The 54,974-nt window shown below is 61.4% G+C and carries 57 protein-coding genes (2 of these 57 running past the window's edge); 24 read left to right on the top strand and 33 right to left on the bottom strand.

Annotation, left to right across the window (positions count from 1 at the left end; translation table 11 throughout):
- The 13 genes from HYX42_RS10930 to HYX42_RS10870 all read left to right on the top strand — a co-directional run.
- Positions 1–5, top strand: the 3' end of a protein-coding gene (locus tag HYX42_RS10930) for an ABC transporter substrate-binding protein (RefSeq protein ID WP_293402817.1). 1,219 nt of this gene lie to the left of the window's left edge; 5 of the gene's 1,224 nt are visible here — the last part of the coding sequence; its start codon lies beyond the left edge, outside the window; the stop codon is at positions 3–5.
- A gap of 65 nt (positions 6–70) precedes the next feature.
- Positions 71–946, top strand: coding sequence for a branched-chain amino acid ABC transporter permease (locus HYX42_RS10925; protein ID WP_293402815.1), 876 nt, complete (start codon positions 71–73; stop codon positions 944–946).
- Positions 943–1,953 carry a branched-chain amino acid ABC transporter permease gene (locus HYX42_RS10920; RefSeq protein WP_293402813.1) on the top strand — a complete coding sequence of 337 codons (1,011 nt, stop codon included), beginning with the start codon at positions 943–945 and terminating at the stop codon, positions 1,951–1,953. Before HYX42_RS10925 ends, HYX42_RS10920 begins: the two co-directional genes overlap by 4 nt.
- Positions 1,950–2,708 carry an ABC transporter ATP-binding protein gene (locus tag HYX42_RS10915; RefSeq protein WP_293402811.1) on the top strand — a complete coding sequence of 253 codons (759 nt, stop codon included), beginning with the start codon at positions 1,950–1,952 and terminating at the stop codon, positions 2,706–2,708. Before HYX42_RS10920 ends, HYX42_RS10915 begins: the two co-directional genes overlap by 4 nt.
- Before the next feature lies 1 nt (position 2,709).
- Complete coding sequence (locus HYX42_RS10910; protein ID WP_293402809.1) at positions 2,710–3,483, top strand: ABC transporter ATP-binding protein; 774 nt, start codon at positions 2,710–2,712, stop codon at positions 3,481–3,483.
- Between the two features lie 19 nt (positions 3,484–3,502).
- Positions 3,503–4,408: a VOC family protein gene (locus HYX42_RS10905; protein ID WP_293402807.1), complete on the top strand. Its 906-nt coding sequence runs from the start codon at positions 3,503–3,505 to the stop codon at positions 4,406–4,408.
- A gap of 15 nt (positions 4,409–4,423) precedes the next feature.
- The gene (locus tag HYX42_RS10900; protein ID WP_293402805.1) at positions 4,424–5,317 is read left to right on the top strand and encodes a sugar phosphate isomerase/epimerase; all 894 of its coding nucleotides are present in this window, start codon (positions 4,424–4,426) and stop codon (positions 5,315–5,317) included.
- A gap of 6 nt (positions 5,318–5,323) precedes the next feature.
- A complete protein-coding gene (locus tag HYX42_RS10895; protein ID WP_293402803.1) occupies positions 5,324–6,577 on the top strand; it encodes a lyase family protein in 1,254 nt (417 codons plus the stop codon).
- A gap of 49 nt (positions 6,578–6,626) precedes the next feature.
- Positions 6,627–7,700 carry a Gfo/Idh/MocA family oxidoreductase gene (locus HYX42_RS10890; RefSeq protein ID WP_293402800.1) on the top strand — a complete coding sequence of 358 codons (1,074 nt, stop codon included), beginning with the start codon at positions 6,627–6,629 and terminating at the stop codon, positions 7,698–7,700.
- 33 nt (positions 7,701–7,733) lie between these two features.
- On the top strand, positions 7,734–8,189 hold the full coding sequence (gene aroQ, locus HYX42_RS10885; protein ID WP_293402799.1) for a type II 3-dehydroquinate dehydratase: 456 nt from the start codon (positions 7,734–7,736) through the stop codon (positions 8,187–8,189).
- Between the two features lie 24 nt (positions 8,190–8,213).
- Positions 8,214–8,624, top strand: a complete 411-nt coding sequence (gene arfB / locus HYX42_RS10880) for an alternative ribosome rescue aminoacyl-tRNA hydrolase ArfB (RefSeq protein ID WP_293402797.1) — start codon at positions 8,214–8,216, stop codon at positions 8,622–8,624.
- A 141-nt stretch (positions 8,625–8,765) separates the two neighbouring features.
- Positions 8,766–9,371 carry an NAD(P)H-dependent oxidoreductase gene (locus HYX42_RS10875; RefSeq protein ID WP_366931149.1) on the top strand — a complete coding sequence of 202 codons (606 nt, stop codon included), beginning with the start codon at positions 8,766–8,768 and terminating at the stop codon, positions 9,369–9,371.
- Between the two features lie 39 nt (positions 9,372–9,410).
- Positions 9,411–9,875, top strand: coding sequence for a potassium channel family protein (locus HYX42_RS10870; RefSeq protein ID WP_293402795.1), 465 nt, complete (start codon positions 9,411–9,413; stop codon positions 9,873–9,875).
- Here the strand turns inward: HYX42_RS10870 and trxC are convergent.
- Together trxC and HYX42_RS10860 are read right to left on the bottom strand one after the other, a co-directional pair.
- Positions 9,861–10,298: a thioredoxin TrxC gene (trxC, locus tag HYX42_RS10865; protein ID WP_293402793.1), complete on the bottom strand. Its 438-nt coding sequence runs from the start codon at positions 10,296–10,298 to the stop codon at positions 9,861–9,863. The two genes, HYX42_RS10870 and trxC, sit on opposite strands and share 15 nt — an antisense overlap.
- A gap of 271 nt (positions 10,299–10,569) precedes the next feature.
- Positions 10,570–10,788: a hypothetical protein gene (locus HYX42_RS10860; RefSeq protein ID WP_293402791.1), complete on the bottom strand. Its 219-nt coding sequence runs from the start codon at positions 10,786–10,788 to the stop codon at positions 10,570–10,572.
- A gap of 195 nt (positions 10,789–10,983) precedes the next feature.
- On the opposite strand from HYX42_RS10860, the gene HYX42_RS10855 reads away from it, so the two are divergent.
- Positions 10,984–11,232 carry a GlsB/YeaQ/YmgE family stress response membrane protein gene (locus HYX42_RS10855; RefSeq protein ID WP_293402789.1) on the top strand — a complete coding sequence of 83 codons (249 nt, stop codon included), beginning with the start codon at positions 10,984–10,986 and terminating at the stop codon, positions 11,230–11,232.
- A gap of 19 nt (positions 11,233–11,251) precedes the next feature.
- Here HYX42_RS10855 and HYX42_RS10850 read toward each other — a convergent pair whose 3' ends face one another.
- From HYX42_RS10850 to HYX42_RS10825, 6 genes are all read right to left on the bottom strand, one after another.
- Positions 11,252–12,118 (bottom strand): M23 family metallopeptidase, encoded by an 867-nt coding sequence (locus tag HYX42_RS10850; protein ID WP_293403481.1) that lies wholly within the window; start codon positions 12,116–12,118, stop codon positions 11,252–11,254.
- A gap of 127 nt (positions 12,119–12,245) precedes the next feature.
- Positions 12,246–12,758 (bottom strand): hypothetical protein, encoded by a 513-nt coding sequence (locus HYX42_RS10845; protein ID WP_293402787.1) that lies wholly within the window; start codon positions 12,756–12,758, stop codon positions 12,246–12,248.
- Between the two features lie 146 nt (positions 12,759–12,904).
- Positions 12,905–13,900, bottom strand: coding sequence for a tripartite tricarboxylate transporter substrate-binding protein (locus HYX42_RS10840; RefSeq protein WP_293402785.1), 996 nt, complete (start codon positions 13,898–13,900; stop codon positions 12,905–12,907).
- A 71-nt stretch (positions 13,901–13,971) separates the two neighbouring features.
- On the bottom strand, positions 13,972–14,799 hold the full coding sequence (locus HYX42_RS10835) for an enoyl-CoA hydratase-related protein (protein ID WP_293402783.1): 828 nt from the start codon (positions 14,797–14,799) through the stop codon (positions 13,972–13,974).
- Positions 14,796–16,631, bottom strand: a complete 1,836-nt coding sequence (locus HYX42_RS10830; RefSeq protein WP_293402781.1) for an AMP-binding protein — start codon at positions 16,629–16,631, stop codon at positions 14,796–14,798. Before HYX42_RS10830 ends, HYX42_RS10835 begins: the two co-directional genes overlap by 4 nt.
- A 113-nt stretch (positions 16,632–16,744) precedes the next feature.
- The gene (locus tag HYX42_RS10825; protein WP_293402779.1) at positions 16,745–17,563 is read right to left on the bottom strand and encodes a LuxR family transcriptional regulator; all 819 of its coding nucleotides are present in this window, start codon (positions 17,561–17,563) and stop codon (positions 16,745–16,747) included.
- A gap of 380 nt (positions 17,564–17,943) precedes the next feature.
- Between HYX42_RS10825 and HYX42_RS10820 the strand changes: the two genes are divergently transcribed.
- The 4 genes from HYX42_RS10820 (at position 17,944) to HYX42_RS10805 (ending at position 21,260) form a co-directional block, all read left to right on the top strand.
- Complete coding sequence (locus tag HYX42_RS10820) at positions 17,944–18,540, top strand: hypothetical protein (protein ID WP_293402777.1); 597 nt, start codon at positions 17,944–17,946, stop codon at positions 18,538–18,540.
- A gap of 201 nt (positions 18,541–18,741) precedes the next feature.
- Positions 18,742–19,482, top strand: a complete 741-nt coding sequence (locus HYX42_RS10815; protein ID WP_293402775.1) for a queuosine precursor transporter — start codon at positions 18,742–18,744, stop codon at positions 19,480–19,482.
- 768 nt (positions 19,483–20,250) lie between these two features.
- Positions 20,251–20,868, top strand: a complete 618-nt coding sequence (locus HYX42_RS10810) for a hypothetical protein (RefSeq protein WP_293402773.1) — start codon at positions 20,251–20,253, stop codon at positions 20,866–20,868.
- Complete coding sequence (locus tag HYX42_RS10805; protein WP_293402771.1) at positions 20,865–21,260, top strand: DUF1801 domain-containing protein; 396 nt, start codon at positions 20,865–20,867, stop codon at positions 21,258–21,260. Before HYX42_RS10810 ends, HYX42_RS10805 begins: the two co-directional genes overlap by 4 nt.
- Before the next feature lie 5 nt (positions 21,261–21,265).
- Here the strand turns inward: HYX42_RS10805 and HYX42_RS10800 are convergent, their stop codons facing one another.
- From HYX42_RS10800 to HYX42_RS10770, 7 genes are all read right to left on the bottom strand, one after another.
- Entirely contained in the window at positions 21,266–22,117 is an 852-nt protein-coding gene (locus tag HYX42_RS10800; RefSeq protein ID WP_293402769.1) for a methyltransferase domain-containing protein, read from the bottom strand.
- A gap of 81 nt (positions 22,118–22,198) precedes the next feature.
- Positions 22,199–22,816 carry a DUF938 domain-containing protein gene (locus HYX42_RS10795; protein ID WP_293402767.1) on the bottom strand — a complete coding sequence of 206 codons (618 nt, stop codon included), beginning with the start codon at positions 22,814–22,816 and terminating at the stop codon, positions 22,199–22,201.
- Positions 22,817–22,916: 100 nt separating this feature from the next.
- Positions 22,917–23,891, bottom strand: a complete 975-nt coding sequence (locus tag HYX42_RS10790) for a universal stress protein (protein ID WP_293402765.1) — start codon at positions 23,889–23,891, stop codon at positions 22,917–22,919.
- Positions 23,892–23,952: 61 nt separating this feature from the next.
- Positions 23,953–24,354: a GreA/GreB family elongation factor gene (locus tag HYX42_RS10785; protein WP_293402763.1), complete on the bottom strand. Its 402-nt coding sequence runs from the start codon at positions 24,352–24,354 to the stop codon at positions 23,953–23,955.
- Between the two features lie 324 nt (positions 24,355–24,678).
- Positions 24,679–25,254: a pseudouridine synthase gene (locus HYX42_RS10780; RefSeq protein ID WP_293402761.1), complete on the bottom strand. Its 576-nt coding sequence runs from the start codon at positions 25,252–25,254 to the stop codon at positions 24,679–24,681.
- A 136-nt stretch (positions 25,255–25,390) separates the two neighbouring features.
- On the bottom strand, positions 25,391–26,107 hold the full coding sequence (locus HYX42_RS10775) for a phospholipase D family protein (protein ID WP_293402759.1): 717 nt from the start codon (positions 26,105–26,107) through the stop codon (positions 25,391–25,393).
- Positions 26,108–26,177: 70 nt separating this feature from the next.
- Positions 26,178–28,316, bottom strand: coding sequence for a glutamine--tRNA ligase (locus HYX42_RS10770; RefSeq protein ID WP_293402757.1), 2,139 nt, complete (start codon positions 28,314–28,316; stop codon positions 26,178–26,180).
- A 172-nt stretch (positions 28,317–28,488) separates the two neighbouring features.
- Here HYX42_RS10770 and HYX42_RS10765 point away from each other — a divergent pair, with 172 nt between their 5' ends.
- Positions 28,489–28,881, top strand: coding sequence for a hypothetical protein (locus tag HYX42_RS10765; RefSeq protein WP_293402755.1), 393 nt, complete (start codon positions 28,489–28,491; stop codon positions 28,879–28,881).
- Positions 28,882–29,097: 216 nt separating this feature from the next.
- On the opposite strand, the gene HYX42_RS10760 is transcribed toward HYX42_RS10765, so the two are convergent.
- Both HYX42_RS10760 and HYX42_RS10755 read right to left on the bottom strand, forming a co-directional pair.
- Positions 29,098–29,685 (bottom strand): DUF3455 domain-containing protein, encoded by a 588-nt coding sequence (locus tag HYX42_RS10760; RefSeq protein ID WP_293402753.1) that lies wholly within the window; start codon positions 29,683–29,685, stop codon positions 29,098–29,100.
- A gap of 474 nt (positions 29,686–30,159) precedes the next feature.
- Positions 30,160–30,789 carry a DUF924 family protein gene (locus tag HYX42_RS10755; protein ID WP_293402751.1) on the bottom strand — a complete coding sequence of 210 codons (630 nt, stop codon included), beginning with the start codon at positions 30,787–30,789 and terminating at the stop codon, positions 30,160–30,162.
- 108 nt (positions 30,790–30,897) lie between these two features.
- On the opposite strand from HYX42_RS10755, the gene HYX42_RS10750 reads away from it, so the two are divergent.
- A complete protein-coding gene (locus HYX42_RS10750; RefSeq protein WP_293402749.1) occupies positions 30,898–31,722 on the top strand; it encodes an undecaprenyl-diphosphate phosphatase in 825 nt (274 codons plus the stop codon).
- A gap of 131 nt (positions 31,723–31,853) precedes the next feature.
- Positions 31,854–32,258, top strand: a complete 405-nt coding sequence (locus HYX42_RS10745) for a DUF3597 domain-containing protein (protein WP_293402747.1) — start codon at positions 31,854–31,856, stop codon at positions 32,256–32,258.
- Positions 32,259–32,520: 262 nt separating this feature from the next.
- Here the strand turns inward: HYX42_RS10745 and HYX42_RS10740 are convergent, their stop codons facing one another.
- The 7 genes from HYX42_RS10740 to HYX42_RS10710 all read right to left on the bottom strand — a co-directional run bounded on the left by HYX42_RS10740 (position 32,521) and on the right by HYX42_RS10710 (position 43,129).
- Complete coding sequence (locus HYX42_RS10740; RefSeq protein WP_293402745.1) at positions 32,521–34,008, bottom strand: acyl-CoA-binding protein; 1,488 nt, start codon at positions 34,006–34,008, stop codon at positions 32,521–32,523.
- Positions 34,009–34,027: 19 nt separating this feature from the next.
- Complete coding sequence (locus HYX42_RS10735) at positions 34,028–35,317, bottom strand: MASE1 domain-containing protein (protein ID WP_293402743.1); 1,290 nt, start codon at positions 35,315–35,317, stop codon at positions 34,028–34,030.
- Positions 35,318–35,350: 33 nt separating this feature from the next.
- Positions 35,351–36,247, bottom strand: a complete 897-nt coding sequence (locus HYX42_RS10730) for an alpha/beta fold hydrolase (RefSeq protein ID WP_293402740.1) — start codon at positions 36,245–36,247, stop codon at positions 35,351–35,353.
- Between the two features lie 9 nt (positions 36,248–36,256).
- Positions 36,257–37,084 (bottom strand): proteasome-type protease, encoded by an 828-nt coding sequence (locus HYX42_RS10725; RefSeq protein WP_293402738.1) that lies wholly within the window; start codon positions 37,082–37,084, stop codon positions 36,257–36,259.
- Positions 37,085–37,124: 40 nt separating this feature from the next.
- Complete coding sequence (gene mutS, locus HYX42_RS10720; protein ID WP_293403479.1) at positions 37,125–39,677, bottom strand: DNA mismatch repair protein MutS; 2,553 nt, start codon at positions 39,675–39,677, stop codon at positions 37,125–37,127.
- 74 nt (positions 39,678–39,751) lie between these two features.
- Positions 39,752–42,097: an FUSC family membrane protein gene (locus HYX42_RS10715; RefSeq protein ID WP_293402735.1), complete on the bottom strand. Its 2,346-nt coding sequence runs from the start codon at positions 42,095–42,097 to the stop codon at positions 39,752–39,754.
- A 57-nt stretch (positions 42,098–42,154) separates the two neighbouring features.
- Positions 42,155–43,129 (bottom strand): inositol monophosphatase family protein, encoded by a 975-nt coding sequence (locus HYX42_RS10710; RefSeq protein ID WP_293402733.1) that lies wholly within the window; start codon positions 43,127–43,129, stop codon positions 42,155–42,157.
- A gap of 150 nt (positions 43,130–43,279) precedes the next feature.
- Between HYX42_RS10710 and HYX42_RS10705 the strand changes: the two genes are divergently transcribed.
- Positions 43,280–44,056, top strand: coding sequence for an RNA methyltransferase (locus tag HYX42_RS10705; protein ID WP_293402731.1), 777 nt, complete (start codon positions 43,280–43,282; stop codon positions 44,054–44,056).
- Between the two features lie 9 nt (positions 44,057–44,065).
- Positions 44,066–44,848, top strand: a complete 783-nt coding sequence (gene cysE, locus HYX42_RS10700) for a serine O-acetyltransferase (RefSeq protein WP_293402729.1) — start codon at positions 44,066–44,068, stop codon at positions 44,846–44,848.
- 296 nt (positions 44,849–45,144) lie between these two features.
- On the opposite strand, the gene HYX42_RS10695 is transcribed toward cysE, so the two are convergent.
- Genes HYX42_RS10695 through yjgA form a run of 3 tightly spaced genes read right to left on the bottom strand, consistent with a single transcriptional unit; the run spans position 45,145 to position 47,825 of the window.
- Entirely contained in the window at positions 45,145–46,566 is a 1,422-nt protein-coding gene (locus tag HYX42_RS10695; RefSeq protein WP_293402727.1) for a FecR domain-containing protein, read from the bottom strand.
- A 57-nt stretch (positions 46,567–46,623) separates the two neighbouring features.
- Positions 46,624–47,217, bottom strand: coding sequence for a molybdopterin adenylyltransferase (gene mog / locus HYX42_RS10690; protein ID WP_293402725.1), 594 nt, complete (start codon positions 47,215–47,217; stop codon positions 46,624–46,626).
- Complete coding sequence (yjgA, locus tag HYX42_RS10685; RefSeq protein ID WP_293402723.1) at positions 47,214–47,825, bottom strand: ribosome biogenesis factor YjgA; 612 nt, start codon at positions 47,823–47,825, stop codon at positions 47,214–47,216. The genes mog and yjgA overlap by 4 nt, the downstream gene beginning before the upstream one ends.
- 25 nt (positions 47,826–47,850) lie before the next feature.
- Here yjgA and pmbA point away from each other — a divergent pair, with 25 nt between their 5' ends.
- A complete protein-coding gene (gene pmbA, locus HYX42_RS10680) occupies positions 47,851–49,269 on the top strand; it encodes a metalloprotease PmbA (RefSeq protein WP_293402721.1) in 1,419 nt (472 codons plus the stop codon).
- 195 nt (positions 49,270–49,464) lie between these two features.
- Here pmbA and HYX42_RS10675 read toward each other — a convergent pair whose 3' ends face one another.
- The 6 genes from HYX42_RS10675 to HYX42_RS10650 all read right to left on the bottom strand — a co-directional run.
- Entirely contained in the window at positions 49,465–49,911 is a 447-nt protein-coding gene (locus HYX42_RS10675) for a GatB/YqeY domain-containing protein (protein ID WP_293402719.1), read from the bottom strand.
- Positions 49,912–50,014: 103 nt separating this feature from the next.
- Entirely contained in the window at positions 50,015–50,227 is a 213-nt protein-coding gene (rpsU, locus tag HYX42_RS10670; protein WP_007872347.1) for a 30S ribosomal protein S21, read from the bottom strand.
- A 270-nt stretch (positions 50,228–50,497) separates the two neighbouring features.
- Positions 50,498–51,742, bottom strand: a complete 1,245-nt coding sequence (locus tag HYX42_RS10665; RefSeq protein ID WP_293402703.1) for an NAD(P)/FAD-dependent oxidoreductase — start codon at positions 51,740–51,742, stop codon at positions 50,498–50,500.
- Between the two features lie 89 nt (positions 51,743–51,831).
- Entirely contained in the window at positions 51,832–52,635 is an 804-nt protein-coding gene (gene cobA, locus HYX42_RS10660; RefSeq protein ID WP_293402701.1) for a uroporphyrinogen-III C-methyltransferase, read from the bottom strand.
- Positions 52,632–53,543 (bottom strand): DNA-binding protein YbiB, encoded by a 912-nt coding sequence (gene ybiB / locus HYX42_RS10655; RefSeq protein ID WP_293403477.1) that lies wholly within the window; start codon positions 53,541–53,543, stop codon positions 52,632–52,634. The genes cobA and ybiB overlap by 4 nt, the downstream gene beginning before the upstream one ends.
- Before the next feature lie 113 nt (positions 53,544–53,656).
- Positions 53,657–54,974: the final stretch of a nitrate reductase gene (locus HYX42_RS10650; protein ID WP_293402699.1), read on the bottom strand. The gene runs 1,631 nt beyond the window's last position; 1,318 of the gene's 2,949 nt are visible here — the last part of the coding sequence; its start codon lies beyond the right edge, outside the window; the stop codon is at positions 53,657–53,659.

The following is a 54,974-nucleotide window of genomic DNA, read 5'->3' as shown; positions in this document are numbered from 1 at the left end:
AGTGAACTGAGGGCAGGGCTGGCCACGTGGCCGGCCTGCGCTGACGCTGTGGCATCAGAATGGACATCCCATGACAGACTTTCTCCAACTCTTTTTCTCGGGCCTGGCCACCGGCAGCATTTATGCGCTGGCCGCCCTGGGTTTTACCTTGCTGTGGCAGGCCTCGGGCACCATCAACTTTGCCCAGGGTGAATTTGTCATGCTGCCGGCCTTCATGATGCTGGCCTTTATTTCTTTCGGCGCGCCCATGCTGGTCAGCTTTGTGCTGACTGCCATCCTCGCCGTCGTGGTACTGGGCTGGCTCTTCAAGCGCGGCGTGGTGGACCCGCTCATGCGCTACGGCATGATGCCCATCGTCGTGGCCACCATTGGCCTGTCGATCGCCATGCGCAACGGCGTGCGCGCCGGCTACAGCGCAGAGGCACACCCGTTTGCCAGCATCTTCCCCGACAAAATCTTCAACATTGCCGGCGTCACCATCACCATGCAGGACGTCGGCACATTTGTGCTGGCCATGATCATCGTCATGGGCACGCAGGCCTTTCTCGCCAAAACCGTGACCGGCCGGGCCATGCAGGCGGTGGCGCAAAACACCGAAAGCGCTTCAGTGCTGGGCATCAACGTGCCGCGCATGGTGTTCTACACATTTGCCATCAATGCCGTGCTGGCGGTTGCCGCCGCATTGCTGGTCACGCCAACCTATCTCGCCAAATTCGACATGGGTGAAGGGCTGGGCAACAAGGCATTTTTTGCCGCCATCATTGGCGGCTTCAACAACTCGCGCGGTGCGTTGCTGGGCGGGCTGATTGTGGGGGTGTGCGAGAACCTTGCCGCCGCCTACATCTCGCCTGCCTATAAAGACGCCGTCGCACTGATTATTTTCATGATCGTCATTCTCTTCAAGCCCCAGGGCCTGCTGGGTAAAAAAGAGGAGCGCAAGGTATGAACACGCTGCTCAACCACAAGTGGGCCACGGTCTTCAGTGTTCTGGCCGCACTGCTGGTGCTGGTCGCGCCGCAGTTCATGAAGAACTACGGCATCTACCTGCTCAGCTACTGGCTGGTCTTCATCATCGCCACCATGGGGCTCAACCTCACCATCGGTTATGCAGGGCAAAAATCACTGGGCCACGCTGCCTTTTTCGGCATAGGCGCCTACACGGTGGCCATACTCATGAAGGCTGGTGTCAGCTTCTGGCTGGGCCTGCCTGCTGCTGCCTTCATCTGCTTTGTGGTCGGCCTCATTCTGGGCTTTCCCGCACTGCGCGTACAGGCGATTTACCTGGCATTCGCCACGCTCGGCTTCAACACCGCCATCTGGCTGGTGATGCGCAATGAAGAGTGGCTTACGGGCGGCACCTTTGGCATCAACAACATCGCGCGGCCCTCGCTCTTCGGTTATTCGCTGGAAGGCAACCTACGCTATTACTACTTTGTGCTGGCCGTTGCGCTGGTCATGGCCGGCCTGCTCTGGGGCCTGCTGCGTTCGCCCTGGGGCAAGGCCTTCAAGGCGCTGCGCGACAACCCGATTCGTGCCGAAAGCCTGGGTGTGGACATCCGCAACTACACGCTGCTGAGCTTTGCGATTGGCGCTGCATACGCCGGCGTGGCGGGTGCGCTGTTTGCATCGCTGGTGCAGTTCATCGAACCCGCGCCCTTCACCGTTGCTGCATCCATCATGATGTACCTGATGGTGGTGGTTGGCGGTGCCGGTTACTTCCTCGGCCCCATCATCGGCGCAGCAGTTGGTGTCGTGCTGCCCGAGTGGCTGCGTGATGTGCCTTATGTCTCCAACTGGTACCTGCCCATGTTCGGCGCTGCCGTGGTGCTGCTGATGGTGTGGCTGCCCGACGGCCTGCTCAGCATTCCTGACCGCCTGCGGGAAAAGCGTGATGCGCGTGCCGCATCGGCTGCACGTTCTGCCGCCGCCAGCCGCATCGGAGCCGCATCATGAGCAACGCACTCCTTAAAGTTACCGAGCTGAAAAAAGCCTATGGCGCCATTCAGGCCGTGGGCGGTGTGTCGTTCGAGGTCATGCCCGGCGAAATCTTCGGGGTCATTGGCCCCAACGGTTCAGGCAAGACCACCATGTTCAACAGCGTGCTCGGGCAGATCAGCCCCGATGCGGGCTCTATTGAGTTGAACGGCAAAAACATCACGGGTCTTTCGCCGCTGGCGCTCAGCCGCCGTGGTGTGGGCCGCACCTTCCAGACGCTGCAGGTCTTCGGCAAGATGACGGTGCGCGACAACCTCATTGTGGCTGCGCAGGAGCACAAGGGCACGATGTTCAGCCGCATGTTTGCGCCTGGCGATTCAGGTCTGGGCGAGAAGGCCGATGCGCTGATAGACCAGTTCCGCATCCGTCATGTGGCCGACAAGGCCGCCGGCACGCTGAGCTACGGCCAGCAAAAGCTGGTGGACATCGCCATGGCCTTCATGGCCGAGCCTGACCTGGTGCTGCTCGATGAGCCCTGTGCCGGTGTCAACCCCAGCCTGGTGGGCGGCATCTCGACGCTGCTCAAGGACCTCAACCGCAACCCCAAGTTCGGCAAGAAGGCTTCGTTTGTGGTGATCGAGCACAACATGGATTTTGTGATGGACCTGTGCCACCGCATCATGGTGATGGTCGAGGGCAGGGTGCTGGCCATAGGCACCCCCGCCGAGATCCGTGGCAACAAGCAGGTACTCGATGCCTATTTGGGAAATTGACATGACAAACGACACGAACGACATTTGCATTGAGTTCGACGACGTTGTCGCGGGCTATAAGGACTTCATGATCCTGAACAACCTGTCCTTCAAGGTCAGGCGCGGTTCCATCACCCTGCTGCTCGGGCCCAACGGCGCGGGCAAGTCGACGGTGCTCAAGACCCTGTTCGGCCTGCTCAAGCCGCGCCAGGGCCGGGTGCTGCTCGATGGTGAAGACATCTCGGGCTACACACAGAAAGCCTTGCTTGCCAAGGGCATCGCCTTTGTGCCCCAGGGCCGCAACCTGTTCGGTCAACTCACGGTGTTCCAGAACCTTGAGCTGGGCGGCATCACGCTGGGTACCAAAACCACGCATGAACGCATCCCTGAAGTGCTGGAGCTGTTCCCCCGCGTGAAGGAGCGCCTGCATTCACAGGCCTCTGCGCTGTCGGGTGGCGAGCAGAAACAGCTTGAAGTCGGCCGCGCGCTGCTGCTGCGCCCCAAGGTGCTGCTGATTGACGAGCCCTCCATAGGCCTGTCGCCCATGGTGGTGCAGGATGTGTTCAAACTGCTGCAGAAACTGGCATCACAGGGCACGACCGTGCTTATGGTCGAGCAGAACGTCAAGAGCGCGCTGAAGATCTCCGACGATGCAATTGCGCTGGAGTCGGGCCAGATGGTGCTGCACAAAAAGGCATCGGAATTGCTGGCGGACCCCAACATCGAACGCCTGTTTCTGGGTGGTGGCCATGTGCCTGGCGCGAAAGTCGCCGAGCCTGCAGGCCAGCCTGTTTGATCCCTACCGGAGAATTTTCATGAGCACCACCAGCAAGCCCGCAGCCGACCGCGAAGCCATCCTCGATGCATCCAACCCGCTGGGGCTGGACGGCATAGAGTTCATTGAATACACGACGGCCAAGCCGCAGGCGCTGGGCCAGGTGCTGGAGATGATGGGTTTCAGGCCGGTCGCGCGTCATCGCTCGCGTGAAGTCATGCTGTATCGCCAGGGCAGCCTCAACATCATCGTCAACGCGCATGTGCCGGTGTTGCCCAATGGCGCTGCGCCCCAGGACAAGCCCGAGATCGCTGCCGTTGCCTTGCGTGTGCGTGATGCGGCGGCAGCCTATGGCCGCGCGCTTGAGCGTGGCGCCTGGGCCGTGCCGCCGCGTGTAGAGGTGATGGAGCTCAACATTCCCGCCATCCACGGCGTAGGTACCAGCCGGCTTTATTTTGTAGACCGCTACGACAAGTTTTCGATCTACGACGTCGACTTTGTACCCATCCCGACAGTGGACCAGCACCCGCCAGCGGTGGCGGGCCTGCATTTTTTCGGCGTCGTGCAATACATAGGTACAGACCGCAGCGACGACTGGACAGAGTTTTACCGCGAGCTCTTCGGCTTTACAGAGCTGCCAGCCGAGCAGCGTTTTGGCGTGCTGCCCAAGGGCCGCATCCTCAGCAGCCCGGGCCCCGCGCCCTCACGCTTTTACATCCAGCTGATAGAACCCGAAGCCAGCGTGCTGGAGGTGGAGGGTGACGAAAGCCTGCACCGCATCGGTCTGGGCACCGGCGACGTGCTGGCGACTGTGGCCGAGCTGCGCAAGCGTGGCGTCGAGTTTGTCGAATCAAAAGGCGTGCACAGCGAAGACCGTGGCGCTTTAACCAAAACCTGGCTGGGCAGCGTGAGTTTTGAGCTGGTCCACGACGACCGCCGTGGCTGACCGCAGGACACCGTCATGAGCCACTACAGCGGAAACATAGACGACTTCGGGATGGACACCATCTCGCTGGCCGGGCCCCTCGAGGCCAAACTCAAGGCCGTGCGTGATGCCGGCTTCACGCAGATCATGCTCTCGGCGCGCGACATCGTCGGCCACCCGGACGGGCTGGACGCCGCAGTTGCAGCCGTGCGTAGCAGCGGCCTGCGGGTCACCGGCTTTCAGGTGTTGCGCGACTTCGAGGGCCTGAGCGGCCACCTGCATGACTACAAGATGGACATCGCCAAGTCCATGCTGGAGATGTGCCACGCCCTCGGCTGCAAACTGTTGCTGATCTGCTCGTCCACATCGACACACGCCACCAGCGACAGCAAGGCTTTGGTGCGCGACCTGCGCAAGCTCGCCATGCTGGCCATTCCCATGAACATCAAAATCGCCTATGAGGCGCTGTCATGGGGCCGCACGGTCAATGAATTTCCGCAGGCCTGGGACCTGATCTGCGAGGCAGACATGCCCAACCTCGGGCTGGGCTTTGACTCCTTCCACATGTTCGCGACCAATACCTCGCTGGACGAACTTGAAATACTCGACCCTTCAAAAGTATTCCTCGTGCAGCTGGCCGATTTCATGTGGACAGAGATCAAGTCTGTTGAAGAACGCATTGCCACAGCGCGGCACTTCCGTGTTTTCCCCGGAGAAGGTGTGCACAGCGAGGCGCTGGCTTCACTGGTCGCACGGTTGCATGCGCTGGGCTATCGTGGTGATTACAGTTTTGAAGTCTTCAACGACGACTACCAGCAGATGCCGTTGCCCACCGTGGCGCAGCGCGCATGGCGTTCGGCGCTGTGGCTGGGTGAAGACGTGCTGCGCCGCTCGGTTCCGCTTCCGAACCAGATTCGTTTGAAACGCTGATTCTTCATGAGCAGCATCTTCGAAGGATTTCTTTCCACGCCTGAAGTGCTCGAGCTCTTCAGCGAGCGCCAGATTGTCGACGCCATGCTGCGCTTTGAGGCATCGCTCGCGCGCGCGCAGGCCAGCGTTGGCCTGATACCCGAGGCGGCGGCGCAGTCCATCATCGGCACCTGCAAGGTCGAGTTGTTTGACGTGACAAAGATCGTTCGCGAGAGTGCTCGTGCCGGCAGCGTGGCGATACCGCTGGTCAAAAGCCTGACCGAGACCGTGGGCCTGTTCAACAAGGACGCCGCGAAGTTTGTGCACTTCGGCACCACCAGTCAGGACGTGCTCGACACCGCCATGGCGCTGGTCACGCGTGATGCGCTTGACATGATTGAGACGGATGTGCGCAAGACCATTGCCTGCCTGCTGGCGCTCGCGGAACGCCATGCCGGCGACGCGGTGCTGGCGCGCACCTTCATGCAGCCCGCATCGGTGACCAGCTTTGGCCTCAAATGCGTGAACTGGACCGCGCCGCTGGTGCGAAGCCTGCAACGCCTGCAGGTGGCCGGCGCCAACGCGCTCAGCGTGCAACTGGGCGGTGCTGTCGGCACACTGGCGCAAATGAAAAAGGGCAATAAAAAACTGGGCCCGCAGGTCATGGCGCTGATGGCCGCCGACCTTGGGCTGCGTGCAGCGCCGTTTTCATGGCACACCCAGCGCGATGAATGGGTGGCGCTGGGCTGTGAAATGGCGCTGCTCACCGGCAGCCTGGGCAAGATGGCCAAAGACATTTCGCTGATGGTGCAGTTCGAAGCCGGTGAGCTGGCCGAGCCGCTGGAGCCCGGCCGCGGCGGCGCATCGGTCATGCCGCACAAACGCAATCCTGTGTCGTGCATGGTGGCGCTGGCGGCAAGCGTGCGCGTGCCGCAACGCGTGGCAGCCCTGCTCGCAGCCATGCCGCAGGAGCATGAGCGCGCACTGGGCAACCTGCAGGCAGAACTCGCTGAATGGCCGGGGCTTTTGATGTCGGTGCATGGGTCTGCGCGCGCCATGTCGCAGGCACTGGCGGGTTTGCAGGTGGACACGCAGCGCATGCAGGCCAACATTGATGCCGTGCGTGGCGAGCTGCCTGCAGACGTGGCTGACGAATGGTTTAACCCGGCACTGGCGCAGCATGCGGCCACCCTGGCACGCTCGCAGCTTGCAGTGCTGACGCAGGCCCTGGCCGGGCTGAATACACCCGGCAAGCCTGCGCGGACCCTCGCGCCGAGCTGATTTTTGCCGCGGGGCGGCCCGCGCACCATACCGTTGATACAGGAAACCCATGACACAGCCACGTGTTGCCAACATCGCCGTTGCCGGTGCCGGCGTGATTGGCCGCCGCCATATCGAACTGATTGAAGCCAGCCCGCGCACCCGGCTTTGCGCTGTGGTTGACCCGTCGCCCGCCTCTAAAGCGTTTGCCACAGACAAGGGCGTGCCGCATGTCGACAGCCTCGAAGCGCTGTTCGCCAAAGGAAGCAGCAAGCCTGACGGTGTCATCCTCGCCACGCCCAACCACCTGCATGTGGCGGGCGCACTGATCTGTGCGGAACACGGCGTGCCCGCCCTCATTGAAAAGCCCGTGGCCGACTCGCTGGCTGCGGGGCGGCAGCTTGTCGATGCGCTGGCCAGAAAGCCTGTACCCATGCTGGTCGGCCACCACCGCCGCCACAGCAGTACCCTGCAACTGGCCAGGCGCACTATTGAGTCCGGCCAGCTCGGGCGTGTGGTCACGGTCATGGGCAGCGCGCAGTTCTACAAGCCCGACAGCTATTTCCAGCAGGGCGCCTGGCGCACCCAGGCAGGTGGCGGGCCCATCCTCATCAACCTGATCCACGAGATGGACAACCTGCGTTACCTCTGCGGTGAAATCGAATCTGTACACGCCATCGCATCGAGCGCAGTGCGCAACTTCGCGGTTGAAGACACCGCCGTGATGACGCTGAAGTTCACCAGCGGCGCGCTGGGCACGTTCACTCTGTCAGACACCGTGGCCTCGCCGCGCAGCTGGGAGCAGACCTCCGGCGAGAACGCCGCCTACCCGCGCTACCCGACCGAAGACTGCTATTTCATCGCCGGTACACAGGGCTCGCTCGCCGTGCCGACCATGCGCACCTGGACCTATGCTGATACGGGCAAAGAGCCGGGCTGGTGGACGCCTTTTACCGAGCAGACCTTGGCACTCGATGCGGTAGACCCGCTGGCGGCGCAGCTCGACCATTTCTGCGATTTGATAGCCGGCAAGGCAGAACCGATAATCACTGTGTCCGATGCCCTGCAAAGCCTGCTGACGGTTGAAGCCATCCGCCGGTCGATTGCCACCGGTAGCGCCGTTGCGCTGCAGGACATGCTGTGAAGCCTTCTTCAACACCTCTGCCGAAAGTCCAGAATGAAAACCGTGCTCGTCCTCAATGGCCCCAACCTCAACCTGCTTGGCACGCGTGAGCCTGCCGTTTACGGCTCGCAGACGCTGGCCGATGTCGAGGCGCTGTCTGCTGCTGCCTGCGAGGCGCACGGCCTGAAGCTCGATTTTCGCCAGAGCAACCATGAAGGCGTGATGATCGACGCCATCCAGGAAGCCGGCCGCGCGCAGGCCGCAGGCACGCTGATCGGTGTGGTGCTCAATGCCGGCGCCTACACGCACACCAGCGTGGCGCTGCATGATGCCATCAAGGGTTCTGGCGTGACGCTGATCGAGCTGCACATCAGCAACGTGCACGCACGCGAAGCCTTTCGCCATCACTCGTATATCTCGCCGGTGGCCAGGGCTGTCATGGCCGGGTTCGGCGTCAAGGGTTATGCGCTGGCAATTGGCGCATTGGTCGAGATCACAAAGCCCGCCTGAGTCGGGCGCACAAGGGGTTGATGCATGACCACGCCTCCGAAATTCCCGGTCGATGAGCGCGAGGTTGAGTTCAGCGCCATCCGCGCGCAGGGCGCCGGTGGTCAAAACGTCAACAAGGTGTCCAGCGCGATTCACCTGCGTTTTGACATCAACACCTCTTCGCTGCCCGATGCGGTCAAGGCACGCCTGCTTGCGCTCAATGACAGCCGCATCACCCAGGAAGGCGTGTTTGTGCTCAAGGCCCAGCAGCACCGCACGCAGGAGATGAACCGCAGCGACGCGATGGACCGCCTGCAGGAAGTCATAGACAGCGTGTCGTCACCGCCCAAAATGCGCCGGCCGACCAAACCGTCCTATGGGTCAAAGCTCCGCCGGCTGGAGGGCAAGAGCCAGCGCGGGGCCATCAAGAGCCTGCGCGGCAAGGTTGACGAATAGAAGCCGGAGCGGGGCATGGGGTGCGGCGCACCTCCGCCATGACAAGTGGGGCATCGTGCCATGCGGCATTTGACCCACGTCAAGGTGCAGACGCTGCAGGCATGCAACGATGAGGCATCCTGACCTTCAAGACCCACCATCATGGCTAAAAGCCTGCCTGCCCGCAAAATCCTGCTCATCGATGCGCACCCCGACCCCGACGCGGGGCACCTGACACAGACGCTGGTTGAGGCCTACGCTGCCGGGGCCATGCAGGGCGGCCATGAGGTGAGGCGCGTGCGCCTGGCCACCCTTGATTTCCCGCTGCTGCGCAGCGGGCACACCTGGCACCACGACCCCCTGCCTGCGGTGCTGCAACCAGCGCAGGACGACATTGCAAAATGGGCGCAGCACATTGTTTTTTTCTTTCCGCTGTGGCTGGGCGACATGCCCGCCTTGCTCAAGGGCTTTCTTGAGCAGGTGGCCCGTCCCGGCTTCGCGTTTGGCCCGGAGGGTGGCAACCCCATGGGGCGCAAGGGCTTGACCGGACGCTCGGCGCGCGTTGTGGTCACCATGGGCATGCCTGCGCTGGTCTACCGCTGGTACTTCAGGGCGCACAGTGTGCGCTCGCTGGAGCGCAACATCCTGGGTTTTGTCGGCATGTCGCCCGTGGATGAAACTCTGATAGGCTCGGTTGAAAGTCTGGGCGCCGAGGGGGTTAACAGGTGGTGCGCCAGGTTGCGCAGCCTGGGCGAAGACGGCCGCTGACAGACTGCTCCACAAGCTACCCACAAAGGGTCAAATCTCATGCCTCACAAGCTGCAACGCCTGCATCGAAAGCGGTTCATCACCCGGCGCGGGCTGCTTTATTCACTTGTTTTGTGTCTGCTCATACTGGGTATGGGTGGTGTCGGCTTCTGGATAGTGGAGCCACGCGCGCTGAGCCTGTCCGACGGCCTGTGGCTGGCATTCACCACGGCTGCCACTGTCGGCTACGGCGATATCGTGCCCAGCACGCATGCTTCGCGCGCCTTTGCGGTGGTGGTGGTGCTGCTGGGGCTGGCGGTACTGTCACTTGTGACCGCATCAGTGGCCGCCATGTTTGTTGAAACCGAAGAACGCCAGATCGAACGCGACCTGATGCATGCGATAGGCGCGTTGCGTGATGAAGTCACGGCCCTGCATGCCGAGCTGCGCGCCATGCGTGATGGCGGCGCGCCCGGTTTGCCTGTTGCGGCTGCCGGGGACAGCAGGCGTTCAGCGCAGGTTTGACTGCACCCAGCGCACGATATCTGCTGCGCCCATCGCCCCGGCCTGCCGGGCGACTTCCTTGCCGTTTTTAAAAAGCGCCAGCGTCGGAATGCTGCGTATGTTGTAGCGGGCGCCCAGGTTGGGCACAGCCTCAGTGTCGACCTTGGCCACGCGAATGTTGGGCTCAAGCTGCGCGGCGGCCTGTTCATAAGCGGGGGCCATCTGCCGGCACGGGCCGCACCACGGCGCCCAGAAGTCCACCAACACAGGTATGTGGTTGCGCGTGATGTGCTTGTCAAAACCCGCTTCGTCCAGCGCGGTGGAATGCGCCACAAACAGCTCTTTTTTGCAGCTGCCGCAGGTGGGCGCGCTGCCGAGTTGCTCCACGCGGACGCGGTTGGTGGTGTGGCAGTGTGGGCAGACGATGTGCAGGGCTTCAGTCATTCAAAACATCTGGAGGCTGGCGGCGGCGTTTCAAGTTGTGTCGTGGTCAATCAAAACCAGATGTTAAGTTGCAGCTTAACAATTTGCCCAAATGTTAATACGGAACTTAACATTTGGGCGCCTGGAGTCGTTTTGCGTGCTCAAAACACAAAAAAAGACATCAAAAAAGGCCAATTTAGGCGCCAAAAATGGCTGCAGACCAATAAACACGCACGTGAGCCGCTATGAAGTTTGTAGCAAATTACATCTGCCGGAGCGCTTCAGGCCTATATCATTCCTTGTTCATGGTGATCTTGCCCTCACGCACATAGTCGTCAAACTGCGTGCGCGGTATGGCGGTCACGCCGGGTATGCCTGCGGCGGCCTCCCAGCTCAGGGTGGCGCTGTCCGGCGCCAGATCGACTTCCACGCGCCCTTCGGGAATCTCAATCGGGGCGCCGTCGCCGGGCCGGTAGGTGACCAGGCCTTTGATGGTGGCAAATTGGGACATGCTTGTTCTCCTGAATATTGGCAATGTCCCAATCTATCCCGCACAGCGATCTGGCGGTGTGGGACTTGACCGCAAATTCACGCCATGGCTTGCGGGGTCGTTTGTCCTACGGCATCTCTGGTCAAAAGGACAGGCCTCGCAAGGTTTGCCGAATTTAAAGTCGCTGCATCCCAACTTTTTCAAAAGGCGTTTTCCATGTCCATCATTGCCACCATCTTCATCGGTCTCATCGTCGGCCTGATCGCACGTTTTGTGAAACCCGGTGACGACAAGCTCGGCTGGATCATGACGATCATCCTGGGCATCGCGGGCGCCCTGCTGGCTGGTTTTGCGGGTCGTGCCATGGGCTGGTATCAGCCTGGCGAAACTGCAGGTTTCATTGCTTCTGTAGTCGGCGCCGTCGTGCTGCTGGCGATTTACGCCGTGGCCACGCGCAGGGGGTGACCGCTCGTTGTGCGCGGGTTCAGGCGGGCACAGCGGGTACAAAGAGGGCAGGGTCCACCATGGTGCGGTTCAGCATCACGCCCCAGTGCAGGTGCGGGCCCGTCACCCGGCCTGTGGCGCCCACGACGCCCAGGCGCTCGCCGGCCCTGAGCATGTCGCCCGGCCTCACGTCTATGGCACTGAGGTGGCAGTAAAGGGTCAGCAGCCCGCCGCCGTGGTCCAGCCACACGGTGTTGCCGTTGAAGAAGTAATCCCCCGTATCAATCACCTTGCCGTCCAGCGGCGCGCGTATGGGCGTGCCGGTGGCTGCGGCGATGTCCATGCCGCTGTGCGGGTTGCGTGACTGCCCGTTGAACACCCGGCGCAGGCCGAACGAGCCTGAACGCCTTCCCGGCACAGGCACACGCATCTGCAGGCTGGTGTTATTTTCAGCAGGCGGTGCGCTGAAGGTGGCGATCACCTGCTCCTGCTGAATCTTTTCACGCTCGTAGCGCGCTAGGTCTTGCGGCGACAAATCCACCTGGCCGGGCGCTACCTTGAGTTGCTGCTCCCGATAGCGTTTGGCTGTAATGGTGTAAGCAAGCTGGCGTTCACCCGCAGCCGTCCGCACCGTGATGTGTGCCTGGCCGGGCACTGCCGCGAGTGGAATACCGACGATGGCTGTCCATTCGATCGCATCGCCTGTCACCAGCAGCGGCACATCGCCTGCGTATGCCACAGGCCGGGTAGCCGATGGCCCGAGCGACAGGCGCGCCACGCCGCCAGGCACCTGCAGGGCGTGCGGCCAGACCTCATTGGGCTCTGCCGCCAGCAGCCGGGATGAAGCAGACGCGGCGAGCAGCCCCAGCACAAGCGTGCGGCGGCTGGTTGATGTGGTGTGGGTAATAGTGGGCAAGGGCGTGACTGGTTGATCAGCCCAAGAGTATCAGCCACCGGGTTCAGAAACAACAACGGGGCATAAACAACAACGGGGCCAGAGGGCCCCGTGTGTCATTCAGGCGAAGGCCTGTTGATCAGGCGGCCTTGCGGCGCTGGCTGAAAGCCGAAGTGCGCTTGCCGGTAGCAGGCGTGGTTTGCAGCTTGCGGGCCAGCGAGGCAGATTTTTCTTCGATTTTGTCAGCCAGCTTTGCCAGCACCACTGCGCCGGGCGCGGTCGCCCTGGCGATGGTGTTCAGCGTGGTCACGCCGGTCTTGACTTCGAACAAGGCGGCGTTGGCGGCAGCGCGTTCAACACCGGCTTCAGCCACCTTGACGATCTGCTTGACGACCTGCTCTGCACCTTCGGCCGTGACGTCCAGGCCTTTGGTGTAGTAGCTCGTGAAGGCAGAGCGTGCGGCTGCTGCGTTCTTTGCGGTTTCAGCCGACAGCTCGGGGCGCGACTGGCGCATCGCGCGGGCCCAGCGCTGGTTGAGCATGTCAACCATCAGTTCACCGCCGGCGCGGTAAGCCTTGATGACGTTGGTGGCGGTTTTGCCCGAGGTGGCGATCAGTTCGGTGGCAACGGTGGAGAGGTTCTTGGCGCTCATGGTCTTCCTTCAAAAGTGAATGACGGGTATGTCTTTGGGACGATGGGGTCATCTTCCGGGTTTTCACTAGTGAGCGCGACCTAATGGCCTAGGGAGGGGTGCCCAAATTGCTCACCCTCGCCACCATCCCTTGCACCGGGCGCCGGTTACTGCACGCCCTTGAAGCCGGTATCCGCCACGATTTTTTTCCAGCGCCCGGCCTCCACGTTGACCATGCGCCGCGCGGCCGCGGTGCTGCTGCCCACAAGGCTGAAACCGGCATCCTCCAGCTTGCTGCGCAGGTCTGGTGCCTTGACGGCTGCAATCACCTGGTTGTTCAGCGTGGCGATCATTGAATCCGGCGTGCCCGCAGGCGCGAACAGGCAGAACCAGGCAGAGAAGTCCGCACCGGGGTAGCCGACCTCCCTGAAGGTGGGAATGTCGGGCAGCATGGACGAGCGCACCGGCGCGGTGGTGGCCAGGCCGCGCACCTTGCCGCCCTTGATCTGTGCAGAGGCCAGCGCAGTAGACATCAGCGCCGCCTGCACGTCGCCTGCAACGATGGCCGACACCGCATCGCCCGTGGCGCGGTAATGCACCGCCTCGACCTTGAAGTTGCCCTGCGCACCCAGCATCTCTGCGCCGAAGTGGCCGGGTGTGCCCGCGCCAAAGGTGCCAAAGTTCACCTTGTCTTTTGCGGCCGTGGCGGCCTTCACAAAATCACCATAGCTCTTTGCGGGGGAACTGGCCGGCACCACAAGAATGAAGTCGGTGCGCGCCACTTCAGAGATGACCACAAGCTCTTTGGCCGGGTCATAGGCCAGCCGTGCAAACGCGGCCGGCGCAATGCTGATGGCGCTCACGTCGGCAATCAGCAGGTTGTAGCCATCGGGCGGGCTTTTGGCGACGGCGCCTGCCGCAATCTGCCCGCCCGCACCGGCGCGGTTGTCGATGACAAAGGGCTGGTTCATGAGCTCGCCCATCTTCTGCCCCAGCAGCCGGGTCAGCACATCAGGGCCGGTACCCGGTGCAAACCCCACCGACAGCCTGATGGGCCGGCTGGGGTAATTCTGCGCAAACGCATGGGGTGCAAACGTGGCAGCCACACCTGCGGATACGCCGGTGGCGATGAGTTGCCTTCTTGAAATGTTGTGCTGTGTCATGTCTCTCTTCCTTTTCCTGGGTTGATTCTTGCTGTCTGTCTGTGATTCGGGGGTGAGCTGTGCATCGGGTGTCATTGGCCCGTAAAACGCGGGGGCCGCTTTTCCATGAATGCGCGCGGGCCTTCCTGTGCATCGGCGCTGGCAAACACGGTGCGGCGGCTGTCGTCTTCAATCGCATAACCTTCGCCAAGGCTGGCTCCGCTGGCTGCCATCACCGTGCGTTTGACCTGCTGCACGGCGAGCGGCCCGTTGGCCGCAATCTGGGCGGCCAGCGCCATCGCGCGTGGCAGTACCTGCTCGGGCGGCAACACCTCGTTGACCAGCCCTGCCTGCAGTGCGCGTTGTGCGTTGATGGGGCGGCCCGCCAGCATGATCTCCATGGCCAGCGCCTGCGGCACCTGGCGCGGCAGCCGCACCATTGACCCGGCAAACGGAATCAGGCCGCGCTGCACCTCGGGCAGGCCGAAGCTGGCGTGGCTGGCGGCAATGCGTATGTCCGTACCCAGCATCAGTTCAAAGCCGGCGGCAAGGCAGGCGCCGTTAATCGCTGCAATCACGGGCTTGTCGAGTGCAAAACCGCGCAGCGATGAAGCAGCCATCACTTGTGGCTCGTTCATCACGCGCCTGTCCCAGTCGTCGGCAGGCTCGCGTGCACCGGTCAGCAAGGGCAGTGTGCTGCCCAGGTCGCCACCGGCGCAAAAAGCAATATCTCCAGTGCCGGTGATGACCGCCACGCGCAGCGCGGCGTCATCACGAAGCATGACAAATGCATCAGCCAGCCTGCACAGCATTTCAGGCGTGAGCGCATTGCGCGCAGCGGGCCGGTTGATGGTGATGAGCAGTACCGCGCCGTCTTTCTCTACAGCCACATTCGGCAGGTTCAGGGCCTGGTCATTCATGCTGTTTGCGCCTCCAGCGGCCTGGTGACGGGGTCAATGTGGTACTTGAGCGCAAAGCCCTGCATCATGGCGCGCAGTGCAGGCATGGCTGCCTCTTCGCTGATGGTGAAGCGCACCACCTGCTCACGGCCTTCAATGGCCACATGCACGCGGGCACTGGCGTGCAGGCCGTTTTTTTGCAGCTGCTCTTCCATGACGGCCTGGGTCGCCATCACACGCAGTTCGGGTTTGAAGAGTTTGCCTATGGCCGTGACCGGCAGGGCTGGCAGTATGTGTATGGCTTTGGGGTAGGCAGGCCGTTCGGGGATGTGCTGCTGTGCAAAGGCCGACAGCTCTGCCGTATCAGCGGTGCATCCGGGCCGCAGTGACACATACGCCACAGGGATCTCGCCCGCATATTCATCCGGCGCGCCCACGGCCGCTGCCAGCAGCACAGCGGGGTGTCGCAGCAATGCGTCTTCAATCACGGCAGGGTCGATGTTGTGGCTGCTGCGGATGATCACGTCCTTGGCGCGGCCCGTGACAAACACATGCCCGGCAGCATCAATGTGGCCGATGTCGCCCGTGACCAGCCAGCCATCAGCGCTGAACACGCCTTCATTGCTGGCCGCGTTGGTGTAGCCCGGACCGACGTTGGGGCCGCGCAAACGCAAAATGCCTTCTTCGGTACTCACCTGCACCTCGGTAAACGGCAGCGGCAAGCCCACAGAGCCGGCGATGCGTGGCGCAGCGATGGGTTCAATCGCAATCACGCCGGCGCACTCTGTCATGCCCAGGATGTTGCGCACGCCAATCCCCATGCGCTGCTCGAATGCATCTGCCAGCTCGGTAGGCAGGGGTGAACCCCCCGTCAGCAGGCAGCGCACGCTGGCAAGGTCTTCGCCGTTTTTTTCAATCGTCATCAGCGTCGAGATGATGGTCGGTACTGCGGCCAGCAGGGTGATGCGGTGACGCTCGACAAACTTCCAGTAGGCCTTTGTAAAAGCAGTGTTGCGCATGCCCAGCAGCGTGGGCAGTACCACCTCGCCGCCCGCCAGCAGGGTCGACAGGCCATACACAAACGAGCCCGCCACATGAAACAGCGGAAACCCATTGAGCACCACGTCCTTCTCAGACGCGCCGTACATGCAGGCCGCGCCCCAGGCCGCATGCAGCTGGTTGGCATGGGTGTGCTGCGCCAGCTTGGGCTGGCCGGTGGTGCCGCCGGTGTGAAACAGGGCCGCAAGCCCGCCGCCATCACCGTGATGCGCTGGCAGTGGCTCGCCTGACATGGCGGCCAGGCTTAGGTCGAAATCCTGTGCCCCTGAACCGGCCGGTGCACCGCCCACGGCCAGCACGTGTTTGAGCGAAGGGCAACGCTGCATCAGGCCAGGCACTTTGGTCCAGATGTCCAGCTCGGCATTCGGCCCCAGCGCCACCAGTATGTTGATGTTGGCCGCGTTGATCAGGTCGGCAATGTGCTCTTCGCCCAGCAGGTAGTTGATGGGGCAGGCGATGCCGGCGGTCTCTGCACCCCAGAGCGTGAAATACGCCTGCGGAATGGCCGGCAGCAGCATGGCCACGCGTGCCTGCGCATCGCCCGCCAGCCCTGTAAACAGGCGCGCGGCCTGGCGTACGGTGTTGGCAAACTCTGCATGCGTCCAGCGCAGCGCGGGCTGCTCAAGGTTTGCCGACTGGATATACGTCAGGGCGGTGCGGTCTGCATGCAGGTGCGCCGCATGCTCAAGCCCCTGCAGCACGCAGCTGTGCGGCATGAAGTCCGTGTAAGGCCTGGCCTCTATGGCACGTATGTCCGCGATGTCCCTGATGGCTGGTACGCCGTGTGTGCCCAAGCTTTTGTCTCCCTGCGTTTGATGGCTGGGGCAAGCTTATGGGGGTGGCGGCGGCTTGTCTGTCCGCCGCGATGGTGACCGGGGAAACCCTTGGGTCGTGGTGTTGCGTGGTACTAATGCGCGGCTGGTTGCACGGGGGTAGCCTGCGTGCCCCAGGCCAGCGCCAGGGCAAAAAGTTCGTTGCGGTGGTGTATGCCCAGCCGGTCAAACGCGCGGTCACGGTAGGTCTTGACGGTACCTGCAGAAATGCCGAGATCGGTGGCGATGCCTTCATGCGTCCAGCCGCGCAGCAGCCTTTCGCAGACCTCGCGCTCGCGTGTGGGCAGGGTGGCCAGGGGGCCTGCCAAAGTTGGTTGTGCCTGCCCTTGTCCAAGCCGTATCTGCAGGTTGACGCAGGAGATCAGCGGCTCGCCCAGGCGGCAGAACAGGTCGATATCGGCGTCGCTGAAGCTGCCTTGCGCCTGATGGCGGTAGAAGTTGATGGCCAGCAGGCTGCCGTCATCGCGCTTGCGCACCAGTGATGCGCGCTCCTGCAGCCCGTTGCGGGTGTAGATGCCCCTGCGGTGCTCTACCGGAATCTCGTTGGCATGCCAGTAGGTGATGGCGGCCTCGCCGTTTTGCAGTTTTTCTTTCGCATCGTCGAAAGTCCGGTCGGCCAGGTAAACACCCTGGCGATAGAAATCGAATGCCTCGAAGGTCCGGTCGGGTACACGGTAGCTGCCGCCTATATGCATTTGCGGCGGGCTGTCGGCGTGCAGGCTGTAAACAGACAGCCAGGACAGCGGCAGCAGGGCGTTCAGCGCACTGAGGGCAGAAAACGCAAAGTTGTCCTGCTGCACGGCAGAAATCACGCCCGCAACAGCGTGCAACTCTTTGGCTGCCGAGGGCGCTGGCGCCAGGTCGTCGGGCTTGTCCAGGGGAACCAGAAACATGTGTCTCCTGTCGCGTTGTGGCGGCCTGCAGGGGCAAGCCTTTTCTTTCTTTTATGCATTATCCGCGTGCGGCCGGATGCAGGCAATTGCCCTGCACCGGCCAGCAGCGGGATCACCCCTTGCAGCGTTTGAAGGTGGCTGTCGAGCAGGCTTGAGCCGCCTGTGTGTAGGAGGCTGCGCCGTGGCCGGGTTGCATTCTGATACGCGCAGTACTCGGCAGGTAAACCCACGGTAAAACAGGACCAGGATTACACCGCGTTTACTTTTATCGTTCACGATGAAGGCACTGGAGCACCACATGGTGTTTTAGCGCAGTCCTTTGACCAACTGAAAGGATTGCTGGTTTTTCAAAACGAGCAAAACTGACAAAGGAGCCACTCATGAAAACGAAAATTCTCACAGCATCCCTGATTGCATCTGCGCTGTTTGCAGGGCTGGCTGCGACCCCGGCGATGGCACAGAACACCAACACGCCCAACATCGACCAGTCGCAGGCACAGATCAGCGCGCGCATTCAGCAGGGCCTGCAGTCTGGCCGCATCACGCCGTATGAAGCGCAAATGCTCTATCGCCGTGACCAGGACATCCAGAGCCGCGAAGCGCTCTACAAGTCTGACGGCCGCGCCACGCCGGCCGAGCGCCAGCAATTGCGCGCCGATGTAGCTGCCCTGAGCGCTGAGGTTGAGCGCGCCATCAACAACAGCTCTGTTGTTGCCGTGCCGCAGCCCGGCAACAACCTGGGCGGCATTGACAGCCGCGAGTTCAACCTGCGCGCCCGCATTGAAGAGGGCGTTCGTACCGGCCGCCTCAGCCAGCGTGAAGGCGACCGCTTCATGGCGCGTGAAGAGCAGATCGAACGACGCGAGGCCGCCTTCAGGTCTGATGGCGTGGTCACCCAGCAGGAACGCCGCCAGTTGCGCCAGCAACTCAATGTGCTGCGCGACCAGGTCGAGCGCCGGATCAACCCGCGCGGATAAGCGTTCTCACGCCCTGTCATTGCAGGCTTGACCCGCAATCCATCGCCAACGAAGCGGGGATGGATCCCGGATCACGTCCGGGATGACAGAGCCTAACCACAGGCCCCGGAGCGGGAGATCGCTACGGGGCTTTGTCATGTCAAAATCCCTGCAGCCCGGCACGCGCCCCGCATCGCCGGCTTCGCCTGAAGGGAACCACCCATGCCAGCCGACAACACCCCCCGTACCTCCGCCCGTGCGGGCCCACGCAGCTACCTGTATTACGACTGGATCATGGCCGCCTTTGTCTGCGTGCTGTTGTGCTCCAACTTCATAGGCGCCGCCAAGCAGGCCGTCATCAATGTGCCGCTGCTCGGGCCCATACCCTTTAGCGCCGGCATATTGTTCTTTCCCATTAGCTACATCTTTGGCGACATACTGACCGAGGTGTACGGCTATGCGCGCGACAGGCGCGTGGTGTGGGCCGGGTTTGGCGCACTGGTGTTTGCATCTTTCATGGCCTGGGTAGTGGTGAGTCTGCCGCCCGGCCCCAGCGACTACATGAAGGTCTACCAGCCCGCGCTGGATGTGGTTTTCGGCAACGCCTGGCGCATCGCCACCGGCTCGATCATCGCGTTCTGGTGCGGCAGTTTTGTCAACAGCTATGTCATGGCGAAGATGAAAATCTGGACCGAAGGCAAGGCGCTGTGGAGCCGCACGATTGGTTCAACCGTGGTCGGTGAGGCGGTCGATTCGTCACTGTTTTACTTCATTGCCTTTGCCGGCATCTGGCAGTTTGAAGATGTCATCAAGGTCGCGTTTGCGCAGTTCATGCTCAAGACTGCGTGGGAGATATTGATGACCCCTGTGACTTACAAGGTTGTGGGCTTTCTCAAGCGGAAGGAACGTGAAGATTATTACGACCTCCATACGGACTTCAACCCTTTCAGGGTCAAGGCCTGAAGTCTGTCATTGCGGGCTTGATGCGCAATCCATCTCAACCTGAGCGGGGATGGCGCGACCTGGTCCGGGCGCTCGTGCCCTTCTCGTAGAAGCCGGGGGTTGCCCGGCGGCAAGTCACTTTCTTTTGCATCGCCAAAAGAAAACTAACGAAAAGAAAAGGCGACCCTGTTCGTCGTCCCCTGCGGGGCACCCTGCGATGCTCGGTCCAGCCGGGGTCTGAAACAACTCGTTGCGCTCAGACAAGTTTCAGCCCTGATCCGTCTGGCCCTGTGCTTCTCGGCTCCTCTCCAAGGGTTTGGGGAGATAACGGCAATAACAGGAGCCAATGCCAATCTCCTCTTGCTGTCATTGCGGACTCGATCCGCAATCCATCTGCAACGAAGCGGGGATGGATCCCGGATCGAGTCCGGGATGACAGAAACAATCCCCGAATCCAAATTCATTCCCCCAACCCCTGCTGGCCGCGCCGAGGAGCGGAGATGGAGTCAGCAGAAAGGGGAAAAACTTGTTTGAGCCAAAGGCGAGTTGTTTTTCCCGTCAGCGTAATCGAGCACCGCAGGTTGCCCCGAAGGGGACGCGGACTGGGGGTCGCCTTTTCTTTTCGTTAGTTTTCTTTTGGCGAAGCAAAAGAAAAGTGACTTGCCGCCGGGCAACCCCCGGCTTCTACGTGAAGGGCACGCATTCAAACGAAAGCGCGGATGAATCCCCGACCGAGTCCGGTATGACCACAATCTCAAGCGCGGCCTCCGACCACGCTAAGCTACGCATATGCAATTTATTTTCCTGGTATTCCTCGTCTTCGCCATCAACTTTTTCATCAAGAAAAAGGAGCAGCGCCAGCGCATCATCCTTCTGGGCCGCCAGCTCGGCCAGTACCAGATTGAAAAACTCATGGAGACCCTGGCCGACGGCTATCTTCGGGCGCTGGGGGAGGCCGACGAAGACCGCCGCAACCAGGTCTGGCGTTACCTTGACACGGCCGAAGTGCAGTTCTGCGAACAGTTCAACAAGTTCAGCGCGCAGATGATGACGCTTGATGCAGCCGACACGCGCGTGAGCAAGTTTGCGGTCGGCTTTGCAATGGCCACAAAGATATTCCCCAAAAACACCTTCGATGTGCGCGAGGCCCTCGCCATTCACGCACGCGGTATTGAAAAAGCCGCCAAAAACGAAATGGGCCGCTCGCCACGCGACAAGGCCTTCACGCTGTCGGCTGAGCTGTTTTTAATGCAACACACCTGCCACTGGTTCTGCAACTCAAAAGACATCGCGTCTGCGCGCCTCCTGATGCGGCACAAGACGACCTATGCGCAAGTGCTTCAGGCGGTTGATGCCGATACACGCAGCGCGTACTGCGCCCTGACGGGCAGCAAGGAGACCCCATGACAGACCCTGCCGGTAATGACGAATCAGCCTCGGCACTGATTGACGCGAAGATCAAGTCGCTGGATGACTGGCGTGGCAAGACGCTTGCCCACGTTCGTGCCCTCATCAAAAAGGCTGACCCCGGGGTGCTTGAAGAAGTGAAGTGGCGGGGCGTGCCGGTCTGGTCGCATGACGGCATCATCTGCACCGGTGAAACCTACAAGAGCGCCGTGAAACTCACATTCGCCAAGGGCGCTTCGCTTGAAGACCCGTCAGGGCTTTTTAATGCAAGCCTTGAAGGCAACACCAGGCGTGCCATTGATTTGCATGAAGGCGATGCGCTCAATGAAGCGGCCTTCAAGAAGCTCATCAAGGCCGCCATCACCTTCAACGGGTCAAAGAAGAAACGTTAGTCGGGCTAGCTGCAGCTGTCGCCGGTGGCGCGCCTGAAGCTCTGGCCCTGCGCCAGAGCCAGGTTGCCCTGCGCTGATGCGATGCGCAGCGCATCGCCCGTGGCCTGCAACACCAGTTCGCCGTTATCGCCAGCCGGTGTGCGCAGTTCATTGCCGTTGATCGTGCCCTTAAGCGGACGCGTGCGGTCCCTGAAGGCCAGCGTGCCGTCAAAGGTCTGGTACTTTTGCGTCAGGCGAATGCTTGCGCCCCTGAACAGCCCCGCGCCGCACCACAGGCCGGCTACTTTTGCAGGCACCGTCCACAGAAGAATTTTGCTTGACTTCTCGCGGCCCACAGCCTTGTTTGGCACATCAACCACGGTCGTGCGGTCGGGCGCCCAGTCGCCCATGTCCCAGTCATGGGAGACGATGCGCGTGCCTGGCTTGAGCGCCAGGATGGCCGGGCGCAAGCTCAGGTTCACATCGGGCAGCAGATACATGGTGATGACGCTGGCGGGTGCCAGGTCGGTCTTGAACAAATCCTGCTCCCTGAACTCGGCCTTGTCCGCCACACCCGCATCACGCGCATTGGCCTTGCTTTGTTCAACCAGCCGCGGGTCGATTTCGACACCCAGCCCGGTCGCCTCAAAACGCTTGGCCGCCAGAATGACGATGCGCCCGTCACCCGAGCCCAGGTCAATCACATGGTCGCCCTTTTTGACGCCAGAGATGTTGAGCATTTCAAGCGTGACGTTGTCGGGCGATGTGACGAAGGGCACTTCTTCTGTGGGCTGCGCGTGGCTGTGGCCTGCGACAAGTGCCAGCGCGGCGGCAAAGATTGAAGCGAGAGGTGTGAAGTGACGTAGGTTGGCTTGCATGCTGTATTGGGGGTGTTTGGCTGATTCCCAGAGGTTACACCGGCTGTACCCAACGCGGGTTTTGTATGTGCCAATGCGGGGTCATGAAGAGGGCTCTTCGCGCGCCCATACCAGCAGCAAATTGTTGGCGGGCATGGCATGTCTCGCGATCAGTGTCAGCCCCGCTTTGGCCGCCTGCGCTTTCACATCTTCAATGCGGCGAATCCCCCAGGCCGGGTTGCGCTCGCGCAGGCTTTGGTCAAACGACAGGTTGCCCGGTGAGGTGGGTACGTCATCTTCTAGGTAAGGGCCATAGGTAACGAGTTTGCCGCCAGGCGCAAGGTGCCGCGCGCTGCCGCGCATCAGTGCGGCGCAGGTCACCCAGGGTGCGATGTGAAGCATGTTGGCGCAGTAAATCAGGTCAAAAAGCTGCGGGCCTTGAAACCAGCTGGCTGCCATTACATCAAGCACCACAGGCGCACGCACATTGCGCGCACCTTGTGCAGCGACCCAGGCGTCGATGGACCCAAACCCGTCGGCCTGTGCATCGCTGGGCTGCCACGTCCACCCCGGCAGGCCGGCGGCAAACCATGCCACATGCTGGCCGGTGCCTGACGCGATTTCAAGTGCGTTGCCGCGCGCTGGCAAGAGGCCCAGCAGCACGTCGAGGATGGGCTGCTTGTTGCGGTCTGCGGCGGGGCTGACGTTGGGTGATGACATGCGGTCATTAAACCGCAGTCCTGTCACAAGCGCAGCCACCGCACGCGCGCTCGAACCGCTGCGGTGCGGTGGCGGCGAAGTGACTCGCCTCGCCCGGCTGTCAGATGCCGGATGGAAGCGCTGCGGGGTTGGGCCCGGCAGGTGCCTTTGGTGCCCCGGCCCTTATCCGCGGCGCAATGGCTTGCGAGGCTGCGTGCCGGACGAAGGCCTGCTTGACCAGCGCAGGTTGCCAGTTGTGCGGCACGATCAGGACATCGCTGCGTGTGTCATCCCTGGCCGAGACATTCAGAATCCGGGCTGACACGCTCTCGAACATCAGGTCCGAGAAGGCAGAGGCAGGGTGTCTGCCCACAACGACCAGGTCCGAGCCGCTGCGTTGCTGTTGCACGACCGCCTGCGATGAGGGGTCTCCGCGCCCAATGGCCGACTGCACGCGGTTGCGTCTCGCGTCAGACGAATCGGTGAGTCGCACCATCCTGTCCTGTGCGTGTCGCAGGCATTGATCGCGGTAGACCCTGATATGGCGCTCCTGGACTTCGGCCTGCCGAAGCTTGCGCTCATTGGTGGTGTCGATAGCGTGGAAGAGTTCCACTTGTGCCGTCTTGCTGATGGCGCTGCCCACCTCCACAAGGGAGGGTGAAGCTTCAGTGAAATCAACCGCGACCAGCAGCTTGCGGTAAGGTTGTTCAGCGCGGCGGCGCGCCAGCAGAACCGGGCGCCTGGCGCTGCGCAGCAGTTCATCGACAGGCTGGCCCATGAAGAACGACCGCAGGCTGCGCATCGGTGCAACGCCCCACACCACAAGGTCGGCAGCGCGCACCTCGGGCAAAAGCGCATCGACAGTGTGTGCCACGCGGGCTGCAGCGCGAACCTCGATGCCGTGCAATTGCGCAAGCTGCCGGGCGTGCTGGCCAAGCCAGTCTGCCGCATCGGGTGGCTGCACGTCTGTGGGGTGGGCCAGGCAGGCCAGGGTGAGGACTGCACCGTGCTCGGTAGCCAGTAACGCCGCGCGCTCCAGCGCCCGGGTTCCGTGACTGGAGAAATCGGTCACAGCAAGAATAAAACGAGGGGTCATGGCGCACTCCTTTCTTTTTGAAAAACCGCAGATGGCGGATAGCGATAAACGGATAAGCGGATTAACGGGTGTAGTCACCCGTGGCTTCAGGCTGGTACTGGATGGCAACGATCTGCGCGGCGCAGCCCTCTCCGTGGGGCGTGAGCCACCGGGCGGTGTCGCCAGCCCTCAAGCCCAGCAGGCTGCTGCCCACGGGCGATAGCACAGAAATGTGTTCCGCGGTGGGCTCTGCGTCGCCGGGGTAGCAGATGGTGAGAACCTGGCGGTGGTGCGTGTGCACATCCACGACTTCCACGCGCGAATTCATCGTGACAAGGTCGTCGGGCGCGGCGCGAGAGCCCGTCACCTCCGCGCTCTCGAACCAGTCGGCCAGGTGGGCAGGGCGCTGCTGGCTCAGCAGCTTGTTGAGACGGGCGTAGTCAATATCGGTAAGCGTGCGCTCGCCGTGAACCATTGCATGCATGGCTGCACTCCATCAAAAGCGGACGCCGGCTGTGAAGGGCGTTCGCGTACGCGCGGGGCTGTGGCCCGGCGGTGGATGGTTGCGCTGAAAGGGAGGGAGCGGACCGCCGGGCTTAGGAGAGTGCTGGCGTCAGCTGGCGACGCAGGGAGCAGATGTGGAAGCAGGTCATGTATGCATTTTAGGAGAGAAGCGATAACCGCACACTTCTTGCCAGATTAAGTACGGTGATCCAGAACTTGACGGGGAGCGAACATGGCTATTCATCAGGCGCAAGCAGGCGCAAATTCCTGAAGCTGGCGGTCCGGCGTAGTGGCCGCAATATCTCTAGCTGTTGTCAGGCTGATCTTCAGCCTCACGCCAAGTGCCCTGCGCCAGTCCGTCAATTGAGTAGGGCCCGACAGCAGCACGTATCAGCCGCAGCGTCGGAAAGCCCACCGCAGCCGTCATGCGCCGCACCTGCCGGTTGCGCCCTTCACGAATCACCAGCTCCAGCCACGATGTCGGTTGCGCCTGCCGCACGCGTATCGGCGGGTCGCGTGGCCAAAGCGCGGGCGGTTCACCCATGCACTCTGCACGCGCAGGCAGCGTCAACCCGTCATTGAGCTGTACGCCCGCACGCAAGGCGGCCAGCGCAGCGTCATCAGGCACGCCTTCAAGCTGCACCCAATAGGTCTTTTCCATCTTGAAGCGCGGGTCTGCAATGCGCGCCTGCAACTTGCCGTCGCTGGTCAGCAGCAACAAGCCTTCACTGTCGGCGTCCAGGCGGCCGGCCACATAGACATCGGGAATGTTGATGAAGTCCTTCAACCCACGCCAGCGCCCTTCAGCGGTGAACTGGCTGAGGACGCCGTAGGGCTTGTTGAAGCAGATCAGGTGGGGGATGGGTGGTTTGAGTTGCAAGGCTTGGCTGCCATGATGGCGATGCGTCTGTGACCCTAGCCCAGTCAATCAAATGGAAGCCCTTTTTAACAACCGAAATGCTCAGCATTTCAAGCTTGACGTTGTCGTGGGCGGAAATGGCGGGGTCAGCAGTCATTCATATGAGATGGAAATCTTGAGGCCACAGAAAATACGGCCCGAAACGCCCCTTCGCAATAAACTCCAGGCCAGCGTTCTCTCCTTTTGGTGTCAGGTCGTGCTTGTCACCATTCAGGACCAAATAGCCAAGTTCTGTTGCCCGATCCAAAAGCTGTGCTGTTTTCAGTCCCAATTTCTGGGCCAACTTTCCCGAGGGAAGTTTGTCGCTTGTAGTCTCAACCTCAGCATTCCGGTCGGCGTCATGGGTCACCGCTGGCGATTCACTGGTAACCCGTTCAAGAGAAATACGCACTTCATCGCTGATGCGGATTATTCGCTGTGCTTCTTCATACGCATCTTTGTAGAGTTGGGTATCTTCTGCGCGCTGAATAAGGATGCCCATCTCATTGTTATTAACTTGACTGAACTCATAGAGATTTAGGCTTGTGACAATACATAATTCTTCGTTCATGTAGCACTTCGCGTGCAGATTTTTGCAGAAGCTTGTACGTATATAGGTCAGACCACGTAGCCATTCAATCTCCTGCGGTTGCAACTCGCTTTTGCCATACACGATGCGCACGTCAATCTTCAGCCTGTTCTTATCGGCAAGCAGCTCTTTCATCCGGTCGTTAAGTTTGAGAAAGGGGCTGATCAGAATCAGACGGTCAGAAGCCCCCTTGATCAATTCCTCCAGGAAATAGTTTGTAGCGCTGGTGTTTAGAAACTTTGCCATAGAGTTTTATTGATTCCAGGAGAATGAAATACGGGTTGCTATCTAGCTACTTTGGTGGACTTGTACAGATTTACTTGCCCCAACTATCCTTCATCCCAGTCACCCGATTGAACACAGGCTTACCCTCGGTGTGATCCACAAGATCCGTCACAAAGTACCCATGCCGCTCAAACTGAAAGCGCTGACCGGCAGGTACTTTTGCCAGTGAGGGTTCGACATACGCCGTCACCACTTTCAGGCTGTCGGCGTTCAGGTTCTCCAGAAAATCTTTTCCGTTCGCTTCAGGGTGCGCTTCGGTGAACAGGCGGTCGTACAAACGTACTTCGGCTTCTACGGCATCGTTCACACCCACCCAGGTGATGACGCCCTTGACCTTGATGGCGTCTGAGCCCGGCGTTCCGCTCTTGGTGTCGGGGATGAGTCTGGCATGCACTTCAGTGACCTTGCCGTCTGCATCTTTGCTTGCGCCAATGCATTCAATGACGTGGCCGTACTTCAGGCGCACCTTGCTGCCGGCGATGGCCTGGTTGCTGGCGTTGGTGTGTGGCGGGAAGAGGCGGAAGAAGCCCTTGGGCGGCACTTCTTCATAGTCGGTGCGTTCTATCCACACCTCTTTGCCGATTTTGAAGTGGCGTTTGCCCATGTCTTCATGGTGCGGGTGCACCGGGGCAGAGCAATCGTCGAGCACACCTGCACCCATGACCTCATCCCAGTTGGTGAGCACCAGCCTGACGGGGTCGAGCACAGCCATGGCGCGGGGGGCGATGGGGTCCAGGGTGTCGCGCAGTGCGCCTTCTAGCGTGCTGTAGTCGATCCAGCTGTCGCTTTTGGTCACGCCTATGCGTTCGGCAAACAGTTGAATGGCCTCTGGCGTGTAGCCGCGGCGGCGCAGGCCGACGATGGTGGGCATGCGCGGGTCGTCCCATCCGTTGACGCGCTTTTCATTGACGAGCTGGGCCAGCTTGCGTTTGCTGGTGAGCACATAAGTGAGGTTGAGGCGCGCAAACTCGTATTGATGCGGCATTGGGCCTCGCGCAACGTCCGGGTTCAGCGTTGTCGCAAAGTCGGGACGTGAGCTAAAAAATCTTGGTCCGAATTCGTGCAAAGAGAAATATCGATCTTCACTGAGTTTGCTCACGAATGCTGTCTCGGCTTCTTTAAAGGCCTGCTCATTTGCCATAAGTTTGGCAGTCAGTCCGGAATGCGCGATTTGCTGGAAATGTCGTTGCGGATCAAGATGACGATAGGAAATCCAGCAATGTCCGGCAAACTCAGCGACCCCAGAAGGATCTTCCCGAAACTGTTCGACTATTGCGCTGATCCATTTGTCCCAAGATTCCGGCGAGAAAAGTTCAATCAACTGGCACATCACCCAGTCGTAAAACGGCCGTTGATCTTCAAATTCAAGCGTGCAAATACTGTGAGTAATTCGCTCAAGCGCGTCTTCAACCGGGTGGGCGAAGGTGTACATCGGGTAGATGCACCAGGTGTCGCCGGTGTTGTGGTGGTGCGCGCGGCGAATGCGGTAAATGGCCGGGTCGCGCATGTTGATGTTGGGCGAGGCCATGTCGATCTTTGCGCGCAGCACGGCGGCGCCGTCGGGCAGCTTGCCGTCACGCATCTCCCTGAAGCGCGCCAGGTTTTCAGCCGGCGTGCGGGTGCGGAAGGGGCTGTCGGTGCCGGGGTGGCCGAAGTCGCCGCGGTTGTGGCGCATCTCTTCGGCGGTCTGTTCATCGACGTATGCGTTGCCTGACTCGATGAGGTATTCGGCCGCACGGTACATGAAGTCAAAATAGTCGCTGGCCTGGAAGGGCGCATCGCTGCCGGGTGCGTGGCCGATCTGGGCCCAGTCAAAGCCCAGCCACTTCACCGCATCAATGATGGAGTTGACGTATTCGGTGTCTTCTTTTTCGGGGTTGGTGTCGTCAAAACGCAGGTGGCAGACGCCGCCGTATTCACGCGCCAGGCCAAAGTTGAGGCAAATGCTTTTGGCGTGGCCCACATGCAGGTAGCCGTTGGGCTCTGGCGGAAAGCGCATGCGCACTTTGGCAGGGTCGGGCTGGCCTGCGGCGTGGTGGGCTGCGTCGCCCGGGCTGCCGCCCCAGGTGCGGGCGGCGTAGGTGCCTTCAGCCAGGTCTTTTTCGATGATCTGGCGCAAAAAGTTGCTGGGCTTGTGGGTTTCTTTGTCTGCGGGAGCGGGGGAGGTCATTCAATGATTTTAGGGGCAGGGGCGGGTTTGCCCTGTGGGCCGTGTAAAGCCCGGGTTTCGCTTACGTTTCGCTACGCTCTTAACGGTAAAGGCGGTAGGCGTTTGCCAATGAGCTGCGTTTAATACAGACATGGGCGGCTTGTGCCCATTAACCCTGCAGAAGGAGAACTTTATGAAGACAGTCTTCAATTCAAAACGTACCGGCCTGATCGCTGCAACCCTCGCGGTGGCAGCTTTCGGCTTTGCCGGTGCGGCGCAGGCACGTGACAACGTGTCTTTCTCGGTCGGCATAGGTGTTCCGGGTGTGCAGGTCGGTGTGACCAATGCCTACCCTGTGTATTCGCAGCCTGTGTATGTGCAGCCGGCCCCCGTCTATGTACAGCCCGCCCCGGTGTACGTGCAGCCCCGCCCCGTGTACTACGGCCCACAGCCTGTGTATTACGCTCCGCAACCTGTCTATGTGCGCCCCGGCCGTCACCACGGCCACAGGGGTAATGGGTATTACGTGCAGGCGCCGCGTCACGGTTATGGGCCGGGCTACGCGCCGGTTTATTACTCCCGGTAAGCCCGTTTGAAACGAGCTGCCCCGGCAGTCAAAAAGCCCGCATGATGCGGGCTTTTTTAGGGCGGCTGCCGTAAGGAGCTTCAAAAGGGACGCTCAAAAAGCAAAGTCCGCAGACCGGGGCCTGCGGACTTTGTTCCATGGCGCTTTGCCTCCATGGTGACACGCCCTGCGAGTAGCGCGCCTGAACTGTTGCCTTCAGCGTCTCAGCCTTGTGGCTTAAGCGGCTTTCCAGAAAATGTAGTCGGCCTGGTAAGGGCGAACCACGGTCTTGCCGATTTCGCTCTGTGTGCAGGCGGTCACAAAATCAGCACCGTTCTTGGTGTTGACGCGCTGGATGTAAGTGATGTTGGACAACATGCCTGGTGCCATGCCTGGCCTTGCGGTAGACAGTTGCAGGGGAATGTGAATGCCGCCCACCACTGGTTCGATGGCGATCTGGGTGCCGACAACGCTGGAGCCGTCAGACAGCGTCCAGGTGGCTGGCGGGCCAGAGTAAACGCCGATTTCCTTGCCTTCGCGGTCATACAGCTTGGCCGATGGGGTGACCAGAGCCCAGCCCATGCTGCCGGCAGTTGGAATGTCGTTACGGCACACATACGTGAGGTTGCCGGTGGCGGTGGTTTCGAGGGCGATCACGTTGCCTGCAGGCACCTGGACCTTCTGTGAAATGGTGGTCTGGTCAAACGGGCGGACTTTGGGGGTCACGTTACAAGCGGCCATCAACAGGGCGGTGCCCGTGACGATACCGAGCGTGGCCAGGGTGCTTTTGCCGTAGGCGATCATGGTGTTGTGCGTGCTTTTCATGTGATGGTTTCCTCGTTACGTTTATTCGGGCTATGTCCTGAGACATGTTTGGTGGACATGTGTAGTACACCCGCAGGCCGCAAAAAGCCCTGTAGGACGCCGCTTGCTCGCACTGACAGCGTTTTGCTTTACACATCTTCACCTTTAGGGGCGATGCACCAGCAAGGCGCAAACAGGCATCAAACAGGCAAAAAAAACCACAGGGCTGGCGTGTGCCAAACCTGTGGTCTGTAAAAACCAGCCCCGCCTAACAATCAGGACTGGCCGCTCACCCTGGATGGGGTCTTGAAGGAAGTACGGCCCGCAGTGGTGGTCTGGATTCAAAAGATGGCGGACTTGCCTTGCCGCTTCGTTGGGTATGGATTGCGGATCAAGTCCGCAATGACAGGCGGGGGCCAGCAGCTCTGCTGCATCCCTGTCCTGGCTTGTCATCCCGGACCCGATCCGGGATCCATCCCCGATTGCGCAGAACCCTTATTGCCCGAAGCGCGGCCCGTTCTTGAGGAACTCCTGCTCTTCAGGCGTGCTGGCCCGGCCCAATGCGGCATTGCGGTAAGGGAAGCGGCCAAAGCGGGCAACGATGTCGCGGTGTTGCGCGGCGAAATCGCCATTGCCTGCCAGTTTGGGTTTGAGTTCGTCAGGCGCATCAAGCGCAAGCTGGCGAAAGCGCTGCACGCACTCGTCCTGCAGCGCGAGGTTTTCAGCGTGCATGAGCGGCATCAGCAAAAACACCCGGCACACCCAAGGCAGCTGTTTGTCCCACTCGCGGGCCAGCGCATCAGTCACCAGCAACTGCGCGCGCGCATCGCCCGAGAAGGCCTTGCCGGTGCCGCGATAGACGTTGCGGGTGAACTGGTCCAGCAGCAGCACAAGGGCCAGCCTGCTCATGGGTTCTGGTTCCCAGTCTTTCAGTCCGCTGCCAACGGCTTCTGCCACGCGGTCGGCAAACCTGGCCTTCACGGTCTCATCAAGGCCCTTGCTGCCGCCCCACCAGAGTTCTTTCATCTCTTTGGTTGGCCAGCCTTTTTCAAGACCGTCGTCGAACCAGAATTCAAGAATCTCGGCAGGCGAAGCAAGGGAGGTGTTTGAGGTCATGGGCAACATGGTGCCAGCCTTTTTAAAACCCGTGATGGCAGGGGAAGCGCCCGGCTTCAGTTCAGGCCTTGGTCAGGCGCAAGCACGATAATCCCAAGAATCTAAAGAGGAGCCAGCGTGGACATTGCACTGCTAATCAAAGCCGCCATCATGGGCATCGTCGAGGGTTTGACAGAGTTTTTGCCCATCTCGTCCACAGGCCACCTGATTCTTGCGGGTTCGCTGCTGGGTTTTGATGACGACAAGGCCAAGGTCTTTGACATTGCCATACAGACCGGCGCCATCTTTGCGGTCATCCTGGTGTACTGGCAAAAAATTCATTCGACCATCGTCGCCCTGCCGCGCCAGCCGAGGGCGCGGCGCCTGGCGTTGAACATCGCCATCGGCTTTCTGCCTGCCGTGGTGCTGGGCCTGCTGTTCGGCAAGTTCATCAAGGCGCACCTCTTCGTACCGACCGTGGTGGCCAGCACCTTCATCATTGGCGGGTTCATCATTTTGTGGGCCGAGAGGCGGCCGCCCGGCTCGGTGCGTGTCATTCATGTGGACGACATGACGCCGCTGGACGCCCTCAAGGTCGGGCTGGCGCAGTGCCTGGCCATGGTGCCCGGCACCAGCCGCAGCGGCGCCACCATCATCGGCGGCATGCTGTTTGGCCTGTCGCGCCAGGCGGCGACTGACTTCTCGTTCTTTCTCGCCATCCCGACGCTGATAGGCGCTGGCGCGTACAGCCTGTACAAGGAGCGCGCGCTGCTGTCGGTGCACGACATTCCGCTGTTTGCCGTGGGCCTGATCTTCTCGTTTGTGAGCGCATGGCTGTGCGTGCGCTGGCTGTTGCGCTACATCAGCACACATGACTTCGTGCCCTTTGCCTGGTACCGCATTGCGTTTGGCATCGTGGTGCTCGCGACCGCGTGGAGCGGGCTGGTGAACTGGGCAGCCTGACAGCGGGGCCTGGCGGGAGGGCGTGCCGCCCTGCGTACATTCCTTCACAAATGCAGGGCTGCGGCTGACTGACTTGTCACGAATGCTGCCTAAGATGAGTGTTTTAACTCTTCAAGACAGGGGAACACTCCATGGGCATTCTCAGCAACATCTTCGCCAAAATTTTCCCCAACGCCAAAGCGGAAGAAGCGGGCCGCGCGGCGAGTGCGCCTTCCTACACGCCTGGGCACACGCCAGATGGCGCGGCTGCTGCACCCGCTGCGCCGGTCGCCATGGCAGAGGTTGATGTCGAGGCCCTGCTCGACGACATGGCCAGCAAGAACCCGCAAAAGCTCAACTGGAAGACCTCCATCGTTGACCTGATGAAGCTGCTGGACCTGGACAGCAGCATAGGCGAGCGCAAGGCCCTGGCCAAGGAGCTTGGCTATACCGGCGATACGGCAGACAGCGCTTCCATGAACATCTGGCTGCACAGGCAGGTCATGAACAAGCTGGCTGCCAACGGCGGCAAAGTTCCAGCTGACCTGAAAGACTGATCTGTAGGGTGTCCGGCCAATTTTGCCGTATATGTTAAAAATTTAACGTGTACGTTAAAATTTTCTGCTGGCGGCGTTTGCAGCCCGGAAAAACTCCAAAAAAGGCCTGAAAAAGGCCTTTTTTATGCCTTAAAAATGCTGCAAGCCAATAAATACGCACGTGAGCAGCTATTGATTTTGTAGCAAATACCGCGAGATTTTGACCCTGCCTGGCATGGCGGACCCTATCCGCAATCCATGAACCCGGGTCGTCTCTGCGGCGTCAGTGACTGGCCCTGGCGAGCTTCTCCACAAGTTGCGAATAGGCGGCCATCGCCACCTCCCGCGTCTCGCCCTTGCGTTGGGCCCAGGCGTCGTACTTGGCGCGGCCCACGATGTCCATCATGCCGGGGCGCTCGCCTGACACATCGCCTGCGGTGGCTTGTTTGTAAAGTGCATACAGGGCCAACAGCTCATCATCCCCCGGTGGTTTAGCCAGGGCCTTGACGGTGACCTGCGCGGCTTCAAACGCCTTTTCAGTGTCGCTGGGACCGCTGGCGGCAACAGGCGCGCCGAAGTATGCGTCTTCAAGCGCCACGTCATCCGGAAACCACCGTGCATCGAGCAGCCTGCCAGATTGCACGGCAAAGGCCAGCACGCCCTGCGACATCAAGCCGCCTGCAACGAGCGTAGCCGGACACACGGCGATGCCGGCGTTGTAGACCGGCTGGCCGAAAGCCGTGAAGCGAACACCCTCTGCCCACGGCAGCATGGCCTGCAGGCCCTTGTTGCCGCGGTACACGCCGCTGGCGCGGTTGACGCCGGGCTGGAACCAGCCCATGTCTGATGCGCCTTTGGCAAAGATGGTCCTGAAGTCGCCGGCTTCCAGTGCAGCGATCAGCTCTTTTGCAAACGCCATGAGCGCATCGGCAGACATCTTCGGGTCATCCACCGCCATGCCCAGCGATGCTGCGCTGCTGGCGCCCAAAAACTCAAGCACATTGCGCGCGACCTGCTCGCGGTCGTTGTCGACGCAGATCATGTGATAGCTGTTCTCAAGCACCACCATGCGTGCCTTTGCGCCGCCTATCTGCTCGACCAGGTAGTTGGCAGATGCCAGGCTGGTGAGTTCGTCTTCGCGCGCGTGGATGACCAGCGTTTCGCAGGCCATGGTCTTGAGGCCTTTCATGACCCAACCGCGCAGGCGGTCTACCTGCCGGACGCAGGCAATGGGCACCCACTTGTAGTGAAAGGCTTCGCCGCGCGCGAACTTGGCCTTCACGATGGCGCGCAACTGTTCGTTCTTGATGCCGAAGGGGTCTTCCTCCTCGACCTTCATGGTCCGGTTGAGGCCGGGAATGTAATAAACAAGGTGACGCAGCGGCGAGTACCAGGCCGTGCCCCAGCCGTCGATGTAAATGGGCGGGGCCAGCGCCACCAGTTTGCCGCGCGTGTGGCGCTGGCGCTTGGCGAGTTCTACGGCCAGCAGCGAGCCCATGCACATGCCCATGATGTGAAAGTTGTCGTGCTGCGCAGCGACCTCGTGGTATTTGGCCGTGACGGCCTCCATCCACTGCTCGGCCGTCACGTTCAGCAGATCTTCAGGCGTGGTGCCGTGGCCGGGCAGGGTCAGCGAATGGGTCACAAAGCCCGCATTTTTGAGCCGCTTGTGCATGGAGCCCAGGTCGTACTGCGTACCGCCCAGCCCGTGTATCAAAAAGACGGCGGGCACGCTTTTATCGACGCGCACTTCGGCTGTGCCTGAAGGCATGGCCGATACCTGGGCACCTTCAGCCACGGGCTGCCTCGACTTCCAGCAGGCTGGCGACCTGTTCTACCTGGCCGTCTGCGCCGCGCACGCCCGACAGGCGCGCATTGAGGTTGGCCACCCTGCCGTCGCTCCAGCGGAAGGCTGTTTTCCACAGCACGTGGTCACGCTGGCCTTGCGTGAGGTCGCGCCAGTCAGCCAGCAACGCTGGCTGCTCGCCGGGCTCTGCGTGGGCGATGAGGTCCTGCACGGTCATCAGGTTGGCGGTATTGGTGCGCAGCATGGCGCTGGCTGCCTCGCCCCAGGTGGCGGTGCCAGTCTTCGCGTCAAAGTTGACCATGACCGTGCGGGTGGAGTCCATTACCTGCCGGTAACGTGTGCGCCAGTCACGCGCTTCTGCCAGGGCCTGCGCGGCGGTGGCGCCGAGTGCATTGACCACGCCGACCAGCAGCGCCATGACGGCGACATAACCCTGCACCTCGATGACGGCTTCACCGCGGAAGCCTTCGATTTCTGCAAACGGGCCGCCGCCTGCATTGGTCCAGCCTGTCAGGGCCAGGGCTGCGATCAGGGTAGCCAGGGTGGCGCCGCGCTCTTTCCAGAGGATGGCCGTGACAACGATGAAGGGCAGGGGCAGGTAGGTCAGTGTCGGGCCCAGCGATGCACCGAAGCGGTCGGACACATCGCTTGAAAAGATCAGCGTGGTCACGACAAAAAAGAGCACGAAGGTGGCGGCACCGGCGACGAACTGGCTGGTAGCCATGCCGCCTGAACGCCTGACGCGAAAGCCCGCAAACGACTGGATCAGCGGCGCCATGAGCAAAATGCCGACAAACGAGGTACAGGCCCAGACGCGCCATTCAATCGCCAGCGCCACATCGCCTTTCATGACCCAGCTCCACAGCAGCAAGGAAATGCTGGCGCCCAGCGCGGATGTGACGACTGCGCCCAGCAGCAGGCCTGCATAGGCCTTGCCTGGCTCTGCGGGGGCATCTTCTTTTTGCGCACGAAAGCGCAGCGCCAGCCATGCGCCGACGCCGGCACACAGGGCTTCGTTGAGGCCAAACCCAAGTGCCTGTAAAAAGCCCAGGCCATCGAGCAGGCCAAGAACCATGGTGGCGAGGGCAGCGCCCAGCAGGACAGCAGGCCGGTTGGGTGCGCGCACCACCAGCAACGCGCCAAAGGTGACGCCTGTGGCCAGCCAGATGGACGAACTGTTGGTGACCGCATCGCTCATGCCCTGGGAGATCACGGCCGCGATGGCCCAGGCAAAAAACGTCACGACTGCGGTAACGATAAAACGTGCGGGCATGTAAATCCTCCTCAGGAGTGAACAGGCCCGAGTTTAGCGAAGGCCTGTGACTGCCAGGTTGAGCAACGCCGCTTCAATCGCAGCTGCAGTAGCAATCGGCTTTTCCATCGGGAAAAGGTGGCTGCCATCCACCATGGTGATGCGGCCTTTGGTGACCTTTTGCGTCAGCGCCATGCCCACCTGCCTGATCTCGGCTGATTGCAGGCCGCCTATGAACGCCGCCGGGCATTTGAGCGGGTGGCGCTTGAGCATCTGCTCAAGGTTGTCTGGCAGCGTGTTGTAGATGGTGGTTTCAACGTCGCGGTCAAAACTCAGATGCCGCAGGCTTTCGCTGCCTACCGGCGCATCCTTTGGCGCGTCGTGCGTGCCGTATTCGATGTAGTCGAGCAGCACCTGCTCGTCCCAGCGCGCAAAGGTTTTTTTGCTGCGGAAGTAGGCCAGCACTTCGTCCTTGTCCAGCCATTCGTTCTTGCGCCTGCGGCTGACAGCACCCGGCGAGACCGAACCGACCAGTTGAGCGCGTTTGGCCACGCTGAGTGCGGTGGCGCGCCAGCCGCCTATGACGGGCGAATCCAGCATCAGAACGCCCTGCACGGGCTGGCCGCCCAGTACGGGGTGGTGCGCGGCGCACATCAGGCTCAAAAAACCGCCCAGGGAGTGGCCGACCAGAAAGACAGGGCGTTTTAATGCGCCTATGTGCTGCTCACTGAAGTGGGCAAGCTGCGCTATCAGGTGCGGCCAGTTGCTGGTAACCGGGTAGGCCGGGTCGTGGCCAAACTTGTCTATGGCCTTGATGTCAAAACCGCGCGCCTCAAGGCTTCGGAACAGCACGCCATACGTGCTGGCCGGAAAGCTGTTGGCATGCGAGAAGATGACCAGTGGCCTGGCCTTGCTTGAGATGTCAGCAGGCAAGGCTGATTTGGCGGTCACGGCTCAGTCTCAGATGAGTTTTTCCTGGGGGCTGCTGATCTTCTTGAGCGGGTCATTACGCGTGGCCGGCATTTTCAGAGGCACATCGGTGTGCGCGTCATCCCACACCGGGTCTTCAATGCTGTCGAACACTTCGCGCAGCTTGCGGCCCCAGTTCTTGTGCATCATCATGTAGTAGGGGTTGTCGTTGTCTATGCAGACGACCTTGTCGCTCTGCAGGCTGTCGGCTTCATAAACCACCAGGTCCAGCGGCATGCCGACAGACAGGTTGGATTTCATGGTCGAGTCCATCGACACCAGCGCGCATTTGGCGGCTTCGGCCAGCGGGGTGTTCGGCTCCAGCACGCGGTCAAGCACGGGCTTGCCGTATTTCGATTCACCGACCTGGAAGTAAGGCGTCTCGCTGGTGGCTTCAATGAAGTTGCCGGCCGAATACATCTGGAACAGGCGCATGCCTTCGCCCTTGATCTGGCCGCCGAAGACCAGCGAGACATTGAAGTCAACGTCGGCATTTTTCAGGGCTTCGGCATCGCGTTCATAAACACGGCGAATGGCCGAGCCGAGCACGCGCGCTGCGTCAAACATGCTTTTGGCGTTCCAGATGGTAATGGGCTCGCCGCCTTCGTGGTCCTTGAGCTGCTCGATCTGGAGGATCTCGCGCACCGATTGCGAGATCGACAGGTTGCCTGCAGACAGCAGCACCATGAAGCGGTCACCCGGCTTTTCGTACACGATCATCTTGCGGAAGGTGCTGATGTGGTCCAGGCCCGCATTGGTTCGTGAATCGGACAGGAACACCAGGCCGGCATTCAGTTTGATGGCTACGCAATAGGTCATTAGGTACTTACGGTGTTGGAATAGTGATGTTCAGGTGTGTTCAGTTCAGGCTGGCGAGCTTTTTCAGCCGGTAGAGGGCGTCCAGCGCTTCGCGCGGACTCAGTGCATCAGGGTCAATGTTACCCAATGCCTTGTCTACGGCGCTTTGCTCTGCCGCAGTTGCCTCTGGCGGCGGGGCAAACAGGTCAACCTGGGCGCGTGCGTCAAGCTGTTGTGTCTCAAGCGCGTTCAGCGCGTGGCGCGCATGGTTGACGACGGCAGCGGGCACACCGGCCAGCTTGGCCACCGCCACGCCGTAGCTTTTGCTGGCGGGGCCGGGCTCTATGTGGTGCATGAAGACGATGTCGGAACCCGATTCAACCGCACTCACATGCACATTGATCGCGCCGTGGTGTTGCGCGGGGAATTCGGTCAGTTCAAAGTAATGCGTGGCAAACAGCGTGAAGGCCTGCGTCTTGTTGTGCAGGTAGGCCGCAATGCCGCCTGCCAGCGCCAGGCCGTCGAAGGTCGAAGTGCCGCGGCCGATCTCGTCCATCAGCACCAGCGAATGCGGTGTGGCGCTGTGCAGGATCTGCGCGGCTTCCGTCATCTCCAGCATGAAGGTCGATTGCGCATTGGCCACATCATCAGCCGCACCTATGCGGGTGTGGATGGCGTCTATGGGGCCGAGACGGCACGCGCCGGCAGGCACATAAGAGCCAACACTGGCCAGCAGCACGATCAGCGCCACCTGCCGCATATAGGTCGATTTACCGCCCATGTTGGGGCCGGTGATGACCTGCATGCGGTGTTTGCCGCTCATCACGCAGTCATTGGCGATGAATGAGCCACCGCCTGTTTCTGCAAGGCGTGCCTCGACGACAGGGTGCCGGCCCTGACTGATGTCTATGCACGGCTCTTTCACAAAAACCGGTGCCGCCCAGTTGAGTGTGAGCGAGCGTTCAGCCAGCGCACAGAGCGCATCCAGCGAGGCGAGTGCGCGTGCAAGGCGGCTAAGTGCGGGTATGAAGTCCTGCAACTGGTCAAGCAGTTGTTCGTACAGCCATTTCTCGCGGGCAAGGGCGCGCTCCTGCGCCGAGAGCGCCTTGTCTTCAAAAGCCTTCAGTTCAGGCGTGATGTAGCGTTCTGCATTTTTTAAAGTCTGGCGGCGGCGGTAGTCGTCAGGCACCTTGTCGAGCTGGCCCTGCGTCACTTCGATATAAAAGCCGTGCACCTTGTTGAACTGCACACGCAGGTTGGCGATGCCGGTACGGGCTTTTTCGCGGCCTTCGAGGTCAAGCAGAAATGCATCGCAGTTGGTCTGTATGGCGCGCAGTTCGTCGAGGTCGGCATCGCAGCCATGGTTGATGACGCCGCCATCGCGTATCAGCGCAGCGGGTTCTTCAAGCACGTAGCGTTGCAGCAGCGCCGCGCAGCCTTCTGGCGGTTGCAATGCTTCAAAAATGGAGGCCAACAGCGGTGGCAGGCCAGCAGGCGCGCGTGCCAGAAGTTCGGTTTTTTGCAGCGTCAGTTGCAGTGCGACAAGTTCGCGCGGGCGCACCTGGCGGAGGGCGATGCGCGCGGTGATGCGTTCCACATCGCTGCTGCCCTTGAGCTGGCCGCGCAGGGTTTGCTGCATGCCGCCGCGCAGGTGTGTGATGGCTTCAAGACGGGCTGCGGCCAGCGCGCGGTCGCGGCGCGGCGACAGCAGCCAGCTTTTCAGTGCCCGGCTGCCCATGCCGGTGGTGCAGGTGTCCAGCAATGAAAACAGCGTGGGTGAATCTTCACCGCGCAGGGTCTGTGTCAGTTCAAGGTTGCGGCGCGTGGTGGGCGGCAGTTCGATCAGTTCACCCGAACGCACGACCTGCAGGCCACGCACATGCGACAGCGCACGGCCCTGAGTGTGTTCTGCGTAACCCAGCAAGGCAGAGGCGGCGGCATGCGCTTCAGTCAGCGCCTCGGCATTCCATGACGCCAGCGACGCGACCTTGAGCTGGTCCAGCAGGCGCCGTGCGCCCAGTGCAGCATCAAACTGCCAGGCAGGCCGTGCGCTGACCGCGCAGCGCTGGGTTTTCATGCGCTCTTCAAAAGTCGGTGTGACATCAACGTTGTAGAGCAGCTCGCTGGGCGCAATGCGCGCCATCCAGGCTTCAAGCTCGTCGTTGGCGCAATGCGCCAGGTGAATCTCGCCCTGCGTCACGCTCAGCCATGCCAGGCCGCAGGTGTTGCGCGCACCCTGGTGCACGGCCAGCAAAATCGATTCTGTCTTGTCGCTCAGCAGTTCGGTATCGGTCAGCGTACCCGGCGTGACGACACGCACCACCTTGCGCTCAACCGGCCCCTTGCTGGTGGCCACATCACCGACCTGCTCGCAGATGGCGACCGACTCACCAAGTTTGATGAGCTTGGCGAGGTAGCCTTCCAGCGAGTGAAAAGGCACACCCGCCATCACCACAGGTTCACCACCCGACTGACCGCGCCGGGTCAAGGTGATGTCGAGCAGGCGCGCAGCTTTTTCGGCATCGCCATAGAAGACTTCATAAAAGTCGCCCATGCGGTAGAAGACCAGCGTGTCCGGGTACTCGGCCTTGATGGCGAAGTACTGGGTCATCATGGGCGTGTGCGGCCCTGATGGTTTGGCTGTGGATGTTGCTGTGGCCGACTCGGGCGGCAGCAGATGGGTGTCACTCATGCTTTGGTTTGGTGCGTGCGCGTGGCGGTCGTCAATCCAGCATTATCGTTGCCACCCGCTGGCGGGTTCTGCGCACGCAGCATGGCCTGGCGCAACTCTGCCGCCATGGCGCAGGTCAGTGTCAGCCGGCGCAGCAACCATGGCGTGAGGTCATTGGCCAGCAGGGGGTCGGGTTTGGGCTGGAAGGGCTGGCCTGCTGTCGTGGGCAGGTCTGGTTGAGCATCAAGGTCTTGGGCTGGCACAGACTTGCCGGATAACTCGGCTTCAATCCGTTTGCTGGCTTGCTCAAGCGCCGGTCTGGCAATGTCCAGATCAAGCTGCGCCCTTCGCAGCAGAAGCATTGATTTGACAGCGGTGAGCTGTGCGAGCAACTGGTAGCTGCGCGCCTGCAGGGCTTCGAGGGGTTCTAGCGGTGGCCTGACCTGTTTCGGTTCGGCCAGGCTGCGCTGGGTGGCGAGGGTGAGGTCTGACAGGCTGTTGTAGGCCTCGCGCCGCGCCAGCCGCCACGGCAGGTCAGAGGTTTGCGAGCTGTCGAGCAGGGCCAGCGCGAGGCGTGCGTGTTCAAGCTGCGCCGCCACGCTGCGTTTGACGAGTGCGGGTATCTGGTTGCGCTCCCACGCGGGCAGCACATAGCTGAAGAGCCAGGCCAGCAGCGCGCCCAGCAGCGTGTCGCCAAGTCGTTCGGCCATGGCAAAGCTGGGCTGTACGCCGACCAGCAGCAGGTGCGCCTGCAGCAGGCCGGCGACTGTGGCGGCGATGGATGTGAAAAGGTAGCGGCGCAGCGCGAACGCATGCGCCAGACCCATGGCCAGTGACACCGCGAGAAAGATGCTGCGTGCGCCGGGGTGCGCGGCGAGTATGGCCATCACCACCACGCAGCCGATCAGCGTACCGATGATGCGTGAGTTGCGTCGCTCAACGGTCTGGGCCAGGTTGCCGCGCATCACGGCCGTGATGGTCAGCAATATCCAGTAGCCATGCGCCACCCAGGGCAGGTGCAGCGACACGACGTAACCCACGGTGACGGCCAGCGTTGCACGCAGTGCGTAGCGCAGGGTGGGCGCGCGCCAGGTGAGCTGGCCGAGAAGCGGCTTCCATGACCAGACGGTGGTGCTGACGAAGAGTTGCCACTGTGTGCGCACGGCTGCGAGTTCAGGCGCGACATCGCCGCGCGCAATCGCGGCCATCTTCACCACTTCATCGTTGATATGGCCTATGCGGTCGGCCATGTTGTGCAGCAGTGCAGCGGCATCGGGCACGCCGGTCTGCAGGTCAGGCGGGCGTTCGGTGGCTTCGCGCCGTGGGGGAAGCGTGCCGGCCAGGCCCGGCCTCAAATTTTCGAGTTCGGCAATCGGCCGTATCAATTTGCCCAGCAACAGTGCCATGGCCATGGCTTCCAGCCGCGTCGCAGTCGTCTCAAGTGCATCCTGCAGCGCCGGCAGTGCGCCCGTGCTGTCCTGGTGGGTGAGCAGCATGTCGAGGTCCAGGTCGCAGGCCATCTGGTGGTCGCGCGCTTCCAGCAGGCTGAGCAGCATGGCGGCCATGCGCTGGCGACGTGGTTTGGTGGGTGATTCAAGCACCACGTCACGCGTGTTCTGCAACTGGTCGGCAAGTGCGGCCTGCTGCTTGAGCATGGTGGCGAGCAGCGCCTGGCTGCCCTCCAGGTTTTGCGGCTGCGGCTCAAACCGGCGCGCCTGCGTGCGCAGGATTTGCGCAAAACTGTAAAAACATTCCGCCAGCAACTGCGCACGGTAGCGCCGGTTCAGCAGGCTGGTTGTGAACGCAGCCCAGAGCAGATAAAGGGCTGCCCCGGCCAGGAACCAGCCGCCATGCACGGCGATTTCTTCCAGCGACCCGACGGGTTGCGCCGCCATGGAGAACAGCATTGAGAACAGCATCGAGAAGCAGATAGGCCCGCCGCGCTTGCCCCAGGCCATCATCATGGTGGCGAGAAAGGTGCCTGCCACGATCACGATGCCCAGCAGCCAGGCGTCTTCACGCACCAGTTGCACCAGCAGGAACAGCGGCGCGCCGAGTATGGGCGCAGGCAGCATTTGCATGATCTTGCGGCGGCGCGGCGCAGGCACGTCGGGCAGGCTGGTGATCATGATGCCGACGGCTGCGGTTGATGCGCCTGCCAGCCCGGCGGTTTCGAATATCGCCAGCATGATGAGAATCAGGCCCAGCGAGACCGTGAGGCCGTTGGTCACATGGGGGCTGAGTGCAGCGCGCAGAAAGGTTTGCAGCCTGCCCTGTGCGTTGCCCAGGCCGCGCATGAGCAGGCCCTCCAGCATCATGGGCGGCGTGTCCGTCGCAGGTTTTTCAGGGGGCTGTCGGCTCATGTGATTCACACTTTACCGAAGGCCGGGCAGGGTGTGCGCTTGTCCCGCCCGTTTGGCTTAAAACGGTGCGTCTGGCGGTGTTTCGCTACCGGCCTTGATACGTTTGGCCTTCAGGGTGGGTTTGGCAACTGGTGCAGTGTCAACCGGGGCGCTGTCGCCTTCTGCAGCCATGGCCGATGTGGCGTCCTGCAGTGCCTGGCGCACGGTGGCCTTGTCGCCTGCGCCTGCAAATTTGCTGTACTTCGTCAGGGTTGTCACCAGCTGGCCATAGATGCGCGGGTTGCCGGCTACACACTCGCCCTGGTCGAGAAATTCGGATTCGCCAGTGAAGTTGCCGATCAGGCCGCCAGCTTCGGTGACCAGCAGCGAACCCGCTGCCACGTCCCAGGGCTGGAGGCCGGTTTCGAAAAAGCCGTCGCTGTAACCTGCGGCCACATAGGCCAGGTCAAGCGCGGCAGCACCGGGGCGGCGCACGCCGGCGCACTGGCTCATGACTTCACCCAGCATGTTGAGGTAGCTTTTGAGTTTGTCGCCGGGGCGGTAGGGGAAGCCGGTGGCGATCAGGCATTCCTGCAGGCGGGTGCGCTTGGCCACGCGAATGCGGCGGTCGTTCAGGTAAGCCCCGCGGCCTTTGGTGGCGCAGAAGATGTCGTTGCGGGTGGGGTCATACACCACGGCCTGCTCTATCTTGCCCTTGACGCTGAGGGCAATGCTGACGCAGTAAACGGGAAAGCCGTGGATGAAGTTGGTGGTGCCGTCCAGCGGGTCGATGATCCACACGAATTCGGAGTCTTTGGCGCCATGCGCGCTGCCCGATTCTTCGGCCAGGATGCCGTGGCCGGGGTAGGCGGTCAGCAGGGTTTCGATGATGGCGGTTTCGGCAGCGTGATCGATCTCGGTGACGAAGTCGTTGGTCTGCTTGGCCGAGATGCGAACCGATTCAACGTCGAGCGCAGCGCGGTTGATGATGGCGCCGGCGGCGCGCGCAGCCTTGATGGCCACGTTGAGCATGGGGTGTAGATTGCTGGACATAAATGATAAGAAAGAGCAGCCGCACGAAGCGGGGAGGGCTGTGGCCCGGCAACCGGGACAGCGACAATATGCAGTTCTTGCAGATAGCCCGATTTTAACGGCTAAGCCCCCGACGAGCCCTCTTTTGCCCAGATTTGCCCAAATTCGCCAATGAAAACCCGTTTTGTCCTCATCCACACCAGCCATGCCGGCAACGTAGGCGCGGCAGCGCGCGCCATGAAGGTCATGGGTTTTGGCGACCTGGTACTGGTCAAGCCGCGTTGGGCCAATGTGCTGCGGCGCGAAGAAACGATCCAGCGCGCCAGCGGGGCGCTGGACGTGCTGAACAACGCGCGCATTGTCGAAACGCTGGACGAGGCGCTGGACGGGATGACGCACCTGTGCGCCACAGCCATGACGCCGCGCGACTTTGGCCCGCCGACCATGGCACCGCGGGCGCATTTTTCTGCCCTGCTGGCCCCTGAAGCGGCAGCCACAAAACCGGAAGGCATCGCCTTTCTGTTCGGCTCGGAGCGCTTTGGCATGCAGAACGAGGACGTTTACCGCTGCAATGTGGCCCTCAGCATCCCGACCGACCCCAACTTTGGTTCGCTCAACCTGGGTGCCGCCGTGCAGCTGATTGCCTATGACTGGCGCGAGGCGCTGGGCGGTTTTTCAGTTGAATCAGCCACTGGCGAGCGCCAGCTGGCCGATGCCGCAGAGGTGGCGGGCATGCTGGCGCATTGGGAAAAGTCGCTGGCCGACATCGGCTTTCTCGACCCGGCTTCACCGAAAAAGCTGATGCCGCGCCTGAACCAGCTTTTTAACCGCGCCCAACTCAGTGCAGAGGAAATCCACATCCTGCGGGGTGTGGCCAAGGCGATGAGCCAGGCGGCGGCGGGCGACGCCAAAAGTGCGCCGCCTGCAAGCCCATCGGTGCCCCAGTAGACTCGCGGCATGTTTTCACGAATCCGCTCCGATATCCAGTGCATTCTTGACCGCGACCCGGCCGCGCGTACCACCTGGGAAGTGCTCACCTGCTATCCGGGCCTGCACGCGCTCATCTTTCATCGCCGCGCGCACTGGTTCTGGAACAACGGCTTCAAGTGGCTGGGGCGTTTTGTCTCGCATGTGGGGCGGTTTTTCACGGGCATAGAGATCCACCCCGGCGCGAAGATCGGTGAGCGCGTGTTTTTTGACCATGCCATGGGCGTTGTCGTCGGTGAGACGGCCGAGATCGGCGATGGCTGCACGATTTACCAGGGCGTGACGCTGGGCGGCACCTCGCTCTACAAGGGCGAAAAGCGCCACCCCACGCTGGGCCGCAACGTGGTTGTGAGCGCAGGCGCCAAGGTGCTGGGCGGCTTCGTGGTTGGTGACGGCGCCAAGATAGGCAGCAACGCCGTGGTCATCAAGCCGGTGCCCGCAGGCGCCACGGCAGTCGGCATACCGGCGCGCATCATCCCCTCAAAAGTGGGCGAGAGCGCCGACGTGACAAGGGGAACAGGTTTTTCAGCCTATGGCATCACGCTGGACGACGACCCGCTGGGCCAGGCCATGAAAGGGCTGGTCGAGAACGCCTCGTCGCAGGAGCACCAGATTGCGCTGTTGTGGGAGGCGATTGAAAAACTGTCGGTCACCCAGAACCCGCAATCCCCGCGCAGGGATTGCGTACCGGCCGATGCCGCGCTGACCGAGACGTTCGAGGCCGAGAAGCTGAACCAGCTGATTGGGAAGTAGGGGCGACCGCCTCACTGCGCTTTTTCTGTCATCCCGGACTTGATCCGGGATCCATCCCGCTAGGTATCTGCGCAAGGGGGTATGGATTGCGGATTGAGTCCGCAATGACAGGGGGCAAAAATCCCGCGGTATTTGCTATTAAATCAGTAGCTGCTCACGTGCGTATCTATTGGCCTGCAGCCGATTTAATGCCTGAAAATGGCCAAAAAATGCCTCCCAAAGCAGGTTTTTGGCCTTTTTAAAGCTGTTTTAACCCCTTTTTTTTCAGCATATGCCCTGACATATGCTGAATTGACCTAGCGAACAGACTGTAGTGAAGAAGTCAGGTCAAACACACTTTTGCCCCAGTTGGCGGGGATTTCAAAGCGGTAAATCTCGCTGTCAGTCGCGCCTTGCGCCACCTTGCTGCGCAGGCGTATGAAGTACACGCCGGGTGTCAGGTTGCCGAGGTCCAGGCGCGGGCCGCGGCCTGCGACGGCGGTGTCGGAGTTGGTGACCACTTGCGTCAGGGCCTCGTCACGCGCCACCAGGGCCGAATACGCACCATCGGCCATGGGCTGGCCATTGGACTGCTGGCCTATCCAGCCCAGCACGGTCTTGCCGCCGACCAGGCTCATGCTGGAATAGCTCACCTTCCACTGCCCGTCTCTCACGGCGATCAGCTTGACGGTGTCAAACCCTTCCAGGCCGGCAGGGTCAATGCCACGCACGCGGGCAAACCAGCTGCCGTTGGCCAGGTCGGCCAGGTCGGCACTGTTGCTGGCCACCTTCAGGTCGCGCACGATTTTGTCGAATTTGTCGTCGCTGGAGACCTGCACGCGGTAAGCCACCGCGCCATCGAGCACCGGCATGGCCCAGCCGCCAAGGGGCTTGAGGACTTCGGCCGGGATGTTGCTGAGGTCGGGGGCGGGCAGCAGGTTGACGACCTTGATCTCGCGCTCAGCCGGTTTGACGACAGCACCCGTGCCCGTGGGCAGGTCTGCGCCCGCGCCTTGGGCCGGGTTGTCTGCACGCACCTTGCCTTCAACCACTTCCGTGCGCGCGGCGGCGCTGGCCGGGTCGTCAAAGGCGACGCGGAACTCGGTACCGCGCACGCCGACCAGCGAGGTCGGGGTTTCGACCTGCAGCGGTGTGGCGCGTTTGGCGTTTTTTGTGGCCACCGCTTCCATGGTGCCGGCGGCCAGCCGCAGCAGGCCCGAGAACCAGTTGGTCGAGCCGCTGGCCGATGAATCGCGCATGGCGTAGTCGCGGTTGGTGACGACCTGCACCAGGCTGTTGGGCAGCAGCTTGACGCGGCTGCCGTCGCCCAGCTCTATCACGGCCGAGCTGTTGGCGCCGGTCTTGAGCTGGCTGCCGTCGGCAATTGCCGCACCGGGCGCGATGGCATTGCCGCCCAGCGTGACGTCGCCTTCAGCGCTGATGATCTTGCCACTGGCGGGTTTTGACTTGAGGTAACGCAGCGGAATGTCGAGCTTCTGGCCAGGAAAGATCAGGTCAGGGTCTTTCAGCTGGTTGTATCTGGCGACATCGTTCCAGGCCTGGGTGCTGACAAGAATTTCCTTGCTGAGGCGGATCAGCTTGTCTGAAGGTTTGACGACGTAGGGAAGGCTGGGCTCCAGCACACGGGGCTGTGCGCTGGCGCTTGAGGCGAGCAGCAGTGAAAGGGTCAGTGTGGTGAGGCTATAGCGTGCGGTGTATTGCGCGGTCAGACAAGTCATGTTTTTTCTTCTTTCACCGGTGCCACGCACGGGCGCGGCAAAAAACCAACTGCAAACTCAGGGGGCTGACGGCCGTATGGCAGATTTCGGCCTGAACGCCTTGCAGACGTCCGCGCGCGTTTCAATGTAAGGCCCGCCTATGAGGTCAACGCAGTAAGGTACGGCCGCAAAGATGCCGGGCACGATTTGCTCGCCGCCGTCATTTTTTAACCCCTCAAGCGTTTCAGCAATGGCCTTGGGCTGGCCGGGCAGATTGATGATGAGGCTTTTGTTACGGATGACGGCACATTGGCGCGACAGTATGGCGGTCGGCACAAATTTCAGGCTGATCTGCCGCATCTGCTCGCCAAAGCCGGGCATCTCCTTGTGGGCGATGGCCAGTGTGGCTTCAGGTGTCACGTCGCGCAGCGCGGGGCCGGTACCGCCTGTGGTGAGCACCAGCGAGCAGCCGGCATCGACCAGCGCAATCAACGCAGTGCTGATGCCGTCCTGCTCGTCAGGGATCAGGCGTTCGTCAAAGGTGATGGGGTTGAGAAGGGCGCGCGTCAGCCAGTCTTTCAGCGCCGGCAAGCCCTTGTCTTCATAGACGCCGCTGGAGGCCCTGTCGCTCACCGACACGATGCCTATGCGGACCGCATCGTGGGCGCTCATTCCGGGGCGCCTTCCGCCTTGGCGCGCATGGCCTCTTTGACCATCTGGAAAATCTCGCGGTAGGACTTGCCATGGCGCGGGGCTTCGCCCGGCTTTTCGGGCTTGTAGTCCTTGCGGGCCTGGCGAATCAGCGCGCGCATCTGCTGCGAGTCGGTGTCCGGGTATTCAACCAGCCACTGCTGCAGCGATTCATCATCGGCCACCAGCTTGTCGCGCCACTGCTCGGCCAGGTGCAGTGCCAGCGTGAGCTGTGCCGAGCCGTTGAGCTGCTCGTTGATGGCTTCGCGTATCGGGTCGGGGTCGAGCGGGCGCATCAGCTTGCCGATGAACTGCATCTGGCGGCGCTTGCCCTCGAAGTTGGTGATTTTTTTGGCGTCCTTGATCGCGTCGAGCAGCTTGTCGGGCAAATCCAACCGCGCCATGAGGTCGGCACGCAGGGTGAGCAAGGCTTCGCCCAGGGCCTGCATTTCGTCGGCCTCGGCCTTGAGTTGCGTCTTGCTGGGCGGGCCTTTTTCTTCGGCCGCGATTTCTTCGGGTTTCACGAATCGGCCGTTGGACCAGTAGCCCTTGAGACCCTTTGGGACAGGCTTGTTAGTTTTGGTGTTCATGGCAGTCAGTATCATAGCTACCCATATGACACCAAAGACTTCCAAAGCCCCTACCGTATCTTCAGGAGCACGGCCATCCACAAAACCCGAACAGGGCTTCAGCTACCACAGGGATTTTTTCGAACACCTGGTTGACAGCGCACTGGCCCATGCCAAAAAGCTGGGCGCGACAGATGCGGCTGCAGAAGCGTCTGAAGGCTGCGGCCTGTCAGTCAGCGTGCGCAAGGGCGAACTGGAGAACGTCGAGCGTAATCGCGACAAGTCTTTGGGCATCACGGTTTATGTCGGCCAGAAGCGCGGCAATGCCGCCACCAGCGATTTCTCGGATGCCGCCATTCAGCAGACCGTGAAGGCGGCTTTTGACATTGCGCGCTTCACCGCAGAAGACAAGTCATCCGGCCTGCCTGCCGACCGCGACATTGCACGCGTTCATCCGGACCTGGACCTGTTCCACCCCTGGGCGATCACCTCTGAAGACGCCGCGAAGATTGCGCTCGAATGCGAAGCGGCGGCGCTGCAAACCAGCAAGCGCATCACCAACAGCGAAGGCGCGGGTGTTTCGGCCCAGCAAAGCCATTTTTTCAGTGCCCATACGCGCGGCTTCCGGGGTGGTTATGCCAGTTCGCGCCACAGCATTTCGGTCGCGCCGATTGCGTCATCGCCCGGCAAGAACGGCGACATGCAGCGTGACGCCTGGTACAGCTCCATGCGCGACGCGAGCGAGCTGGCCAGCCCGCAATCTGTGGGTCGCTACGCCGCAGAGCGTGCACTGTCGCGCCTGAAAAGCCGCAAGGTCAAGACCTGCGAATGCCCGGTGCTTTTCGAGTCGCCCCTGGCTGCCGGCCTGCTGGGCGGTTTTGTGCAGGCCGTGAGCGGGGGTGCGCTGTACCGCAAGAGCACGTTTTTGCTCAACAGCATGGGCAAGCCGGCCTTCCCCGACCATATCGACATCACCGAAGACCCGTTCGTCAAAAAAGGCAAGGGCAGCTCGCCGTTTGATGAAGAGGGTGTCAAGACCCGCGCCCGTACGGTGGTGGATGCAGGCATTGTGCGCGGCTATTTTTTGAGCACCTATTCGGCCCGCAAGCTGGGTATGCGTACCACCGGCAATGCCGGCGGCTCACACAACCTCATCATGAGCAGCCGCCAGACCAGGGCAGGCGATGACCTGGATGCCATGCTGAAAAAGCTGGGCACCGGCCTGTTTGTCACTGAATTGATGGGGCAGGGCGTGAACTACGTGACGGGTGACTACTCACGCGGCGCGGCTGGCTTCTGGGTCGAAAAAGGCCAGATCGCCTTCCCGGTCGAGGAAATCACGATTGCCGGCAACCTGAAAGACATGCTGATGGGCATTCAGGCTGTGGGAGCCGATGCGTACAACTATGGCGCGAAAACCGTTGGTTCGATTTTGGTGAACAGGATGAAAATAGCGGGGACTTAATGCCCCCACGCAGGTTTTTGGGGTCAGAGCCCAAATTCGCCGAGCCTTCGGCTCGCCCGAGGGTGAAGTGCATGCACTGCAGCGAAATTGGTGTCTGACCCCAATAACCTGCTGCCCCCCGAGGGGGCCGCCCGCCTGTGGCCCGGCAAAGCCGGTTCCACGGCTTGAGCTTGCACTGCAACGCTCGCGTTTGAATCAGCCTGCCAGGGCGGCTTTCACAGCGGCTGAAACCTGGCCCATATCGGCCTTGCCGGCCAGTTTGGCCTTGACCGCGCCCATGACCTTGCCCATGTCGCCCGGGCCGCTTGCGCCCAGTTCCACCACGATGGCTTTTACCGCGGCGGCAACTTCATCCGCACTCAGGCGCGCCGGCAGGTAGGCCTGCAGCACCACCAGTTCGGCGGCTTCCTTGTCGGCCAGGTCCTTGCGTTCGGCCTTCTGGAAAGCCTCGATAGAGTCCTTGCGCTGCTTGATCAGCTTGTCGACGATGGCAATCACCGCCGCATCGTCCAGAACTACACGTTCGTCGACTTCCTTTTGCTTCATGGCCGAGAGCAGAAGGCGTATGGTGCCCAGGCGCTCGCTGTCCTTGGCGCGCATGGCGTTTTTCATGTCTTCGGTGATTTGTTCTTTGAGTGCCATGAGGTCTCCGGAAAAAAATTGAAAGTCGAAAGCAGATCAAAAAGTACAAAAGCCCGCAGAGCGTCCTCGTGCGGGCTTTTGTTTGCCGTGAGGCGTGTACTGATTAGTACAGCTTCTTCGGCAGTTGCATCGAGCGGATACGCTTGTAGTTGCGCTTGACGGCAGCAGCCTTCTTGCGCTTGCGTTCAGCCGTTGGCTTTTCGTAGAACTCGCGGGCGCGCAGGTCGGTCAGCAGGCCGAGTTTTTCGATGGTGCGCTTGAAACGGCGCAGAGCCACGTCAAAGGGCTCATTGTCTTTTACACGAATGGTCGTCATTGAAAGGGGTCCAAAAATTGGGCGTCTTTAGTAATCTGATCAGGATCAGGCCGGACGCGGGTTTGCTAGCAAAGCCTTAGATTATAGCAGCTATGTGGCCCCCACGGTCGCTCACTTCGTGTAGCTCCCTGCCCCCCGAGGGGGCCGCCCCGCCTGTGGCCCGGCAAAGCCGGTTCCACGGCTCCACTTGCAAAATACCTCGCTGCTTTGGCAGTTGCGGTATTGCTCCCTCTCCCTCTGGGAGAGGGTTGGGGTGAGGGCTGGCGGCTTCTATGCCTGCCAGGCGCTGTTTTTTATCGCCAGAGCTTCCCCACATGCATATGCCGAGGCCCAGGCCCACTGGAAGTTGTAACCGCCCAGCCAGCCGGTCACGTCGACCACTTCGCCTATGAAATACAGGCCGGGCTGCTTCGATTCCATGGTCTGGGAGGACAAATCGCGGGTATCGACGCCGCCGATGGTGACTTCGGCCTTTTTGTAGCCCTCCGTGCCGTTGGGCACCAGTTGCCAGTCGGCCAGGCGTTCTGCCAGCGCCAGCAGGGCCTTGTCGGTGGCGTCGCTGATGGGGCGTTGTAGGGCCGGGTCTGTGCTGGTCCAGGCATCTGCCAGGCGGGTGGGCACCAGGCTGGTCAGTTCGTTGGCAATCAGCTTTTTTGAGCGGGATTTGGCCTGAAGCAGCAAATCTGGCAAATTCACACCGGGTGCGAGGTTGACGCGCACCGGCTGGCCTTCACGCCAGAAGCTTGATATTTGCAATACCGCCGGGCCGCTCAGCCCGCGGTGGGTAAACAGCAGGTCTTCTGAAAAGACGGTGGCTTTTTTGCGCTGTTTGGGCGTGGCATCGGCCGCACTGGTTTCTATCAGCACCGGCAGGGCCAGGCCTGCGAGCTGGGCAAATGGCGCCCAGTCTGCGCCGTCAAAGGTCAACGGCACCAGCGCTGCACGGGGCTCGACCATGCGCAGGCCAAATTGTCTGGCGATGCGATAACCGAAGTCGGTAGCTCCTATCTTGGGGATGGACAGGCCGCCGGTGGCAATGACCACCTGCGGCGCTTCGATCAGCCCGCGGTCACTCTCAATGCGGTAGTCGGTGTTGTCCGCGTCTGGCCCGGCGATGCTTTTGATGCTGCAAGGCTGCCAGCGCGTGACCTTGCCCGCGTCGCATTCGGCCAGCAGCATGTTGATGATGTCTTCGGCCGAGCGGTCGCAGAACAGCTGCCCCTTGTGCTTTTCATGAAAGGGAATGTTGTGGCGCTGCAGAAGCTCAATGAAATCCTGCGGCGTATAGCGCGACAGGGCAGACCTGCAGAAGTGCGGGTTCTCGCTGAGGAAATTTGCCGGCGTGGCATCACGATTGGTGAAGTTGCATCGGCCCCCGCCCGAAATGCGGATTTTCTCGGCGACTTTTTCGCTGTGGTCCACCAGCAGGACATTCAGGCCGCGCTGCCCCGCCTGTGCCGCACAGAAAAGACCGGCGGCACCTGCGCCAATCACCAATACATCGAATTTATACATAGAACAGCCTCAGCCCGAAGAGCGGCCGCAAGACCGCAAGAGGCTGCCAAGCATAGCTGCATAAGCGGAGGCCCGGCCTCCCTGCGGACTCAGGCGGCTCTGATGCCCTGGCCCGATGCGGACCCGACTGCAGCGGCAACGCCCCTGATGACATCCCCCACCACGATCACCGAGGGGCTGCCGAGCCCCTCACGTGCGATGGTGGTGACCAGTGTTCCCAGCGTGGCCACGCTGTGGCGCTGTGAGGGCAGGCTGACATGCTGCACGATGGCAATCGGTGTGTCGGGCGACAGGCCTTCGAGCAGCTCTTGCTGAATGCGCTGTGCGCCACTGACACCCATGTAGATCACGAGCGTCAGACGGGCATCGCGCGCGGTGATGGCCAGCGAGCGCCAGTCGGTGGCGCCCGCGCCTGGTTTGGCGTGGCCGGTGATGAAGACCACGCCATGCGCATGTTCACGGTGCGTGAGCGGTACGCCCAGTGAGGTGACCGCAGCAAGCCCTGACGTGATGCCGTTGATGATGGCGACTTCTATGCCGGCTGCCCGCAGGTGTTCGACCTCTTCGCCGCCGCGGCCGAAGATGAAGGGGTCGCCGCCCTTGAGGCGCACAACATTGTCGCCTTCACGTGCGGCGATGACCATGAGTTTTTCAATGAAGGCCTGTGGCGTGGACTTGCAGCCGCCGCGCTTGCCGACATAGACGACGCGGGCGCCGGGCTGCGCGAAGGCAACGATTTCCTTGCTGACCAGGTCATCGACAAAAAGTACGGTGGCCGTCTGTATGGCCTTCAGTGCCTTGAGCGTGAGCAACTCGGGGTCGCCCGGGCCGGCGCCCACCAGTGTGCATTTGCCCTGTCCCGGGGCGATGTTTGGGAAATTGTTTTCAGTCATAGTCGTTTGACCAGTTGCAAGATGTGTTCCACCTGTCTGGCGATGGATGCCGGCACCGGTTGCCCGCCTGCCATCACCGATTGAATATAAGCCGCCGTGCTGGCCGCGTCTGTTGTTTTTGGTAAATCGGGCAGCGATGCAAGCGTGCCGCCCTGGGCTTCCTGCAGCAGTTCGCGATCACCGTTGATGAACGCTTCCATCTGGGGCATGCGGCGTGCATCCGCGACGACTTCGCCTTCAGTGCCGCGCAGCAACAGGGCATGGGCTTTGACCAGCTCAAAGGTCTGGGCCATGGAAACCGCATATTCAGGATGCGTGTAGCTGCTGACCACCAGGCTTTTGCCAAGGCAGGGGTTCATGATCTTGACCAGGCTATGGGCCGGGTTACGCAGGCCCACTGCGCGCCTGACATCCAGCAGGCGTTTCAGCGGAGGGCACAGGACTTCGGTCGGCATGAACGCGAGTTCACCGGGTGCCAAAGCCTGGACGGCGGCTTGGGCCTGTACACCCAGCAGTGAAAGAACTTCGGATGCAAAAACACGGCTGGTTTCGGTGGGCGTGCCATGCACCAGAACGGAGACGCCTTCGCGTGCAAGCAGCATGCCGAGCAGGGGTGTCAGCACCGGGAGCTTGCGGGCCCCGTTATAGCTCGGAAGCACCACCGTCGGTGTATCGCTGGCATTTGCCGGCAGGTGATGCAGGCGCTGATGCACGGCATCGAGGAAGCCCGCCATCTCTTCGGGCGTCTCGCCCTTGATGCGCATGGCCAGGCAGAAAGCGCCCACTTCGAGATCGGTCACGGTGCCGTCCAGGACCTGACCCAGCAGGTCTGCTGCCTGGTCACGGGTCAGCGGTCGTGCGCCATCCTTGCCGCGTCCGATTTCCTTGATGTACTGGCTAATACCCACGGAAAAGTCCACGGTGATGCCCATGCTGAACCAGGGCGTGCATTGATTTGTCCATGCAGGGATTGTCCGCGAACAAAAGATGACTTCCGCTTATTTGCTTGTGACGCCGTGCCTCATGCCACCACGGTGATCGGGATCACGCCACGCGCAGGCGCATTGCCGCCTGCGGGAGGTGTGTCGTGCATGGACCTGATGCGGCGCTTGAGTTCGGGAATGCATGACCCGCAATTGGTGCCGCATTTCAGTGTGTTCTGCAGTGATGCCAATCTGTCTTCATCTGTTGCCAGGTGGCCTGCACCGGTCTGGCCCAGGGAAATTCCATGTGTAAGTGAGACCAGGTGCTCGTCAATCGCGGTGTCGGTCACGTTCAGGCAGGTGCAGACAAGTTTGCCGCGCGACTGAACCGCGACAGGCGCCTGCGCCCCCGGTGACAGCAGCAGCCTGCCATACGCCTGGGCCGGCAATTCGTCCTGCAGCAGTGTCTTGATCCAGGCTTCTGCGCTGGTGTCGCCCGCCAGCACAAATCCGACCAGCTCTGCATGGTCGTCGACGCGGTGCAGCATGGCTGTACGCCGCTGGCCTTTTTTACGGTCCATGTAATGCAGGGCGTCATCGCCCGCCAGCCCGAGAATGCTCTCCAGGCTGGAAAGGATTTCGTCCGCTGGGGCTTCGTGACCGGCAGCACGGAAAAGTATGCCTGTGCGCTCGAGCTTTGCACCTGCTTGCCCGCTGGACACCAATGGGGTGTTGTTTGAAAACGGCACACAGCTGGTGAAAGGGAATTTTGCCATCAGCGGCTTGAGTTTTTCACGTATGGCCAGCGCGTCGCTATTGGGCAGCCATGCCACGGCGAGCAGGTTCCAGGGCAGTTCCGCCTTGAGTATCTTGACTGCTGCGTGCTTTAGTTCGGGTTGTTTTGAACTGGGGCAAAAAGCTGAGGTGGTGAGCGCGTTGATGCCGGCCAATGGCTCGCCGTGGGTCGAGACGCCGCTGAGGTATTCGCCGCCCCAGTGCATGGCGATAAAAGCCTGGCTCATGCCGATCTCTGCAGACGCCTGCACGGGCACCACGATGGAGCCGCGCTTTGAAGTGACCTGCACCAGGTCGCCGTCTTTCAGAAGCCTGCGCGTCATGTCCTGCGCGTTCATCTGTACGGCCGGCTCTGCCACATGCCCGAACAGACGCCCCAGGGTGCCCGTACGGCTCATGCCATGCCACTGGTCACGCAGGCGGCCGGTCGTCAGCGAGAACGGAAAGCGTGATTCACGCGGCTCGGCGACAGGTTTGTAGACCGTGTTGACAAAGCGTGCCTTGCCATCAGGGGTTGGAAAGATGCCGTCTTCATACAGCCTGACCTTGCCTGTGTTTTCGCCGGTTTTCAGCGGCCACTGCAATGGCGATTTTTCAAGCATGGCGTAGCTCATGCCGGTG

Origin of the sequence: Polaromonas sp. (assembly GCF_016185115.1) — a bacterium.
Taxonomy (GTDB): Bacteria; Pseudomonadota; Gammaproteobacteria; order Burkholderiales; family Burkholderiaceae_C; genus Polaromonas.
The sequence above is the reverse complement of the archived record's forward strand: the minus strand, read 5'-3'. Positions and strand labels throughout refer to the sequence as shown.

What these genes read in the sequence shown, in the direction of transcription:
- HYX42_RS10925 (WP_293402815.1), top strand. Translation starts at nt 71, where the DNA reads ATGACAGACTTTCTCCAACTCTTTTTCTCGGGCCTGGCCACCGGCAGC.
- HYX42_RS10920 (WP_293402813.1), top strand. Translation starts at nt 943, where the DNA reads ATGAACACGCTGCTCAACCACAAGTGGGCCACGGTCTTCAGTGTTCTG.
- HYX42_RS10915 (WP_293402811.1), top strand. Translation starts at nt 1,950, where the DNA reads ATGAGCAACGCACTCCTTAAAGTTACCGAGCTGAAAAAAGCCTATGGC.
- HYX42_RS10910 (WP_293402809.1), top strand. Translation starts at nt 2,710, where the DNA reads ATGACAAACGACACGAACGACATTTGCATTGAGTTCGACGACGTTGTC.
- HYX42_RS10905 (WP_293402807.1), top strand. Translation starts at nt 3,503, where the DNA reads ATGAGCACCACCAGCAAGCCCGCAGCCGACCGCGAAGCCATCCTCGAT.
- HYX42_RS10900 (WP_293402805.1), top strand. Translation starts at nt 4,424, where the DNA reads ATGAGCCACTACAGCGGAAACATAGACGACTTCGGGATGGACACCATC.
- HYX42_RS10895 (WP_293402803.1), top strand. Translation starts at nt 5,324, where the DNA reads ATGAGCAGCATCTTCGAAGGATTTCTTTCCACGCCTGAAGTGCTCGAG.
- HYX42_RS10890 (WP_293402800.1), top strand. Translation starts at nt 6,627, where the DNA reads ATGACACAGCCACGTGTTGCCAACATCGCCGTTGCCGGTGCCGGCGTG.
- aroQ (WP_293402799.1), top strand. Translation starts at nt 7,734, where the DNA reads ATGAAAACCGTGCTCGTCCTCAATGGCCCCAACCTCAACCTGCTTGGC.
- arfB (WP_293402797.1), top strand. Translation starts at nt 8,214, where the DNA reads ATGACCACGCCTCCGAAATTCCCGGTCGATGAGCGCGAGGTTGAGTTC.
- HYX42_RS10875 (WP_366931149.1), top strand. Translation starts at nt 8,766, where the DNA reads ATGGCTAAAAGCCTGCCTGCCCGCAAAATCCTGCTCATCGATGCGCAC.
- HYX42_RS10870 (WP_293402795.1), top strand. Translation starts at nt 9,411, where the DNA reads ATGCCTCACAAGCTGCAACGCCTGCATCGAAAGCGGTTCATCACCCGG.
- trxC (WP_293402793.1), bottom strand. Translation starts at nt 10,298, where the DNA reads ATGACTGAAGCCCTGCACATCGTCTGCCCACACTGCCACACCACCAAC.
- HYX42_RS10860 (WP_293402791.1), bottom strand. Translation starts at nt 10,788, where the DNA reads ATGTCCCAATTTGCCACCATCAAAGGCCTGGTCACCTACCGGCCCGGC.
- HYX42_RS10855 (WP_293402789.1), top strand. Translation starts at nt 10,984, where the DNA reads ATGTCCATCATTGCCACCATCTTCATCGGTCTCATCGTCGGCCTGATC.
- HYX42_RS10845 (WP_293402787.1), bottom strand. Translation starts at nt 12,758, where the DNA reads ATGAGCGCCAAGAACCTCTCCACCGTTGCCACCGAACTGATCGCCACC.
- HYX42_RS10840 (WP_293402785.1), bottom strand. Translation starts at nt 13,900, where the DNA reads ATGACACAGCACAACATTTCAAGAAGGCAACTCATCGCCACCGGCGTA.
- HYX42_RS10835 (WP_293402783.1), bottom strand. Translation starts at nt 14,799, where the DNA reads ATGAATGACCAGGCCCTGAACCTGCCGAATGTGGCTGTAGAGAAAGAC.
- HYX42_RS10825 (WP_293402779.1), bottom strand. Translation starts at nt 17,563, where the DNA reads ATGTTTCTGGTTCCCCTGGACAAGCCCGACGACCTGGCGCCAGCGCCC.
- HYX42_RS10820 (WP_293402777.1), top strand. Translation starts at nt 17,944, where the DNA reads ATGAAAACGAAAATTCTCACAGCATCCCTGATTGCATCTGCGCTGTTT.
- HYX42_RS10815 (WP_293402775.1), top strand. Translation starts at nt 18,742, where the DNA reads ATGCCAGCCGACAACACCCCCCGTACCTCCGCCCGTGCGGGCCCACGC.
- HYX42_RS10810 (WP_293402773.1), top strand. Translation starts at nt 20,251, where the DNA reads ATGCAATTTATTTTCCTGGTATTCCTCGTCTTCGCCATCAACTTTTTC.
- HYX42_RS10805 (WP_293402771.1), top strand. Translation starts at nt 20,865, where the DNA reads ATGACAGACCCTGCCGGTAATGACGAATCAGCCTCGGCACTGATTGAC.
- HYX42_RS10800 (WP_293402769.1), bottom strand. Translation starts at nt 22,117, where the DNA reads ATGCAAGCCAACCTACGTCACTTCACACCTCTCGCTTCAATCTTTGCC.
- HYX42_RS10795 (WP_293402767.1), bottom strand. Translation starts at nt 22,816, where the DNA reads ATGTCATCACCCAACGTCAGCCCCGCCGCAGACCGCAACAAGCAGCCC.
- HYX42_RS10790 (WP_293402765.1), bottom strand. Translation starts at nt 23,891, where the DNA reads ATGACCCCTCGTTTTATTCTTGCTGTGACCGATTTCTCCAGTCACGGA.
- HYX42_RS10785 (WP_293402763.1), bottom strand. Translation starts at nt 24,354, where the DNA reads ATGCATGCAATGGTTCACGGCGAGCGCACGCTTACCGATATTGACTAC.
- HYX42_RS10775 (WP_293402759.1), bottom strand. Translation starts at nt 26,107, where the DNA reads ATGGCAAAGTTTCTAAACACCAGCGCTACAAACTATTTCCTGGAGGAA.
- HYX42_RS10770 (WP_293402757.1), bottom strand. Translation starts at nt 28,316, where the DNA reads ATGACCTCCCCCGCTCCCGCAGACAAAGAAACCCACAAGCCCAGCAAC.
- HYX42_RS10765 (WP_293402755.1), top strand. Translation starts at nt 28,489, where the DNA reads ATGAAGACAGTCTTCAATTCAAAACGTACCGGCCTGATCGCTGCAACC.
- HYX42_RS10760 (WP_293402753.1), bottom strand. Translation starts at nt 29,685, where the DNA reads ATGAAAAGCACGCACAACACCATGATCGCCTACGGCAAAAGCACCCTG.
- HYX42_RS10755 (WP_293402751.1), bottom strand. Translation starts at nt 30,789, where the DNA reads ATGTTGCCCATGACCTCAAACACCTCCCTTGCTTCGCCTGCCGAGATT.
- HYX42_RS10745 (WP_293402747.1), top strand. Translation starts at nt 31,854, where the DNA reads ATGGGCATTCTCAGCAACATCTTCGCCAAAATTTTCCCCAACGCCAAA.
- HYX42_RS10740 (WP_293402745.1), bottom strand. Translation starts at nt 34,008, where the DNA reads ATGCCTTCAGGCACAGCCGAAGTGCGCGTCGATAAAAGCGTGCCCGCC.
- HYX42_RS10735 (WP_293402743.1), bottom strand. Translation starts at nt 35,317, where the DNA reads ATGCCCGCACGTTTTATCGTTACCGCAGTCGTGACGTTTTTTGCCTGG.
- HYX42_RS10725 (WP_293402738.1), bottom strand. Translation starts at nt 37,084, where the DNA reads ATGACCTATTGCGTAGCCATCAAACTGAATGCCGGCCTGGTGTTCCTG.
- mutS (WP_293403479.1), bottom strand. Translation starts at nt 39,677, where the DNA reads ATGATGACCCAGTACTTCGCCATCAAGGCCGAGTACCCGGACACGCTG.
- HYX42_RS10715 (WP_293402735.1), bottom strand. Translation starts at nt 42,097, where the DNA reads ATGAGCCGACAGCCCCCTGAAAAACCTGCGACGGACACGCCGCCCATG.
- HYX42_RS10710 (WP_293402733.1), bottom strand. Translation starts at nt 43,129, where the DNA reads ATGTCCAGCAATCTACACCCCATGCTCAACGTGGCCATCAAGGCTGCG.
- HYX42_RS10705 (WP_293402731.1), top strand. Translation starts at nt 43,280, where the DNA reads ATGAAAACCCGTTTTGTCCTCATCCACACCAGCCATGCCGGCAACGTA.
- cysE (WP_293402729.1), top strand. Translation starts at nt 44,066, where the DNA reads ATGTTTTCACGAATCCGCTCCGATATCCAGTGCATTCTTGACCGCGAC.
- HYX42_RS10695 (WP_293402727.1), bottom strand. Translation starts at nt 46,566, where the DNA reads ATGACTTGTCTGACCGCGCAATACACCGCACGCTATAGCCTCACCACA.
- mog (WP_293402725.1), bottom strand. Translation starts at nt 47,217, where the DNA reads ATGAGCGCCCACGATGCGGTCCGCATAGGCATCGTGTCGGTGAGCGAC.
- yjgA (WP_293402723.1), bottom strand. Translation starts at nt 47,825, where the DNA reads ATGAACACCAAAACTAACAAGCCTGTCCCAAAGGGTCTCAAGGGCTAC.
- pmbA (WP_293402721.1), top strand. Translation starts at nt 47,851, where the DNA reads ATGACACCAAAGACTTCCAAAGCCCCTACCGTATCTTCAGGAGCACGG.
- HYX42_RS10675 (WP_293402719.1), bottom strand. Translation starts at nt 49,911, where the DNA reads ATGGCACTCAAAGAACAAATCACCGAAGACATGAAAAACGCCATGCGC.
- rpsU (WP_007872347.1), bottom strand. Translation starts at nt 50,227, where the DNA reads ATGACGACCATTCGTGTAAAAGACAATGAGCCCTTTGACGTGGCTCTG.
- HYX42_RS10665 (WP_293402703.1), bottom strand. Translation starts at nt 51,742, where the DNA reads ATGTATAAATTCGATGTATTGGTGATTGGCGCAGGTGCCGCCGGTCTT.
- cobA (WP_293402701.1), bottom strand. Translation starts at nt 52,635, where the DNA reads ATGACTGAAAACAATTTCCCAAACATCGCCCCGGGACAGGGCAAATGC.